Origin of the sequence: Rhodococcus tukisamuensis NBRC 100609 (assembly GCF_001894985.1) — a bacterium.
GTDB lineage: Bacteria > Actinomycetota > Actinomycetes > Mycobacteriales > Mycobacteriaceae > Rhodococcus_G > Rhodococcus_G tukisamuensis.
Map to the genome: position 1 here is coordinate 57,672 of NZ_BCXG01000010.1, position 55,976 is coordinate 113,647.

A 55,976-nucleotide genomic window follows, 5' to 3' on the forward strand; every position below is an offset into this window, starting at 1 on the left:
CCAGCAGCATCGCGCTGCGCTCCGGCCCCGCAATCGCGATGTTCTTCGGCACCATCTCGCCGAGCAGGATGTGCAGCACCACCACCAGCGCCAACGCGATGCCGAACGCGATGGGGTGCAGCAGGTCGGCGGGCACCCCGAGCGCCTCCATCGGCACCTCGATCAGGTGCGCGATCGCCGGCTCGCCCACCCGGCCGAGCAGGATCGAACAGATGGTGATGCCGAGCTGCGCGCCGGCGAGCATCAGCGAGAGGTTCTCGCCGGCCCGGATCACCGTGCGCGCGCGCTTCTTGCCCTGCGCCTCGAGCGCCTCGAGCCGGTCGCGGCGCGCGGAGATCAGCGCGAACTCGGCGGCGACGAAGAAGGCGTTGCCGGCCAGCAGCAGGACCGCCAGCAGGACCGCGAACAGGTCACTCATCGTCGTCGCCTTCCTGATGGTTGGGGTGCGGTTTCCGCTGCGCGATCGTCTCCGCGGGCAGCGGGGTCAGCAGTACGCGGTCGATGCGGCGGCCGTCCATCGCGGACACCGCGGCGACCCAGCCGCCGGCGACGTCGGGTCGGCCCTCCCCGATCGGATTGGGCAGCACCACCTCGTCGCCCACCTCCGGGATCCGGCCCAGGCGCGCGAGCACCAGGCCGCCCAGGGTGTCGTACTCGCCCTCGGGGGCGGTGTAGCCGGTGGCCTGACGGACCTCGTCGATGCGCAGCAGGCCTGCGCAGATCCAGCTGTCGCCGCTGCGCTGTACCTCGATCTCCGGGTCGTCGTGCTCGTCGCGGACGTCGCCGACGATTTCCTCGATCAGGTCCTCCATGGTGACCATGCCGGCGGTGCCGCCGTACTCGTCGACGACGAGTGCCACCTGCATGCCGTCGGCGCGCACGCGCTCCATCACGGAGTCGCCGTCCAGGCTGGAGGGCACGATCGGGACCTTGCGCGCCAGGTTCACCAGCGGGGTGGTGGACCGGCCCGCGGCCGGAATGGTGAAGGCGCGCTTGACGTGCACCACGCCGATCGTTTCGTCGAGGTCGCCGTCGACGATCGGGAACCGGGAGAAGCCGGTCCGCGACGCCGCGTCGATCAGGTCGGCCACGGTGTCGGTGCTCTCCAGGGTCTCGACCTTGACCCGCGGGGTCATCAGCTCCTCCGCGGTGCGTTCGCCGAACCGCAACGAGCGGTCCACCAGCAGCGCGGTCGCCGGGTCGAGCGAGCCGCGCCGGGCGCTGGTGCGCACCAGCGAGCCCAGCTCCTGCGGGGAGCGGGCCGAGCGCAACTCCTCGGCGGGCTCGATGCCGAGCCGGCGGACGACCCAGTTGGCGGATCCGTTGAGGCCGTTGATCGCCCACTTGAAGATGGTGGAGAAGCCGGCATGCAGTCCGGCGGTGGCCCGCGCGGTGCTCAGCGGCCGGGCGATGGCCAGGTTCTTCGGGACCAGCTCGCCGTAGACCATCGACAGCGAGGTGGCCAGGATCAGCGCGAGGGCCAGGGAGATGCCGCCCGCCGCGGACTCGGGAACCCGCAGGAACCGCAGGAGCGGGTTGATGAAGGTCGCGAGCACCGGTTCGGCCAGGTAACCGGTGATCAGGGTGGTGATGGTGATGCCGAGCTGGGCGCCGGAGAGCTGGAAGGAGAGCGTCCGGTGCGCGTGCTGCACCTGCTTGGCGCGGCGGTCGCCGTCACGGGCGTGCGCGTCGACGGTGCTCCGCTCGAGCGCGGTCAGCGAGAACTCGGCGGCCACGAAGAGTGCGGTGCCGGCGGTCAGCGCCAGGAAGCCCAGAACGCTGAGGACTGTGAGTGCGGTCTGCATGGATCATCGCCCCCGGACGGGGGCAGGGAACGAGATGGTGCCGCCGGGTTTGTCGCCCGGCTCGGTAGAAGAGCCCTCCGAAGTGGAACTCTCGTCGCCGGACTCGGCCGAGTCGGCGATGTCGGTAGTGGGTGCCTCAGGCACCGTGGTCCTTCCTGTCGTGCCCGGGTGAGGCGGATCGGGTGATCCGCCTCACCGTCCCCGCCGCTGCTTTCGGCTGCCGATCGGGCTGTCGAAAACTGCTGGTGGATACGGTCAAACCGGGCGCATGAGTTGCGTCAGCCCAGCCATTCTACCGGGACCGGGCGCGATGACGCCCGCCGCCGCACGCCCGAGTCGCGCAGGTCACCAACCCGCGGGCAGCGGACGCCCCTCGGCGAACCCGGCCGCCGACTGCACCCCCAGGACGGCACGCTCGTGCAGTTCCTCGAGGGTCCGGGCGCCTGTGTAGGTGCAGGTGCTGCGGACTCCCGCGCAGATGTGGTCGATCAGGTCCTCGACTCCGGGTCGGTCCGGGTCCAGCCGCATGCGGGAGCTGGAGATGCCCTCCTCGAAAAGTCCCTTGCGGGCGCGGTCGAAGGCGCCGTCGGCCGCGGTGCGGGCGGCGACGGCCCGCTTCGAGGCCATCCCGAAGCTCTCCTTGTAGGCGTTGCCCACCTCGTCGACGTGCAGGTCCCCGGGCGACTCGTAGGTGCCGGCGAACCAGGACCCGATCATCACGTTGGACGCACCGGCGGCCAGCGCCAGCGCCACGTCGCGGGGGTGGCGCACCCCGCCGTCGGCCCACACGTGCGCGCCGAGCTCGCGGGCCGCGGCGGCGCACTCGGCGACCGCGGAGAACTGCGGCCGGCCGACGCCGGTCATCATCCGGGTGGTGCACATCGCCCCGGGGCCCACCCCGACCTTGACGATGTCCGCGCCCGCGGCCACCAGGTCCCGGGTCCCCGCCGCCGAGACCACGTTGCCCGCGGCCAGCGGCACCCCGAGGTCGAGGGCGGCGACCGAGGCCAGGGCGTCGAGCATCTTCTGCTGGTGCCCGTGCGCGGTGTCCATCACCAGTAGGTCCGCACCGGCGACGACGAGCGCGGCGGCCTTCGCAGCGACGTCGCCGTTGATGCCGACCGCGGCCGCGACCCGCAGTCGACCGTTCGCGTCCACCGCCGGCTGGTAGATGCCGGCGCGGATGGTCCCGGTTCGGGTGAGCACCCCGGCGAGGGTGCCGTCCGCCTCGACGACGACCACGATCGGGTCGTGCCGGGACTCGAACACCTCGAACACCTCACGCGGCGACGCGGTCACCGGCGCGGTCGCGAAGTCGGTGGCGGCGACGGCGCGCAGCCGGGCGAACCGGTCCACGTCGGCGCACGCGGCCTCGGTCACCACGCCGACGGGACGGCCGTTCTCGACGACGACCACGGCGCCGTGCGCCCGCTTGGGCAGCAGCGCGAGCGCGTCGGACACCGAGTCGTCGGGGCCCAGTGTCACCGGGGTGTCCGCCACCAGGTGCCGGCTCTTGACGAAGCTCACGGTCTCGGCGACCGCGGAGGCCGGGATGTCCTGCGGGATCACCACGATGCCGCCGCGACGGGCGACGGTCTCGGCCATCCGGCGGCCCGCGACCGCAGTCATGTTGGCCACGACGAGGGGGATGGTGGTGCCGGAGCCGTCGAAACTACGCAGGTCCACGTCGAACCGCGACGTCACCTCGGTGCGGTTCGGCACCAGGAAGACGTCGTCGTAGGTCAGGTCGTAGGGCGGCTGCTGGTCGTCGAGGAAGCGCACAAGTCAGGACGCTACCGGGTCCGGGGCGCTCGTGCGCGGGCTCGACTGGGCCTGCGCGCGGGACAACGCGACGGTGGTGACCAGCATGACCACGACCGCCACCACGATCACCACCAGGCCCGGGCCCGCCACCCGCAGACGCTCGCCCAGGACCGCGAACCCCAGGAAGGCGGCGACGAGGGGCTCGGCGATGGTGATCGCCGGCAACGACGCCGCCAGCGGGCCCGCGTGGAACGCGCGTTGCTGCAGGTAGAAGCCGGCGATCCCGGACGCGGCCAGCGCCCACAGCGGCCAGTGCGTGAGCACCGTCGCCGGGCCCTGGTCGAGGAGCCCGAGCACCGGCTTGGTCAGCGCCACCGCGACGCCGTACAGCGCGCCGCTGGCGAAGCCGAGCAGCAGTGCCCGCGGGCCGGCGGCGATCGGGGTGGCGGTCGCGGCGACGGCCGCCACGCACAGCCCCACCACGAGTCCCAGCGGCACCAGCCAGTGCCCGAACGTCGCGTCCTCGACGCCCTCGGTCGGGTTGCCGACCACCAGGAACACCGCCAGCGAGACGGCCAGCGCGGCGGCGGTCACCCAGGTGCGGGCCGTCATCCGGGTGCCGGCGAACCGGGCCGAGAGCGGCAGTGCGAACAGCAGCGTCGCGACGATCAGCGGCTGGACCACCAGCACCGAGCCGAGCCCGAGCGCGATCACCTGGAAGACGTAGCCGCCGAGGTCGCCGAGCAGGCCCGCCCACCAGCGGGGTTTGCGGATCAGCTCGCTCAGCAGCGCGCCGTCCTCGGCGACGTCGGCGGCGGCGCTCTGCTGCGCCACCGAACCGCAGGCGAACAGCAGTGCCCCCACGAGCGCGCAGGCGACGGCGAGCAGGGGCAGGTCGGTCATGTCAGTCAGCGTCCTCCGCGGCGCCGATGTCCGGGTGTTGCCGCGCCGGACCCGCGGCGAGATCCGCCGCGGACGGTGGTCGCGCCGGGACGCTGTCGACGCTCGCGCGATCCCGGGCCCCGCGGGGCGGCGGGCGGCGCGGTCACAGGTTCGGCGGCCGGGACGGGGACGCCGCTCGGTGCCGCGGCACCGGTGAGCGCGACGAGCTCGCGGCTGCCGGGGCGGACCTCGACGCCCACCAGGTCGACGCCTGCCTTGCGGGTCAGCCGCGTGACCGCGTCGCGTTCGTCCTCGGTCACCAGGGTCACCACGGTCCCGGACTCGCCGGCCCGGCCGGTGCGCCCCGCGCGGTGCAGGTAGTCCTTGGCCTCGGACGGCGGGTCGACGTGCACCACCAGGGAGATGTCGTCGACGTGGATGCCGCGGGCGGCGACGTCGGTGGCGACGAGCACCGGCGTCTCGCCGTCCGCGAAGGCGGCCAGCGTGCGGGTGCGCAGGTTCTGGGTCTTGCCGCCGTGCAGGGCGCCGGCCACCACCCCGACCGACCGCAGCTGCTCGGCGACCTCGTCCACGCCCTCCTTGGTGCGCACGAACATGATCGTCCGGCCGGTGCGGGAGGCGATCTCCGCGACCACGGCCTGCTTGTCGGCGCGGGCGACGAAGAGCATGTGGTGTTCGGTGGTGGCGACGGGGGCGACCGCCGACGCGGTGGAGTGCAGCACCGGCTCGCGCAGGTACCGGCGGACCAGTTCGTCCACCTCGCCGTCGAGGGTGGCCGAGAACAGCAGGCGCTGACCGTCTTTCGCGGTCCGGTCCAGCAGCGTGGTGACCTGGGGGAGGAAGCCGATGGCGGCCATGTGGTCGGCCTCGTCGACGGTGGTCACCCGCACGTCCTCGAGCGACACGGCGCCCTGGTCGAGAAGGTCGGCCAGCCGGCCCGGGGTGGCGACCAGCAGGTCCACCCCGCGGGCGAGGCGCTCGGCCTGCTTCTTGGTGGGCACCCCGCCGAACACACAGGCCAGCCGCAGCCCGAGCGCGAGCGCCGACTCGTCGAGCGCCTTCTCGATCTGCGCGGCCAACTCGCGGGTCGGCGCGAGGACCAGCCCACGGGGACGCTTCGGCTTGCTGGGGGCGCCGGCGAGCCGGACCAGCATCGGCAGGCCGAACGCCAGCGTCTTGCCGGAACCAGTGGGGCCGCGGCCGAGCACGTCGCGGCCGGCGAGCACGTCGGGGATCGCCGCGGTCTGGATGGGGAAGGGCGCGGTGATCTTCTCCCGGTTCAGTGACTGCACCAGCAGCGGCGGCAGGCCGAGGTCGGCGAATGTGGGCCCGGTCGTGGCGGGAGTGGACATGACGCGGTTGCCTCCGATGATCTTCTCCGCCCCGCGGCGCCCACACGGATCCGTGCGGCGCACGCCGGGCGCATTCAGTGAGGTTACCGCCCGTCGGGGCAGGGACGGCATCCGTCGGTGGGGGTCGGACCCGTCGGCCGGGGGTGGATTTGTTCACCCCGAGGGTGCCTGGTCGCGGTGGCGGGCGGGGCCGACGCTGAGGTGGTACCGCATCGCGCGGGCAACCCGCCCACCACCGCCACTGGAGGACTTCCGATGGAAACCGGCTACATCCCCGTGCTCGTCCTGCTCGGCATCCTGGTCCTCGTCGCGGCCGGACGCCTGGTGTGGCATTACCGGACGCGACGGCTCGCGGACCACGAGTACCCCGAGTGGTCGCGGCTGGACACCTTCACCTATCTCGGGCCGTGACCTACGGTCGGCGCCCGCCGGCCGGCCTGGTGCCGACCACCACCGTGGCGCCGAGGTCGTCGCAGCGGACCACCTGGGTGGTCAGCCCGCCGCGGCCGAACGCGTCGACGGTGCGCGCCGACTGACGCTCGCTGGTCTCGATCAGCACGTGACCGCCCGGTGCCAACCACTCGGCGGCGCCCGCCGCCACCCGGCGCTGGACGTCGAGGCCGTCCGCGCCGCCGTCCAGCGCGACCGTCGGCTCGTGCAGTCGGGCCTCCGGCGGCATCGTCCCGATCGCCTCGGTGGGGACGTAGGGCGCATTCGCGACCAGGAGGTCGACGCGTCCGCGCAGTTCGGGCGGCAGCGGGTCGTACAGGTCGCCCTCGACGGCGTGGCCGCCGAGCGGACCGACGTTGCGGCGGGCGCACTGCGCGGCGGCAGCGTCGATGTCCGCGGCATACAACTCGGCGGTCGCGAGCGCGGCGGCCAGCGCGACCCCGACCGCCCCGGACCCGCAGCACAGGTCCACGATCACCGGCCGCGACGGGGCGAGCGCGGCGGCCGCGCGGACGAGCAGTTCGGTGCGCCGGCGGGGCACGAACACCCCGGGGTCGACGGCCACCCGCAGCCCGCAGAACTCCGCCCAGCCGAGGACGTGTTCGAGGGGTAGCCCGCCGACGCGGCGGTCGACCATCTCGGCGAGATGCTCGGGGGTCGAGGCGGCGTCGACGAGCAGTCGGGCCTCGTCCTCGGCGAAGACGCAGCCGGCGGAGCGGAGGGTCGAGACGACGGTGGGGAGCGGCGGGACGACGGCATGGACTGCCGATGACACAGGAGTCGACATGAGGAGCCTTTCGGGGATACCGAACGGGGCTCTCGCGGTCACCTGAGAGGTGTGGACCGTTCTGGAGAGAGCACCCGACCTGTCATTGCGGTAATGGGTCTCACCTCCTCGGTCGTGTGCCGGTGGCCGGCGGCGCCGGGCGTGTGCTGCGCGGCATCGAAGGACGTTACACCCGGGATCGCCGGGTGTCGCCGGGTTTTCGCGGTCGGGTATCGGTGTTGCCAGTCGGAAACGGATGCACCGTCGGGTGGGGGCGCATACCGGTTGCCGGTGTGTCGCGGCGTCCCGGCGTGCCACACGGTGTCTGATGAACCCGGACGGTGGAGTCATTCACCTTCAGTTGGGAGGACGTGCAGTGCGCACCGAGTTTCGGTTGCCCGGTTACGGCGGCGCGGCGCTGTTCCTGCGCAGTCATGTGGTCCCGCCGCGCACGCTGGCGACCGACGGGCAGAGGCTCGTCTTCGATGTCGGATTCCTCAGTCCAGACCGGTTCACCTGGTACCTGGCGCGGCCCGCCGGTGACGGCTTCGCCGAACGCCTGGCCACGTTCCTGTTCCGGGCCGCCGCAGACTTCCACCCGGAGAACTCCCTGCAGACCTTCTCGGACCTGGAGATGGGACTGACGATCTCCGTCCGGACCAGCACCGACTCCCGGGTGGAACTGGAGGTCACGCTGGTCGAGGAGGCCGCCGCGCCCGTCGACGACTCGGACGGGCTCAACTTCGAGACCAGCCGAGTGGTGCTGGCGAGTTCGGCCCAGGCCGCATCGGTGCTCGTCGGCGGCAGCGTCGCCGCGTTCGACATGGAGTTCTGACGATGGCGCACCTCTTCGAGGTCCTCGGCTTCCCGGACGGCAGTCGGATGACCAACGTGTGGAACAACACGTGGGCCGACGAGGCTCGCGGGGACGAGGTGGCGTCGGGGCATTTCGTCGAGCTGGGCGCGGACCAGGACGTGGGCGTCGAGTCCGACTTCCTGAGCAGTCACCTGCCGTTCAACGTGGCCGGGCTCGGCGGGCTGTTCCCCGACGGCAAGCCCTGGATGTTCGTCATGCAGAAGGCGTCCGCGGCCGGCACGCCCGGGGTGCTCGGTGAGGTCGACCCGCACGGGGTGCTGCGCGGCTCTCTCGACCGTGCCCTTGCCTTCAATCCCGAGGCCGTCGCGGTGCACGAGTTCCGTTGGAGTCACCGGGATCTCGCGACCGTGTACGAGGAAGACGGCGTCCCGCCCGGCTCGGTCGACCGGTGGTCCGTCGCGGACCTGCTTCGGGGGATCTTGGCGCAGTGCTGCGACGTGCCGCTCTCCGATCTGGTCGCCGGGTATCCCGACTGTGCTTACGGCGATGCGCCGCACCCGTGTGAATTCGACGTCTTCGACGACGCGTTCGCGGCGTGGGGGAGGCGGCTGGGCTGAGCGGTCGGGCACTGTCCGCCAATCCGTCCCGGCGATCCGCGACGTCTTCTAGCATCGCGCAATGGACGTGACGTACGAGGGGACCAAGAGGGAAGTCGCAACCGACCGGGGGGTGCTGCGGTACCACGAGGCGGGGGAGGGACCCCCGTTGATCCTGTTGCACGGCTCGGGGATCGGCGTCAGTGGCTGGCGAAACTACCGGGGAAACCTGGACGTGTTCGCCGAGCACTTCCACTGCTACATCCTCGAGTTTCCCGGATTCGGCGTGAGTGATCCCGTCGACGGGCATCCGGTGCTGACGGCGGGCTCGGCGGTGATCCGCTTCATGAACGCGCTGGGCATCGAGTCGGCCGCGATGGTCGGGAATTCGATGGGCGGCGTGGTCGGGGTCAACCTGGCCATGAGGAATCCCGAGCGGGTGAGCAGGCTCGTCACGATCGGTGGGGTGGGTCCGAACATCTTCAGTCAGAACCCGAGTGAGGGAACGCGGCTGTTGCAGGAGTTCGCGGACAGCCCCGGCCGGGAGAAGTTGGTTCGCTGGCTCGAGTGCATGGTCTACGACCGTGCCGTGATCACCGAGGAACGGATCGAGGAACGGTGGGAGAGCGCCGCCGACCCGGCGTCCCACAAGACGCTCGCGGCGATGTACGGCTCCAAGGCATTTGCCGCGCAGCAGCAGGCGATGGCGAATTCGGACGCGCCGCCGTACTGGTCGATGATGCACAAGGTGCAGTGCCCGACTCTGCTGACATGGGGCCTCGACGACCGCCAGTGCCCGCCGGACATGCCGATGATCCCGATGCGGCTGATGCCCAACGCCGAGCTGCACCTGTTCCCGAACTGCGGACACTGGGTGATGGTCGAGGCGAAGGAGGCGTTCGAGCGGGTGGCCCTGGAGTTCCTGCTCCGGTGAGTCCGCTCACTTCCCCTGCCACACGGGTTTGCGCTTCGCGAGGAAGGCGCTCATGCCTTCCTGCGCGTCGCAGGTGACGGCGTTGGCGGCCATCGTCTCGCTCATCAGCTTGTAGGCCTCGTCCTGGGGGACGTCGATCTGGCGGTAGAACGCCTGCTTGCCGATCTGGAGGGTCAGCGGGCTGGCGTCGGAGATCCTCGCGGCCAGCGTTCGGGTCTGCGTGTCCAGTTGGTCGGGTTCGACGACGAGGTTGACCAGACCCCAGTCGGCGGCCGTGTGGGCGTCGACGGTCTCCCCGGTGAGCAGCATCTGCATCGCCCGTTTACGGCCGACCGAGCGGCTGAGCGCGACCATCGGCGTCGAGCAGAACAGTCCGATCCGCACGCCCGGTGTCCCGAACACCGCGGTCGACGCGGCGACCACCAGGTCGCACGACGCCGCCAGTTGGCAGCCGGCGGCGATCGCCGGACCCTGGACCGCGGCGATCACCGGCTGCGGTATCTGCTGCACGGTGTTCATCATCTCGGTGCACACGTCGAAGACCGCCCGCTCGTCGTCGAGGGTGCGGTCGATCATCTCGGACAGGTCGTGGCCGGCGGAGAACACCGGCCCGTCCGCGGTGATCACGACGACTCGCACCGACTCGTTCGTGGCGAACTCGCGCAGCGCCGCGGTCACCTGACGCATCGCGGAGGTGGACAACGGGTTTCGCTGCCCGGGACGGCTCAGCGTGACGGTGCCGATCCTGGCATCCGTGTCGATCTCGGTCCTGACGGCGTCGTCGTTCACCATGCACCTCCATGTGTCTGCGCACCGCCGACACTACCGCCGGGAGCCGACGGAGGCGGTGCTCGCCTCGCCGGTTGTCGTGGCGCGGCCGAAACATGTCGGTGGTCGGGTGCACCATGAATCTCGAACGTATCTTCGACCGTGGTTCTGGGAGGACGATCATGTGCGACATCTGCAACGGAAAGACGCCGAGCCAGGTGCGGCGCGACCTCGAGCGCACCATCGAGCAGTACGGATGGGCCCTGCAGTATGTGGAGTCGGCGGTGGACGAACGCGGGGTGCACCCGGCGTTCTGCTACACGGTGGGATTGACCGCACTGGGGCGCGCCGAGCTGGTGATCACCGGCCGGGTCGCAGACCAGTCCGTGGAGGTCCTCGACGACCTGGCCGAACGGATATGGGAGGGCAGCGAATTCGTCGCGGGTGAGCGGGTGAGCGCGGGTGGGCTGGACCTGTGCATGGTGCCGGTCCGCGAATGCGAGGGCTGGCTGCTGACCGCCAAGCGCCTGTACGGCGACGTCACGGCCGTGCAGGCGGTGTGGGCGGACTGTGAGGGCCGGCTGCCGTGGGAGGGTGCGATCGACTCGACCATCGTCCAGCCCCTGCTGGGTCCGCCGCCGGGTGGCCGGATCGCGTCCTGAGTCGGGCGATTCGGCCACGGGTGATGCCGGGGCCGGGAGCAGCGCCGAGCGGCGCTGCTCCCGGGTACCTCGGACTACGGCGTGGTGACTACGCCTCGACCTCGGAGCGGTCGCCGCTCCAGAGGGTGTGGAACTTGCCCGGACGATCGGTGCGCTCGTAGGTGTGCGCGCCGAAGAAGTCACGCTGGCCCTGGGTGAGGGCGGCGGGCAGGCGCTCGGCACGCAGTCCGTCGTAGTACGAGAGGGAGGAGGCGAATCCGGGCACCGGGATGCCCAGCATCGTCGCGGTCGCCACCACCCGGCGCCAGCTGTCGATGCCGGTCTCGATGGCCTCGCGGAAGTACGGGGCCAGGATCAGGCTCGGCAGGGTCGCGTCGGCGTCGTAGGCCTCCTTGATCCGGTTGAGGAACTGCGCCCGGATGATGCAGCCGCCACGCCAGATGGTGGCGAGGTCGGCCGGCTTCAGGTCCCAGTTGTACTCGGCGCTGCCGGCGGCGATCTGGTCGAAGCCCTGGGCGTACGCGACGATCTTCGACGCGTAGAGGGCGGCGCGGATGTCCTCGGTGAACTGGGCGACGTCGGTCGGCTTGTCGCCGAGGGTGCCGGCCGCCAGGCCCTGCGCCTGGGCGGCCGCACGCTGGGTCCGCGAACCGGACAGCGCGCGGGCGAAGACGGCCTCGGCGATGCCGGTGACCGGGACACCCAGGTCGAGCGCGGACTTGACCGTCCAGCGGCCGGTGCCCTTCTGCTCGGCGGCGTCGACGATCACGTCCACCAGCGGCTGACCGGTCTTGGCGTCCTTCTGACGGAGCACCTCGGCGGTGATCTCGATCAGGTAGGACTCGAGGGTCCCGGCGTTCCACTCGGTGAACACGTCGGCGACCTGGCCGGCGTCGAGGCCCAGCGCGTCGCGGAAGAGGTTGTAGGCCTCGCCGATGAGCTGCATGTCGGCGTACTCGATGCCGTTGTGCACCATCTTGACGAAGTGCCCGGCGCCGTCGGGGCCGATGTGGGTGCAGCAGGGGGTGCCGTCGACGACCGCGGCCACCGACTCGAGCAGCGGCCCGAGGGACTCGTAGGACTCCTTCGGTCCGCCCGGCATGATCGACGGGCCGTTGAGCGCGCCCTCCTCGCCGCCCGAGATGCCGGCGCCGACGAAGTGCAGGCCGCGCTCGCGCAGCGACGCCTCGCGTCGAATCGTGTCCGTGTACAAGGCGTTTCCGCCGTCGATGATGATGTCGCCGGTCTCCATCGCGGCGGCCAGCTCCTCGATCACCGCGTCGGTGGCCTCGCCGGCCTTGACCATGATGAGCACGCGGCGCGGCTTCTGCAGCGCGGCGACGAACTCCTCGACGGTCTCGGTGCGGACGAAGTCGCCGTCGCCGCCGTGTTCGGCGATCAGCGCGTCGGTCTTGGCGACGCTGCGGTTGTGCAGTGCCACCGTGTGGCCGTGACGGGCGAAGTTGCGGGCGATGTTGGAGCCCATCACCGCGAGTCCGGTGACGCCGATCTGGGCGCGGGCTGTCGAGGAGTTGTTGTCGGTCATGGGCTACAGCTTTCCCTGCCCGTCGCGTGAACGAAAGTTGAGGTCTCGTCGTGTGAAATGCACGGGCCGCTCACGCGTGTGGTGGACGGCGCCCACACACGCGACAGCGCCGCCGCCTGCACTGGGCAGACGGCGGCGCTGTCGGTGTTGGTTGAAGTCAGGCTTCGGGGTCAGCGATCACGCTGCGGGCCGTCGAATCCGTCGTACGAGCGACGCTCGGTGCGGCTGCGGAAGCCGCCCGACTGACCGGCGCCGGCACCCGCGCCGCTGCGGTCGTTGTTGCCGCGGTAGCCGCCTTCGGACCGCTGGGGGCGGTCGTTGTTGCCGCGGTAGCCACCTTCGGTGCGCTGCGGGCGGTCGCCGTAGGAACGGTTCTCGCTGTTGCCGCGGTAGCCACCTTCGGACCGCTGGGGGCGGTCGTTGTTGCCGCGGTAGCCGCCCTCGGTGCGCTGGGGACGGTCGCCGTAGGAGCTGTTGCCGCGGTAGCCGCCTTCGGACCGCTGGGGGCGGTCGTTGTTGCCGCGGTAGCCGCCCTCGGTGCGCTGCGGGCGGTCGCCGTAGGAACGGTTCTCGCTGTTGCCGCGGTAGCCACCTTCGGTGCGCTGCGGGCGGTCGCCGTAGGAACGGTTCTCGCTGTTGCCGCGGTAGCCGCCCTCGGTGCGCTGGGGACGGTCGCCGTAGGAACGGTTCTCGCTGTTGCCGCGGTAGCCGCCCTCGGACCGCTGCGGGCGGTCGCCGAAGCTGCGCTGCGGGCGATCGCCGCGGTAGCCGCCGCTGTCGTTGTTGCCGCGGTAGCCGCCGCCGTCACGACGGGGACGGTCACCGAACGAACGCTCACGGCGGTCGTTCTTGAAGGCGGGCTCGCGCACCGGCTCACCGCTCGGCGCCTTCGCGCCGGTGATGTTGGCCAGTTCCTCCGAACCCGGGGCGACGTTCACGGCGGTCGCGTCGACACCGGCCATGCCGGTGAGCTTGCGGACCAGGCGACGCTGGTTCGGCAGCACGATCGCGACGACGGTGCCCTTCTCGCCGGCGCGGGCGGTACGCCCGGCGCGGTGCAGGTAGTCCTTGTGGTCGGCCGGCGGGTCGACGTGCACGACCAGGTCGATGCCGTCGACGTGGATGCCGCGGGCGGCGACGTCGGTGGCGACCAGCACCGGGGTGCGGCCGGTCTTGAACCGGTCCAGGACCCGGGTGCGCTGGTTCTGGGCCTTGCCGCCGTGCAGCGACTCGGCGGGGATGCCCACCGCGCGCAGGCGGTCGGTGATGCCCTCGCAGCCCAGCTTGGTGCGGGCGAACATGATGGTGCGGCCCTCACGGGCGCCGATCTCGGCGAGCACGACGTCCTTCTGGCCGCGCTCGACCAGCAGCACGTAGTGCTCCATGGTGTCGACGCTGGCCTTGCCGTCCTCGGTGGAGTGCGTGACGTGGTCGGCCAGGAACTGGCGGACCAGCGACTGCACCTCGCGGTCGAGGGTGGCCGAGAACAGCAGGCGCTGACCGTCGGCGCGGGTCGCGTCGAGGATGGAGCGGACCTCGGGCAGGAAGCCCATGTCGGCCATCTGGTCGGCCTCGTCGAGGGCGGTGATCTCGACCTCGTCGAGGATGCAGGTGCCCTGCCGCAGGTGGTCGCCGAGGCGGCCTGGGGTGGCGACGAGGATGTCGACGCCGCGGCGCAGCTGCTCGACCTGCTTGGTGAACGGCATACCGCCGACGGCGGCGCGCACGTTCACGCCGACCGCGGAGGCGTACGGGTACAGCGAGTCGACGACCTGGATCGCGAGCTCACGGGTGGGGACCAGGACCAGGGCGCGGGGGCGCTTGGCGGCGGGGCGGTCCTCGTGCTGGGAGAGGCGGGCCAGCATCGGGAGGCCGAAGGCGAGGGTCTTGCCGGAGCCGGTCTGCGCGCGGCCGAGCACATTTCGGCCGGCGATGGCGTCCGGGACGGCCATGGCCTGAATGGGGGACGGCACGGTGATGCCGTTCTTGGCGAGCGCGGTGACGACCGCCGCGGGCAGGCCGATCTCGGCGAAGGTGACGGTGGCGGTCTCGTCGGCGGCAGCCTCGGGGGCTGCGACGGTGACGGCCTCGTCGGGGGTGGGAACTGCGACCTCATCTTGGGCAGCAGAAGACATTTGGACAGCGTTGGTCACGCGGATACCTCTCCGGACATCGGGCGCGTCGCGGAGCGCGAGCTGTCATGCAGCACGCAAAGAGACGAGCCTGGCACGTCATGCCTGCCGAACCTGGCCGATATGGCGGGCTCGGAGTGAATGGCTAGTGCCTGAAAATTAGCGGATTCGATCGATTGTCGAATCGGGCCACGTGTGCGGCCGCTGTCCACTGTACGGCAGAAAAGGAAAAACTACACGTCAGAGGTGTTGTGACGTGGACTACTGCCGGCCGAAGACGGCATTCACACGTCGAAAAGTCGGCTCAGTTCGGTAAGCCAGGGTGCTGCCACCGCGACGGTCGGCACCACGAGGATGGCCACGGAGGCGAGGTACGCGGCGATCGCGATCGAGGTGGCCGACTCGGTGTCGGACAGTCGTTGGATGCGGGTGAGGGTGTGCGGGCCGCCGGCGGCCATCGCGCCCACCGGGGTGCTGGACCCGGCGCACGCGACCAGGGCGCGGGCCAGGGGAGTGGGGCCGGTGACCCGGACCGCCGAGTCGTCGGCGAGCATCTCCACCAGCAGTTGCACGCAGCCGAGCGCGGACTTGCTGCGCACCACGAGCGGGAAGGCCGTGTTGACCGCGGTGAAGGCCTCGAGGACCAGGTCGTGCCGCGCCCGCAGGTGCGAGCGCTCGTGCATCAGGATCGCCTTGACCTCGTCGCGGCTCAGGTTCGCCAGGGTGCCTTCGCTGAGCACCACCCGCTGCCGAAGCCCGGGCAGGCAGTAGGCGATCGGCTCGGCCGACTCGATCACCCGCAGGTTTGAGGTGCGGCTGCGCTCGGGGTCGCGTCGGTCCAGCAGGTCCACCAGCATCCGGTGCCGCGCGCGCCGGCGTCGGGTGCGGACCGCCACCGAGGCGATCGAGAAGATCAGCCGGGCGCCGATGAACAGGGTGATCGCGAAGACCACCACGTACAGCAGCCACAACGGCATGCCGAGCGCGTCGATCTCCTCCAGCGGTGCGGTGGTCGGGCGGCCGTCCGGTCCGGGGACCAGCAGCCGCGAGGCGATCGCCAGGCCGGAACTGAAGGCCGACAGCACGGCGGCCAGCGCGATCGCCTGCCAGAGCACGAGGGCGGCGCGGGGCGCCCGGTACGGCCAGGCGGCACGGGCGAGGACGGCGGGTACCGGACCGGCGAGGAGCAGGGCCGTCAGGGCAAACGCCAGCGCGGTGGTGGGGTTCATGACCTACCCATCATCGGACATGCGCGGTCAGCTGGCGCGGTCGGTCCCCGTTGGCACGCTCCTGAGTCCGCGCTTGGCGGCGTCCGAGGCCTCGAGTGCGGCGAGGGCCTGGCGCAGTGCCGCGGCCTCGTCGGCGTTGACCTGCCCGACGAAGTGCACCAGTGCGGCGGCGCGGCCCTGGGACTCGTCGGCCTGCTTGAGGGCGTCGACCATCAGGCTCGCGACCAGTTCGTCGCGGCCGTGCACGGGTGCGTACCGGTGGGCGCGGTCGTCGCGCTGCTGGGTCACCAGATGCTTCTTCGCGAGACGCTGCAGGACCGTCATCACCGTCGTGTACGCGAGTTCCCGCCGGGCGGCCAGGGCTTCGTGCACCTGCCGCACGGTCTGGGGTTCGGTACTGGACCACAGGTGGTCCATCACTGCTCGTTCGAGTTCACCAAGGCCTGCCATGGGACCAGTCTACGGACCGTCCGACGCAAATGCGTACTACTCGCAGTAGTAACGATTGCGGTGTAAAGGTGTTGAGGGCGCGGCACGTGTCGGCGCCGCATATCGTGCAGGTCACACCCGCCGAAGGGGGAAGATCGTGGACTGGCTGTGGCGCACGTCACTGATCTCCGGTCCGGTCCCGTGGATTCTCGCCGCGCTCGGCGTGGTCGGCGGTCTGTGGCTGCTGTTCGCGCCGACCGCCGACACACGGCGCTACCGCAGGCTCGCGGTCCCGATCACGGCCACCGTCGCCCTGGCGCTGACCCTGGTGGGCTGGGTGGTCGTGGAGCGGTGGTGGCGGCCGTTCCCGGACCCGATCGCGACCGAGATCTACGTCTGGATCGGGTTCGGGGCGTGGGCGCTGCTGCTGGCGGGGGTGCGAGTGGCCACGGACCGGCGGCTGCGGCGCTCGGCGGTCGCCGTCCTGGCCGCCGTCGCGGTGGTCGCGGTGTCCGCGGCCCAGGTGAACCTCGTCTTCGACGCCTACCCCACCGTGCGGGACGCGCTGGGCCTGCCCGACCCGAACCGGATCGCCCTCGCCGACGTGCCGCCGCCGACCCCCGACCCGGTGACCGGGACCCCGCTCGCATCGGTGTGGCAGCCGCCCGCGGACCTGCCGTCCAGCGGCCGCGTCGTCACGGCGCCGATCCCGGGCACCGTCTCGGGTTTCGGGGCCCGGGACGCCGTCGTCTACCTGCCGCCCGCCTACTTCACCGACCCTCGGCCCGTGCTGCCGGTGCTGGTCCTGCTCGCCGGGCAGCCCGGCTCACCCCAGGACTGGCTGGCCGGCGGCAAGCTGGTGCAGACGATGAACACCTTCGCGGCCGCACACGGCGGCCTCGCCCCGGTTGTGGTGGTCGCCGACGCCACCGGATCGCAGTTCGGCAATCCGCTGTGCATGGACTCGAGCCTCGGCAACGTCGCGACCTACCTGGCCCAGGACGTGCCCGACTGGGTGACCTCGCACCTGCAGGTGAACGCGGATCCGCGCGCCTGGGCGATCGGCGGCCTGTCCTACGGCGGCACCTGCGCGCTGCAGATGGCGACCAACCACCCGCAGCGCTACCCGACGTTCCTCGACCTGTCCGGGCAGGAGGAACCCACACTCGGCGACCGCAACCGCACCCTTGCCGCCGCGTTCGGCGGCGACGCGGCGAAGTTCGCCGCGGTGAACCCGCTGGACCTGCTGGCCGCCCACCCGTACCCCGACTCCGCGGGCGTGTTCGTGGTCGGCGGCGACGACCGGGACTTCAAGCCCGGGCAGCGGAAGGTCTACGAGGCGGCACGGAAGGCAGGCATGGACGTGCGATATGTCGAGGTGCCCGGAGGGCACAGCTTTGCCGTCTGGTCGGCCGGGCTCGAGGGTCAGCTCGGCTGGCTCGCACAGCGGCTGGGTCTGACCTCGTGAGCGGACTCGACCGCGCGAGCGTCGCGGCGTCCGCCCCCGGCCGACAGGCCCGGCGGCTGGCGGAGCTGGCCCGGTCCGGGGCGTCCGGTGCACCGGTCAGCCTCGGGCTGCTGGCCGGCATCTGGGTCCTGGGGCTGGTCACGTCCAGCGTCGTGTCGGGGCCGTCGCAGCTCGTCGACCGGCACTTCGCCGCGGGAGTGGTCGCGCTGCAGGAGGGCCGGCTGTGGGTGACGCTGACCTCAGGCCTGTGGGCCGACGGCGTCGTCGGCTACCTGGCGACGACGGTGCTCGTGGTGCTGGTGGCCGCGCCGCTCGAGCACCGGATCGGCTCGCGGCGGTTCGCCGTCGCGGCCCTCTCCACCCAGGTGCTGGGCACGGCGGTCGCCCTCGGTGTGGCGGTGCTGGTGCGGCAGGTCGACTGGGACTGGGGGCTGCGCCTGCACATCGGCGTCGCGGTCGGCCCGAGCACCTGGGTGGTCGGCGTCGTGCTGGTGGCCAGTTCGGCGATGAGCACGCTCTGGCGTCGTCGTATCCGGGTGGGGTTGTTCGCGCTGCTGCTCACCCTCGCACTGTTCAGCGGGCACCTGCACGACCTGGTCCTGCTGGCGTCCGCGACGGTCGGGCTGCTGCTCGGCCCGGCGATCGTCGGCCGGTCCGCGCGCGGCGACCGACTGGCCGGCACCCGGCGCGAGGGCCGGGTGCTCGTCGCGCTGGTGGTCGCGGCCGCGGCGATCGGCCCGGCGCTGGCCGCGCTGTCGCCGCACGCGGTGGGGCCGTTGGCGGTGCTGCGCGAGCTCTTCCGGGGTGCGGACTGGTCGCCGGTGGAGGTCCGGGAACTGTGTGCGCAGTCGCGCGCCGCCGAGGACTGCCGACGGGGACTGCTCGCGCTGCGGCTCGGGGGCATCGGCCCGACGGTGCTGAGCCTGATGCCGACGCTGTTCGTGCTGGTGCTCGCGGACGGCCTGCGCCGCGGTCGGCGCTTCGCGTGGGGGGCGTCGGTGTTCGGTCAGGTCGCGCTGCTGGCGCTCTCGCTGGCCAACTTCGCGGTCCGCTTCCTCGGCCAGGACGGGACCCGGTCGCTGTACTACGGCCCGCACACGCCGAACCTGTACCGGACGCTGGCGCCGTTCCTTACCCCGTTGGCCGTGCTGGTGGTGCTGCTGGCCACCAAGCGCTTCTTCGACGTGTCCGCGCCGGCGGGCACCTACCGGCGCTGCGTGCGGCTGGTGCTGGCGACGGCCGTCGGGCTGGCCGCGGTGTACGTCGGTGTCGGGTACCTGGTGCGTGACGGGTTCGACCACGAACCGACCGCGGCGTCGCTGCTCGCCGACTTTCCGCAGCGGCTGGTCCCGCCGGTGTACCTGCAGTGGCTCGACCCGGAGTTCCTGCCGGACAGCCGCGCCACGACCCTGCTCTTCGAGTGGACCGGGGTGGTGTTCTGGGTGGTGCTGTGCGTGGTGGTGCTGGCGACCTTCCTCGCCCCGGCCTACGGCGCCGCGACCGACGACACCGAGCGGGCGCGGCGGTTGCTGCGGGCGAGCGGGGGCAGCGCGCTGTCCTGGATGACCACCTGGCGGGGCAACCGGTACTGGTTCAGCCCCGACGGTGCCGGTTACGTCGCCTACCGGGTGATCGGCGGCGTCGCGCTGACCACCGGCGACCCCGTCGGACCCCGGGAGAGGTTGCCCGCCTACGTCACCGATTTCGCGGAGTTCGCCGCCGCCCAGGGTTGGACGCCGTGCTTCTACTCGGTGACCGGGGAACTGCGCGCGGTCACCGACTCGATGGGGTGGGGCGGGTTCCAGGTCGCGGAGGAGACGGTGCTGCGCCTGAACGGCCTGGCCTTCACCGGCAAGCGGTTCCAGGACGTGCGCACCGCGCTCAACCGGGCGAAGAAGTCTGGCGTGCACGCGGAGTGGATCGAGTACCCGCACGCGCCGCTCGCGCTCACCGACCAGGTCAACGCGATCTCGGAGGAGTGGGTGGCGGACAAGGGCATGCCCGAGATGGGCTTCACCCTCGGCGGCGTCGAGCAGATCGACGACCCGCAGGTGCGCTGCCTGATCGCGGTCGACGCGGACCGCACCGTGCACGGCGTCACCTCGTGGATGCCGGTGTACCGCGACGGGAGGGTGGTCGGCTGGACGCTGGACTTCATGCGCAGGCGCGCCGAGGGCTTCCGGCCGGCGATGGAGTTCCTGATCGCCTCTGCGGCACTGCTCTTGGCGGAGGAGGGCGCGGAGTTCGTCAGCCTGTCGGGGGCGCCGCTGGCGAAGGTCGACGCCCCCGACACCGACGACGTCGACGAGACCGGCGGCGCCGACGAGGCCGCCGAGGAGGAACGACGCGAGCGCGGGGCGCTCGGCGCGGTGATGGACCGGGTCCTCGACGTGCTCGGCCGGACCCTGGAACCGGTGTACGGGTTCCGGTCCCTGCTGGCCTTCAAGTCGAAGTTCCAGCCCGAGTACGTGCCGATGTACATGACCTTCCCCGACCCGGCGGCGCTGCCGAGCATCGGCAATGCGATCGGCCGGGCGTACCTGCCGGACGTCTCGTTGGGTCAGGGTATCCGGTTGGCGCGCACCATGATCGGCCGCGGGTAGGACCGAACCGTCAGACCGCAGGTGACCTCAGGCAGACGCGGCCGCCGCCGCCGCGGTCGCCGCGGACCCGCCGACGGCGCCGTACACGTGCCGGGTCCCGATCGGCACGATCAGCGGCCGGTCCGCGACCGGGTCCTCGATCACCCGGGCCTCCAGGCCGAACACCTCGAGCAGCAGTTCCGGGGAGATCACCTCGCTCGGGGTACCCGCGGCGACGACCGCGCCCTCCGACATGACGATCAGCCGGTCGCTGTAGCGGGCCGCGAGGTTCAGGTCGTGCAGCACCATCACCACCGTCCGGCCCATCTCCTCGTGCAGCCGGTCCACCAGGTCCAGCACCTCGATGGAATGCGCCAGGTCCAGGTAGGTGGTCGGCTCGTCGAGCAGCAGGATGTCGGTGCCCTGCGCCAGCGACATGGAGATCCAGGCGCGCTGCCGCTGGCCGCCGGAGAGCTGGTCCACCGGCCGGTCCGCGAGCTCGGAGACGCCGGTCAGTGCCAACGCCCGCGCCACCTCGCCCTCGTCGTCGGAGGACCACTGTCGCAGCCACGACTGGTGCGGGTGCCGTCCGCGGGCCACCAGGTCGGCAACCGTCAGGCCCTCGGGGGCGACCGGGGCCTGCGGCAGCATGCCGAGGGTGCGGGCCACGTCCTTGGTCTTGAGACTCGAGATCGCCTTGCCGTCGAGCAGCACCTGCCCGGACTTGGGCTTGAGCAGCCGCCCCAGCGTGCGCAGCAGCGTCGACTTGCCGCAGCCGTTGGGCCCGATAACCGTGGTGACCACGCCGGTCGGGATCTCCAGGTCGAGTCCGTCGACGATGATCCGGTCGCCGTAGCCGACGGTCAGGTTCTCGGCGGCCAGGCGGGTGGGAGCCTGGGCGGCGGGCTCGGTCATACGGAGACCTTTCGGTTGGTGCGGACGAGCAGGTAGAGCAGGAACGGTCCGCCGAGCGCGGAGGTGACGATGCCGACGGGCAGCTCGACGGGCAGGATCGTGCGGGCGATGACGTCGCTGCCGACGACCAGGACCGCGCCCATGAGCCCGGACGCGAGGATCGGCGGCCCGGGGGTCCGCAGCACCCGCATCGCCAGCTGCGGCGCGGCCAGCGCGACGAAGCCGATCGGACCGACGGCGGCCGTCGCGATGGCGGCCAGCGCCACCGCCGCCAGCAGCAGCACTCCCTGACCGGCCTGCAGCCGGACGCCGAGGACCCGGGCGTTGTCGTCGCCGAGTCGCAGCGCGCCGAGGGTGAACGAGGAGACGACGGCGATGGTGCCGACCACGGCGACGCCGATCGCGACCGGCCACACCTGTGCCCAGTCGCTGCCGTTGAGCGAGCCGTTGAGCCAGACCTGCGCCCGGGCCACGTCGTTGATGTCGGCGGAGATCAGCAGCCACTGGATCGCGGCGATCAGCGCGGCGTTGAAACCGATGCCGATCAGCACCACCCGGTAGCCCTGCACCCCGCCGCGCCAGGACAGCCCGTAGATCGCCAGCGCGGTCACGATGCCGCCGACGAGGGCGGCGAGCGGGATGCCCAGCACGGCGAGCGCACCCACGAAGGTGCCGCCGCCTCCGACCACGATCAGCGTGACGGCCGCCGCGCTGGCCCCGGCGGTGATCCCGAGCAGGTCCGGGCTGGCCAGCGGGTTGCGCAGGATGGACTGGGTGATGGCCCCGGAGATGCCCAGCGCGATGCCGGTGAGCAGCGCGGCCAGGGCCCGCGGCAGTCGCACGTCCATCACGATGAACCGTTCGATCCGGGTGCCGCCGCCGAAGAGGATGTCGGCGACGGTGGGGATCGGGATGCTGAACTCGCCGCGGCCGATGTTCACGCACAGCAGCAGGAACGCCAGCGCGAGCAGGCCGAGGGTGACGGCGGTCATCGCGGTGCGCCGGACCAGGGACAGCCGGCCGACCCGGAACGCCGGGCGGGAGGGCACGGTGGTCGGGACGGGCGTGGCCGGGGTCGCGTCGCCGGGGAGGTCGATGTCGGTCAGGCTCACAGCGACACCAGCTTCCTGCGCCGGACCAGCGCGACGAAGAACGGGGCACCCATCAGTGCGAGCACGATGCCCACCTGCAGTTCGCCGGGTCGCACCACGACCCGGCCGATGACGTCCGCGAGCAGGATCATGATCCCGCCGAGCAGTCCGGCGTACGGGACCAGCCAGCGGTAGTCGGGACCGGTGATCGAGCGGGCCACGTGCGGCACGACCAGTCCGACGAACGCGATCGGGCCGCACGCCGCGGTGGCGGCGCCAGTCAGCAGGGTGATCGCGACGATGCCGACGGTGCGGCTGAGCAGGATGTTGGTGCCGAGGCCGCGGGCCACCTCGTCGCCGAGGCTGAGCACGTTCAGGCTCGGGGTGCTGGCGATCGCGATGACCACGCCGAGGACGAGGAACGGGAGCACCTGCCACAGCACCTCCGGCCCGCGTCCGGCGACCGATCCGACCACCCAGAAGCGGTAGCCGTCGAGGCTGGTCTGGTCGAGCAGGATCACCGTCTGCGTCATGGCGCCGAGGAACATCGCGACCGCGGCGCCCGCGAGCGCCAGGCTCAGCGGGCTGGACCGGCCGTTGCCGACCGAGGAGATGCCGAACACCACCACACTCGCGGCGAGTGAACCGGCGAACGCGAACCACAGGTACTCGCTAGGGCCGGCGAGGCCGAACAGGTAGATCGAGAGCACGACGAACAGCGCGGCGCCGGCGTTGAGCCCGAGCAGTCCGGCGTCGGCGAGCGGGTTGCGGGTGTGACCCTGGATCAGGGCTCCCGCGACGCCGAGGGCGATGCCGACGACCAGTCCGAGCGCGGTCCGCGGCACCCGGAGCGTCCGCACCACCAGGTCGGTGTCGGTTCCGGTGGGGGTGACGAGGGCGTGGAAGATCTCGGCGAAGTCCATCGGACGGGCCCCGACGGCGATGCTCGCCAGGACGGCCGCGGCCAGCAGCATCGTCAGGGCCGCCAGGCCGACCAGTCGTCTGCGCCTCATGGCCGCGAGCGAGGTGTCGGCCGGCAGTGGGGTGAACCCCTCCGCGGCGGCGGTGCGCTCGCGGACGACCTCGATGCCGGTGCGGGGCAACAGCGCCCGCCGGGTGCCCAGCGGTGCGCCGGTGACGGCGTCGCGGGTGAGCAGACCGAGCCAGTCCTTGCCGAGGCTCTGGCCGGTGCGGCCCTCACGCATGCCGCGGTTCCAGACGAGCAGTGCCAGGCTCGCGGTCAGCGCGACCGCGCCGAACACCACCCGGTCCATCTGTCCGCCGCCGTTGGCGTCGCGCAGCGAGTCGACGACGACCCAGCCGATCAGCAGGGGGATCGCGACGATCGCGAGGTCGAGGGCGTCGGCCGCGAGCCGGCCTCGCAGCGGCGCGGGGCCCCGCGGGACGTCGAGCGCCCCGTAGGTCTCGGAGCGTGGCGCACGCGTGGTCGCCGCACGGGGTGCGGGGGTGAGGGTCACGGTCGGGGCTCCTGATCGGCGAGGCACGAGCTACGGAGATTAGGTTACGGAACCCTTGCCCCCGGGGGCACGCCGGTTCCGTTCCCTATTTGCTGTTGTGGTTAGGCTAACCTATGTTCAGTGTCCGGAGTACCGACGACCGAGGAGTGTGCAGTGCTCGATATCGCAGTGACCGAGAACCCCACTACCGGAGGGTGGCTGGGTTCCCGCCCGGTGGCCGCCCCGTCGTCGGAGTGTCCGGACTCTGCGCACGACGTCGGTGCCGCCCTCGCGCAGTCGTGCGCGCGGCTGCGGGGGATCTACCGCGACTACCCGCGGGTGTACGCGGTGGCGCTGATGGCCGAGCAGCCCCGCCGTCGCTGGTGGGCGTTGCGGCAGGGGATCCGCGGGGGCCGCCTGGACCGGATGGTCGAGCGGGCGGCGGAGGATGTCGGCACCCGCGAGGCGGCCGGCGCCGCGGTGGCGACCGCGCTGATCCATGCGGTGGTCGGCCGGGTGGCCGCGCTGGTGATGCTCGAGGGGCGGGCCTGGGACTCGGGGCTGGACAACCTGTGGCTGCACATGGACAGCGACGGCGCGGTCGACTGGGCCGGCGTGGTCGACCCGGTGCTCCGGGTGCTGCCCGGCGACCGCTGGGCCGGGACGCCGTCCGCGGTCACGCTCCCTTGCGAGCAGGCGCTGCTGGTGTGGACCGCGGGCCGCTGCCGCCTCGCGCTCGCGGCCGTCTTCGACGCCCTGGACGAGGTGGTCCCGCTCGACCGCGCGCGCTGCTGGGCGCTGGTCGGGGAGTCCGTGCTCGGCGCCGCGACGCTGGTGCCGATCCTCGGCGGAGTGGGCGAGTCCGTGGCGATGCGCCGCGGCCAGGGGTTGCTCGACGCGTTCGAGGCGGCGGGTCTCCCGGTGCGGGCGCGGGCGGACCGGCAGGTCGTCCGTGGGCCCCGCGTGCAGGCCATGGCGAGCTGACGCTTGCAAATTAGGTAAGCCTCGCCTACAGTTCGATTCGAACACGATCAATCGGACCGCGCGGAAGTCCTGGGGCTGCAGTGACTCCCGGTCCATTCCAGGGCTGGCCTCGCACCACCTCAGGTGCGGGGCCAGTCGGCATCTCACGGGGTGGGTCGTGTAGCACTGAGGAGGAGTGCGGTCGCCGAGAGCCGTGGCCGAAGGACGATGGAGCATGACATGAGCGAAGCCACCCTGCCCGCCGATCTCGCGGGCATGGACCCCGCCGCCGCGACGCCGTTTCTCAACAAGGGGTTCGGCGAACTGCTCGGGCTCGAGTACCAGGAACTGACCGCGGACCGGGTGCGGGCCACCTGGACCGTGCGCCCCGAGCTGTACCAGCCGGCCGGCCTGATGAACGGCGGCGTGCACTGCGCGGTCGTGGAGACCCTGGCCAGCATCGGCGGCAGCATCTGGATCGGCGACCGCGGCCACGTCGTCGGGGTCAACAACAACACCGACTTCCTGCGTGCCAGCCGCAGCGGCACCCTCTACGCCGAGGCGACCCCGGTGCACCGCGGCCGGACGCAGCAGCTGTGGCAGGTGACGGTCAAGGACGAAGAGGACAAGCTGGTCGCCCGCGGGCAGGTCCGCCTCGCCAACGTCACCGACCCGGGCGTGCTCGGCCGCTGAGCGGGGCAGCGACGCGCCCGCGGGTGCGGCGCCTGCCCGGCGCGGGCCGATTTGCCGAGTTCGGCTGTGTCCGTTGTGGAATGCTGACGGCAGGTTCGGATTCGGCGAGGAGGTGCGCCCGTGACATCGGACGCGGAGCTCAATCCCGCGGCGGTCGAGATCGGCAGTTTCCTCCCGCAGGCGCCGGACGCCGTGTGGCGTGCGCTGACGGAGTCGGACCTGCTCGCGCGGTGGCTGATGCGACCGACCGGGTTCGCCGCGTCGGTCGGCACGCACTTCATCTTCGCGGTGCCCACCCGGCCGGCCGGTGAGGTTGCCTGCGAGGTCCTGGTGGCCACGCCGGGCGAGCAGTTGACGCTCGGCTGGGTCGACCTGCGCGCAGACCGTCCCGCCCGCTGGGTCGTCGACTGGTCGATCCGGCCGCACGGCCGCGGCACCCGACTGCTGTTGACGCAGACGGGCTTCGACATCAACGACCGTCGGCAGAAGATGACCCGCAACGCCATGGAGCGGGGGTGGAAGGTCGCCCTTTCGCGGCTTCGTGAGGTCCTCGACGCGCAGTGACGGCGGCTGCGGCTAGGGGACAGCGAAGGCGCCGACCCCTGGGGTGACAGTGATCAGGTAGCCGCCGGACATCCCGACGGTGGCGGTCGCGGCGACCGTGCCGCTACCGGTGGCTGCCGTCGCGGGGGCGTATCGGCACGAGTCCTCGTGAGCTGAGCGCATAGAAGCGGCTCGAAATGGCGGGACCTGCCGCCGGTCGAGTTCGCGCAGCGCCCGTTCCGGGGGCGGACTATCCCGCGCGTTCCTCCCCGGTGAACACCACGGCCGGGTCCCCGATCAGCCCCGCGTGCCGCGCCCGCTCGTAGTCCTGCAGGTCCTCGATCGCGACGCGGGCGAAGACCTGCTGCTCGGTCGAGGCCATCTGCGCGCGCCCGCGACCGAGGAAGGTCACCGTCCACGACAGCATGGTGGAGAACTTGCTGCGGAACCCGACCAGGTACATCAGGTGGATGGCCAGCCAGGCGACCCAGCCGATGAAGCCGGTGATCTCGAGCTTGCCAACCTTGGCGACCGCGCTGAACCGCGAGATCGTCGCCATCGAGCCCTTGTCGAAGTACTTGAACGGCTGCCGGGTCGACCGGTCGTCGCCGGCAAGGTTCGCCTTGATCTGCTTGGCCGCGTACTTGCCGCCCTGCATGGCGACCTGCGCGAGTCCGGGCAGGTTGTCCAGGGCCATCATGTCGCCGATGACGAACACCTCGGGGTGGCCCGGCAGGGTCAGGTCCGGCAGCACGTGCACGCGTCCGGCCCGGTCCACCTCGGCGCCGGACTGCTCGCCCAGCTGCTTGCCCAGGGGGCTGGCCTGCACGCCGGCCGACCACACCTTGCACTGCGACTCGATGCGCCGCTCCGAGCCGTCCTTGTCCTTGACGACCAGGCCGTCCGCGTCGACGCCGGTCACCATGGCGTTCGGCTGGATCTCGACGCCCATCTTCTCGAGCCGTGCGGCGGCGTTCGCGCTGAGCTTGCCGCCGTAGACCGGCAGCACCACCGGTGCGCCGTCGAGCAGGATCACCCGGGCGCTGCCGGGGTCGATGCTGCGGAACGCGCCCTTGAGGGTGCGGTGCGCGAGTTCGGCGATCTGGCCGGCGAGCTCCACGCCGGTGGGGCCGGCGCCGACGACGACGAAGGTGAGCAGCCGGGCCCGTTCCTCCGGGTCCTGGGACAGCTCGGCCTGCTCGAACGCGCCGAGGATGCGGCCGCGCAGCTCGAGGGCGTCGTCGATGGTCTTCATGCCGGGCGCGAACTTTGCGAAGTGGTCGTTGCCGAAGTAGGACTGGCCGGCACCCGCCGCGACGATCAGGCTGTCGTACTCGGTGACGGTGGTGCGGTCGAGCAGCCGCGAGGTGACCTTCTTGGAGTCGAGGTCGATCGACTCGACGTCGCCGAGCAGGACCTGCGCGTTGCGCTGCTTACGCAGCACCAGGCGGGTGGCCGGGGCGATGTCGCCGACCGAGAGGATGCCGGTCGCCACCTGGTAGAGCAGCGGCTGGAAGAGGTGGTGGGTGGTGCGCGCGACGACGGTGACGTCGACGTCGGCTCGTTTGAGTGCCTGGGCGCCGAACAGCCCGCCGAACCCGGACCCGATGATCACGACGCGATGGCGGTGCGAGTCCACCGATTGGATGCTCATGAGGCGTTCCTCCGCAGGGTGTAGGCGACGCCCCACACGGTAGTCGCAGCCCCGCGCGGGCGTCGCGACGAGACGCCGCGGCGGGGCGTGTCGTCGCGCCGGGGCGCCCGACCTCACCGCCCCGGACCGGTCGGGGTGAGGTGACGCCCGTCTCAGGTGAAATAATTCTCACGTTCGCACACATGGTGTTGTGAGACAACTGTGTGATTGCCTGTACTTTGCAGGTTCAATGTAAATTTGAGAAGGAGGGATGCTGCTGTGAGTGGGCAGGTCCGTGCGCAGGTTGACAAGTACTTCGAGGTCGTTGCGCATCGCAATGCCGGAGAGCCCGAGTTCCACCAGGCCGTTGCCGAGGTGTTCGAGTCGCTCACCGTCGTGCTCGAGCGCAACTCGAAGTACGCAGACTTCGGTTTGATCGAGCGTCTCTGTGAGCCCGAGCGCCAGATCATCTTCCGTGTGCCGTGGGTCGACGACCAGGGCTGCGTGCACGTCAACCGCGGCTTCCGCGTGCAGTACAACAGCGCGCTCGGCCCGTACAAGGGCGGCCTGCGCTTCCACCCGAGCGTCAACCTCGGCATCGTGAAGTTCCTCGGCTTCGAGCAGATCTTCAAGAACTCGCTCACCGGCCTGCCCATCGGCGGCGGCAAGGGCGGCTCCGACTTCGACCCCAAGGGCAAGTCCGAGGGCGAGATCATGCGCTTCTGCCAGTCGTTCATGACCGAGCTGAACCGCCACATCGGCGAGTACACCGACGTGCCCGCGGGTGACATCGGCGTCGGCGGTCGCGAGATCGGCTACCTGTTCGGCCAGTACAAGCGGCTCACCAACACCTACGAGTCGGGCGTGCTCACCGGCAAGGGCATCAACTGGGGCGGCTCGCAGGTCCGCACCGAGGCCACCGGCTACGGCGTCGCGTACTTCGTCGCCGAGATGCTCAAGGCCAAGGGCGAGAGCGTCGAGGGCAAGACCGCCGTCATCTCCGGTTCCGGCAATGTCGCGATCTACGCCATCCAGAAGATCCACCAGCTCGGCGGTCTCGCGATCGCGTGCTCGGACTCCTCGGGCTACATCGTGGACAAGAAGGGCATCGACCTCGACCTCCTCAAGGAGATCAAGGAAGTTCGCCGCGGCCGGATCAGCGAGTACGCCGACGCGGTCCCGCACGCCGAGTTCGTCGCGGGCGGTTGCATCTGGGACGTGCCGTGTGACGTCGCGCTCCCGTGTGCCACGCAGAACGAGCTCGACGACAGCGCGGCCAAGACGCTGATCGCCAACGGTGTGCAGGCAGTGGCCGAGGGCGCGAACATGCCCACGACCCCCGGCGGCATCCAGGCCTTCCGCGACGCCGGTGTCGCCTTCGCCCCCGGCAAGGCAGCCAACGCCGGTGGTGTGGCCACCTCCGCACTCGAGATGCAGCAGAACGCCTCGCGCGACTCCTGGAGCTTCGAGTACACCGACGAGCGTCTCGCCGGCATCATGCGCGGCATCCACGCCCGCACCATCGAGACGGCCGCCGAGTACGGCAAGCCGGGCGACTACGTGCACGGCGCCAACATCGCCGGCTTCGTCAAGGTCGCCGACGCCATGTTCGCACTGGGCGTCATCTGATCCACGTCACCGTCGCGCCCTGCGCCTGACGGGAACCCGTGGAAGTTGGTCTCGGCCCAATGACGTGCCGAGATCAGCGTCACCGAACGACGGGTTCCACCGCTCGTAGCTTTACCGTTCGCAGTTCCACCGTTCGTGGCTTCACCCCGCAGTAGAGTGCCGACAACGGCGTCGTGCGCTCGCTGTACCTTTCCCGGTCCGCCCGACGGCGTGGCGGACCGACCACACCCTTCGCAACGTCTCGATCGCCAGCCGGCGGCCGGGGCGTTTCCTGCATTTCGGGGTCAGTCGAACGACTCCTCGGGCAGCCAGTCCGCGTCGAACAGCGCGGCGACGGTCCGGAACGTGCTCAGGTCGCCGTCGACGGACGCCGACGTCACCAGCAGCCGCTGCACCATGACCTGCCCGGCCGACTCCTCGACGGTGTCGGTGCTGTACAGCAGCCACCACGGGCACACCTGGTAGTCGCGGTGCGCGCGGCCGATGGTCTGCCGGGCGGCGATGCCCGAGTACCGCGGCTGGTGGAAGAACCCGATCCGCGGGGTGGCCGTGGCGGTGGTCCCGTCGGCGAGCCGCTCGTTCGCGTGCAGGCTGATCGAACTGGTGGTGTTGAAGACGCACACCTGGGTCTGCCCCCGCTGGAACCGCAGCCGCTGCTCCTCGGCGTCGGGACGGCTGCCGAAGATCCGTGACACCGCGACGCCGCGCTCCTCGAGCCGGTCCGCGATGGGCTGCGCCGCGGTCGAGACCATCTCCGTCGCGACCAGCACCTGGTACCCGCGTTCGACGTGCGCGGCGACGAGGTCGACGGTGTGCGGGACCCGGATCATCCCGGCCTTCTGGCGGAACCGGACCAGGGCGGCGCGGCCGCGGGCGGTGTCCGACCCGGTGCGCGCGATCCGCATCTCCCGCCGGTACGCGCCCCACTCCATCTCGTACTGGAGCACCTCGTCGGGGGAGAGGTCCACCCCGAGGCCGTCGAGCGGGGCCGGACCCCAGGGCGCGTCGCGGTGCAGCATCAGCGGCGGCTCGGCCGCGGTCAGCCAGGTGCGGACGGTGTCGACGGCCCGCGCCTGGACCGCGGTGGACGCCTTCGCCTCCGGCGACCACTGCCAGCGGCCCATGTACTTCTCCAGGGGGATGCCCGCGTCGGCGAGCCGGGCGCCGAGGTCGTCCCACTGCTCCGGCGCCTCGCCGTGCACCTGGGCCAGCAGCGAGGACAGGTACAGCCACTCGCCGGGATGGTGGCCGGGCGTCGCGGTCATCGAGATGACGAACGGCGCCTTCTCGGGCAGGTCCAGCAGCCGGTTCACCCGACGCTGGTAGCCGGTGCGCTGGGACCGGTGCCGGAAATTGTGTGCCTCGTCGTTGATCACGACGTCGAACCGTTGCGGCCGGCCGTTGCGGGCGATCAGCTTCTTGAGCTGGTCCGGGGAGATGATCAGCCAGCGGTAGCCGCCGTCGCCGACGGCGGCGATGGTGGCCCGCCAGTGCGGGACGGTGATCGAGGCGGGACGGTCGACGGTGACGAGGATCGTGGACCCGCCGCGCAGCGAGGCCACCGCCTTCGCGCCGAGCACCGCGGAGAGCGTCTTGCCCATGCCGGGGTCGTCGAACAGGGCGAACCCCCGGGCCCGCCGGTGGGCGGCGGCCTCGATCGCGGCGGCCGCCTCCAACTGTTCGGGGCGGGGAGTCTTCGGTGCCGCGGTCGGCGCCGGTCCGCGGGTGCCGTTGAGGTCGTCCTCGAGCCAGCGCTGGTAGGTGTACGGCTTGGTGGCGAACGGGCTCAGTTCGGCGGGCAGCGCCTCGCCGACGTAGGCGTGGGCGCGCATCTTCGGGTACCAGCGGGCGCCGGGGGCGGGGGTGCGGAAGGGAATGTCGAGTACCCAGATCCGCTCACCGGGACCGGCGACGGGCAGGTCCGCCGACGACGGGGTGGACGCGGCCGCACCGCCGGAGGTCTTGCTTCGAGTGGTCGCGCGGCGGGTCCGTGCGCCTGAGGTGCGGGGGCGTGGGGTTCGGGGGCGCGGGGGCACTCCGCAGAGCCTAGCGTCCGGGGATCGGTGCCGGTCAGAACGCGTCTGGACGTCGGCGGCCGTAGTCGTCGAGACCTCGAATGGGGGCAGATTTTATGCCGTCCAATCACTAGTCTAGGGGATGTTCCTGACGGTCTACGACCTGCTCGGGGCCGTCTTCCTACTCACGGAGGAGCCCCCCAAGATGAAACTCCACAAAGCCGCGGCGCTGTCCGTGGCAGTAGTTGCGATGATGGGGATTGGTGCCGGTACTTCCTATGCGAGTTCGCCGCCGACACCGGCGAACCCAGCAGTCGAACAGCCGGCCACGCAGCTGCCCACGAGCGGTGCGCTCGCACCTCACGATGTCTACAGCCAGCCGGCCTACGAGAACATGATCACCCAGATCGAGAACGGCTGGCTCAACGGTGGCTCGCAGGTTGCGGGCATCGGTGCGGGCGTCGGCGCGGTGGTCGGCTGTGTGCTGTTCCTGTTCGTCGGCTGCATCCCCGGCGCCGCGATCGGCGCGACCATCGGTGCCGTCAACGGCATCACGAACGCGAACCCGGCGGTCCAGCCGGCGGTGTTCGACTTCATCAAGACCCTCCCGTAGGAAGGCTGTCAGCAGATCTCGTCGGCAGCGACGACGGCGTCGACCGTGGTGCCGCGTGCCCTGCCGACGAGGTCGTAGGCGGGGTTCAGCGCGGCGGCATCCCGGACGGCCGTGCCCGCGCCGACGGTGTAACGCTGCGTGGTGTTCATCGACTCGTGGCCCAGCATCCGCATCAGCGTGTAGATGCTCACGTTCTGGTCCGCCATCGCGGTCGCGAAGGTGTGCCGGAGCTGGTGCACCAGGGCGCCTTTCGCGCGGTCCCCGTTGATTCCCGCGCGCCGGTAGGCGCGTTCGACGCGGTACTGGAGCGTGCCGCGGGTGATGCGCGCGCCGTCGCCGCCCACGAACATCGGATCCCCGGGCCGGAACCGTTCCCACGGATCGGCGTTCGGTGCGAGCCGGCCCTTGGCCGTGTCCGGGAAACGCTCCGACCGGCTCGCCAGGTAATGACCCAGCACGTCGACCACGGCGGGTTCGACGGTGACCACCCGCTCCTTGTTGCCCTTGCCGTGGACGTGGATCACCTTCGCGGCGCCCGGCCCGTCGTCGCCGGTGTCGCGCAGGTCGCCGAGGTCGACGGCGATCAGCTCGGCCATCCGCATGCCGGTCAGCAGCCCGGTCAGGATCACCGCCAGGTCCCGTTCCGGCCAGGCCCGCGCGCCGGTGTCGTCGGCGGACTGCAGCGTCGCGACCAGTCGTTCGACGGAATCCGCCTGGAACGCCTTGGGCAGCGTCTTGGGGGCCTTCGGCCGGAGCACGGCGGACATCGGGTTGGCGACGATGGCGTCGAGCGAGAACAGGAAGTCGCAGAGCATGTTCCAGGTGGACCAGCACCGCCGGATGGACGCGGGCTGGTGGGTGCGCGCGTACCGGGCGAACGCCGCGCGGACCGTGGCCTTGTCGATGGCGTCGAGGGTCAGCTCGGCGGCGCCGGTGCCGGTCACCGCGGCCAACGCCTCCGAAATCACCTGGTAGTCCTGCCGATACGCCTTGAGGGTGTTCGGGGAGGGTTTGGCGGTGCTGCGGTGCACGAGGAAGTCCTCGAACCACGATGCGAGCCGTTGCTGTCCTGCCATGCGTCGATCTTGCCCGATCGGGCACGGCAGAAGCCAACGGCACCAACCGGATCCGAGTAGACGATGACGAATGCAATCGAGCGTCCAGGCCATGGATAGTCTTGCCGCGGGCCGGTTGACTCGTTTGCATGACAACGACACTCGTACTTGGTGGAACAGGCAAGACCGGAAGCAGGGTCGCGGCGCGGCTGCGCGACCTCGGCGCGGACGTGCGCATCGGTTCGCGTGCCGGCGCGGTGCCATTCGACTGGGACGACGACACCAGCTGGGACCCGGCACTGCGCGGCGCCGACTCGGTGTACATCTGCTACTACCCCGACGTCTCGTTCCCGGGTGCGGCCGAGCGGGTCGGCGCGTTCGCCCGGGCGGCCGTGGCCAGCGGCGCACGCCGGCTGGTGCTGCTGTCCGGGCGCGGCGAGCCCGACGCCGTCCCGGCCGAGGACGCGGTGCGCGGCTCCGGCGCCGAGTGGACGGTGTTGCGCTGCGCCTGGTTCGCGCAGAACTTCAGCGAGCACTTTCTGGTCCAGCCGGTGCTCGACGGGGTTATCGCGCTGCCGGCGGGGGATGTCGCCGAGCCGTTCGTCGACACCGAGGACGTCGCCGACGTGGCCGTCGCGGCGCTCACGCGAGACGGCCACGCCGGGCGGACCTACGAGCTCACCGGGCCCCGGCTGGTCACCTTTGCCGACGTCGCCGGCGAGCTGACCCGGGCGACCGGCCGCGACATTCGATACCTGCCGATCACCGCCGAGCAGTATGCCGACGCGGCCGGGCGGGCGGGCGTCCCGGCCGAGGAGATCGAGCCACTGTCCGAGCTGTTCGCCCGCGTGCTCGACGGACACAACGCGTACCTGAGCGACGACGTCGAGCGTGTCCTGGGCCGGCGCCCCCGCGACTTCGTCGACTACGCACGCGCCGCCGCGGCCACCGGCGTCTGGTCGCCGGATCCGGTTTCGGTCGCCTGACGGCAGAGACGGCCTGCTCGGCGGGAAGTGACGACGCCGGCCACCGGTCGGGTCTACCCGGTCATCCCTGGCGGGCCCGGAGAGCGGCCGCGAACTTCCGTCCCGGCTCCGGGTCGACCCCGAAGAGTTCGGCGTACCGTTCGTGAATCTCCGCCCACTTCTCGTGTGCCATCTCCTCGGTGACGTGCTCGCCGCGCAGGTGTGGATCGAGCCGCAACAGGTAGGCCTCCCAGCCGGTCGCGGTCTGCGCCACGAGGGTGAGGTCGTCGTCGATCGCGCAGGTGAAGGTCAGCCGGCAGCCGTCGCCCTCGGCGGCGACCTCGAAGCTCTGCGGCAGCCCGGCGTAGGTCCAGGCCAGGCGCTGGGGCGGATCGACCTCCGTCACCTCGAGGGTCGCGCCGCCGGCCTCGAAGGTCTCGCCCACCGCCGGTGTCCAGTCGACGGAGGCAGGGAACCAGCGCTCGAGTTCTGCCGGCACGCTGACCGCCCGCCACGCGCGCTCGACCGGGTCGGCGAGGCTGAGCGTGAAGCGCAGTGTCGGGTGGTCGTCGATCGTTTCCAGGGTTCCGTGGATCACGGGTTCTCCTCCAGTTGCCGTTTCCGGGGGTCTGATCGGTTGTGGATTCTCCTTCACGTGTCGTTCGAGGGCGTCGTTGCGCGACGACAGATCGGCGTGAACTGCGCCGCGCAAGGCCAAACGCGGCGGCGGCGCCGCTCGATCATCGAGTCCGGCGTCACCCGGATCCGATCCCGGTGTCGACGGTCCCGGGCGCCATCGCCGTCAATCGAGTAGTCGACTACTCGCGCGTTCGGCGGTCTGCGACGTCAGCCTTGAGAGAGGAAGCTGCCGAGCGGCGCCGGCGAACGTGCCGCGCACACAGGCGTATGGAGTAGAGATGCCCGATCCCCGCCACACCTCGACCACCACAGCCCCGCCAAGGGACGTCTCCGACGCGGAACTCGTCCGGTGGGCCATTGGCCGCCTCAACGCCAAGGACATCGACAGCCTGCGCACTTTCTGGACGGCCAACTCCGTCGTGCACTTCCCGACCGGGACATGTCGTGGAACCGCCGACATCGCCGCCTACTTCGAGCAGGTCTTCGCCGCCGTGCCGGACTTCGACCTGGAGATCGAATCGATCGCCCAGTCCGGCGGCGACGTCTTCGTCCACTGGCATCTGACCGGTCGTCACGTCGGCCCCTTGTTCGGCATCGCGGGCACCGGGCGGCGAATCGACTTCGAGGGCATCGAACACTTCGTCATCGCAGACGGGAAGGTCGTCACCAACACGGTGCGCTACGACCAGATGGAGTTCGCTCGCCAGATCAAGATGCTGCCCCTCGACGGATCGATTGCGGATCGCGCGATGAAGGCCGTCTTCAACGCCAAGACGCGGGTAGTGGGCATCGCTCGCCGCGGCTGAACCGTGGCACCACGCTTGAAGGTCCGGACCGGGTGAGCGACCAACCGCGTGTCCAGCCGCATCGGCAACGGCCGAGCCGGCTCTGACGCCCCGAGGAAGTGGTCGCGTGAACACATCGACGATCGTCTCCGTCAACGGCCGCCCCACCCGCGTCCGAGTGCGGCATCCGGCCGGCCGGGCGTACCGAACTCATGGCAGCGGCCAATCGACACCCTCGGCCGACCCTGGTCATGTGGGGCGAGAGGGACCGGGTCCAGCCTGCACATCACCTCGTCGCTGCCCGGAGCATGTACCCGCATGCCGAGACGCATCTGTTTCCCGGTGTCGGCCACATGCCGCAACTCGAGTGCCCCGACGACTTCGCGGCCCTCGTATCGGCCTTTCTCGCCGATGCCGCCACTGCGGACCAGCTCGAGTAGGGCGGCCGTCGCCACGACTCCTGTCCGTGGTCGTCGATGCGTCCACCAGCATCGCTCCCAACGGGCCTGCCGGCGGGGTGCAGCAATCGGTCAGCGCTGGCGCCCCGTCGCTCCGAGCCAGATCCACAGCGACGATGCTGCGCCGATCAGGCCGGCGACGGCGAGTGCTGATGGGCCCCATTCGATGACGAGAGTCGAGACGTGAGTGCCCGTAGCGGGGAAGGTCAGTTCACAGCGCGACGCGACGATGACGACCCAGGCCTTGCGGAACAGGGCGGGGGAGGCCACCACGCTGTCGGCGCCGGCCAGGATGGATGGCGGGATGATCGGCTGCGAGATGCAAACTTCGATTGGGGCGTTGACGAAGAACGCAGCGATGTAGACGACGAGACCGGCGGCGATGCCGAGCAGTGCGAGCGCTTTGCGCATCTGGCGGCTTCCCCCTGGTCGTTTACTGGCGCGGCCCCGACTCGCCGCTGCTGGTGGGCGTCGGGTCGTTCATTGCTCTGGGCTGCAGAGATGGTGCGCCCCGGTGCGCGATGTTGTGTGTCTAGTTGATGCGCAGAATGATGAAGGACATGACCGCCGCGAAGGTCAGGATGGGGATGCTCCACGCGAGGCGTGCTCGTTGGTAGCGAACCCAGGTTCGGGCGATATCCGTGAAAGTCATTCCCCGCCAACTGGGTTGATGCACCTGATGGCCCCCTCATCTGCTGCCGATCGCCACCGTATCAAGTGCAGTGCGAACGGTCGTCTGCTACTGCGACCTGCACTGGTGGCCCGTCCCGGTGGGGCAGCATTGGCGCGTCCGTCGGGCCGGCACTACAGGCGGGCGAGGTCTCGAACTTCCTGCACCGAAGACTGGGTTGGTTGACCAGTCGGTAATTGCACTTGCGGAGGGCTCCCGATCACACAGATCTGGACGAGTTCCAGATTGTGGTCAGGTCTGTGCGCGATCAGGTGTCGGACCGGAGCGATCCCATCGTGCCGTTGGTGGATGAACGTTTCCGCATGTTCCGAAACCGAGCTGGACTTCGAGTTCGGGACAGGTCAGGTGTCCAGGATTGAGATGCAGGACGGGTCACCCGGATGCCCGTGCCGGCCTCTGGTGGAGATCGGATTCGTCTCCGGGCTCGATCGCCCGTTTCGGTGGTTGACAGCCCGCCGGTCGGCGGCGTACCCACGTACCGTGGAGGCATCGGGACAGTCGACGGAAGTGACGGTTGGATGACGCTCGCCGTACCGGGCATGGTTGGGAACCTGCCCATCGCGTTGACCAGTTTCGTCGGCCGCCGTCGTGAGTTGACCGAGGCGCGGCGGCTACTGGCCACCTCGCGCTTGGTGACGCTGACCGGGATCGGCGGGGTAGGCAAGACCAGGCTTGCGTTGAAGGTCGCCGAAGATTCTCGAAGGGGCTTCGGTGATGGCATACGGCTGGTCGAACTCGCCGAGGTCCACGACCCGGAGTCCCTGAAAGACGCGGTCGCGATCGCCGTCGGATTGCGCGTCCGCGCCGCCCGTCCTCCCCTGGACATGCTGGTGGAGTACCTCGCGCCGCTGCGGCTGCTGCTGATCATGGACAACTGCGAGCACCTGGTCGAAGCGGTCTCGCCGCTGTGCGAGGTGCTGTTGCGCAGGTGCCCCGAGGTTCGAATTCTGGCATCGAGCCGCGAGCCGCTGGGTATCGACGGGGAGGCGGTCCTGCGGGTTCCGCCGTTGTCGGTCCCGGATCCGCGGCATGCACCACAGTTGGAGGGACTTCCGCAGTACGAGGCGGTCACGTTGTTCGTCGAGCGTGCCGCGGCCGCCGTTCCCGAGTTCCGGCTCACCGAAGAAAACCAGGGCGCCGTCGTCGGGATCTGTCGCCAGCTGGACGGTCTGCCGTTGCCGATCGAACTGGCGGCGGCACGGTTGCGGGCGATGTCGGCGGAGCAGATCCAGGAACGACTGACCGACCGTTACCGGTTGCTGAACAGGGGAAGTCGTTCGGCTCCGACGCGACAGCAGTCGCTGCGTGCGTGCGTCGACTGGAGTCACGATCTGTGCTCGGAGCAGGAACAGAAGCTGTGGCACCGGCTGGCGGTCTTTGCGGGCAGCTTCGAACTGGACGCGGCCGAGGGCGTCTGCTCCGAGGGCTTCGTCGACGGCGAGCTGTTGGATGGCGTGGCCTCCTTGATCGACAAGTCGATACTGATCCGTGAGGAGCCGGGCCGTGCCGTGAGGTACCGGATGTTGGAGACGATCCGCGACTACGGCGAGGAGAAACTCCGTGAGACCGGCGAGCACACCGCTTTCCTGCGGCGGTACCGCGACTGGTACGAACGGCTCGCATTGCAGGCCGCGGACGAGTGGATCAGCGCTCATCAGGGGGCGTGGATCGCCCGCCTCGACCGTGAACAGGCGAATCTGCGCGACGCGCTGACGATCAGCCTCACCGGGGACGAGGAGGACGCCGCCGTCGGGCTGCGGATGGCCACCGCGTTGTATCCCTTCTGGCTCTCCCGTGGCCGGCTCAGCGAAGGACGCCGCTGGCTCGAACGTGCACTGGCCTGCCCGAGCGCGGCTACGACGGCCGAACGCGCCGAGGCACTGTATGCCTGCAGCGCCCTCGCCTCGATGCAGGGCGATGTCCGGGCCGGGATGGCCCGCGTGAAGGAGGGGCGTGAACTGAACCGGGAGGGCCACGATGCGGTGGCGGACGCCCTGATCACTCACGTCGAGGGCCTTCTGTCGGTCGCAGCCGGTGACTTCGGGCGAGGGGTCGAATGCCTGGAGGCGAGTCTCCGGGTCTTCCGCTCGAAGGGCATGCGACTGCAGATCGTCGAGGACCTGGTCGGTCTCGGGTTGGCCACGGTACTGCTCGGCGACGCGGAACGGGCTGCCGCGTGGCACACGCAGGTGCTCGCGATCACCGAACCCTGCGGCGAAGCCGTCTTCCGGACCTACTCGTTGTGGGCCACGGGTATGGCGGAGTTGCAGCGGGGCGACCCCGCGCGAGCGGTCTCCCTGTTCGAGGAAGGACTGCGGTTAACGCGGTCGGTGGACGACCCGCTGAGCGCTGCCTGGTTCCTGGACGTGCTGGCATGGATTGCGGCCGCGGCGCAGGAGTTCGGACGAGCGGCGACCTTGAGGGGTTCGGCCATGGCGATGTGGCAGATCGTGGACGGACCGACGGTCCGATTTCCCAGCCTGCTCGTTCACCGCGACGAGTGCCGGCGCCAGATCGTCGGTGGGATCGGTGAACGGGGGTACGAGGCGGCACTTCGCCGCGGCCGGGAGTTGACATTCGAGGGAGCAGTCGCGTTCGCACTCCGAGAGGAGGACGTGGCGGTTGAACCCGAGCCGGCTGAGGTCGCGACGAACCTGACCCGACGCGAGCGACAGGTTGTCGATCTGGTGGCGCAGGGACTGACCAACAAGGCGATCGCCGAACAGTTGGTCATCTCTCCGCGCACCGCTCAGGGTCACGTCGAGAACGTGCTGACCAAGCTCGGCTTCACCTCCCGGACCCAGATCGCGGCGTGGTCCGCCGAGCGCACCCGAGATCGGTAGGCGAAGTCGGGTCCGAGTGCCGTCTCGTCGCCGGAACAGCTACGGAACAGTCCAACGATCGGCAGAACCACCAGGGCGTGTTGATCAAGTGCCCGATGCCCGCGGTGTCGCGGCCGCGGTGGGCGCGGTGGGTGGGGACGGCCTGTTCCGCCTGTTGGGGGTGGAGCGAATCTTGTGTGCAGCGCGCCCGCGTCGGCGAGGATGGGTCCGATCCCTGAATCGAGAAGAAGGAGTCGACGCGATGGCGAAGTACCTGATCTCGTTCCCGAGTGGCGCCATGGCCGTTCCCGACGAGGATATGCAGGCAGTTTCGGATGCGGCGCACGCGGTGGTGGACGAGGCGAAGGAGGCCGGCGTGTGGGTGTTCGGCGGTGGAATCGACGAGAGCGTTCCGCCGGTCCTCGTCGATGGGGATGGCGCGGTGACCGAGGGCACGTACCCGCAGACGAAGCAGCTCGAAGGCGGCTACACCGTATTGGAGGTGCCCTCCCGCGAGGCGGCACTGGAATGGGCTGCGAAGATCGCGGTTGCCTGTCGGTGCGCGCAGGAGGTGCGCGCGTTCGGGTACGACCCCGCCAGCTGACGGGGTTCGACCTCGCGGGCAATCGCATTCTGGCTTTGGCGCGGCGAGCACCGCGCGCGGGTCATGGACCCACTTCCGCCTGACGGCGCACCATCTCGGTGATCCAGACGGGCGCGAACGGGGACGTGCAGTTCGGGGGAGTCGGGTAGTCCTTCAGCACCCCCAGGCGCTCACCGATGTCGAGTGCGCGGGCGCGGTGCTCGGCGTGCTCGATCCCGATCTGGGCCAGGCAGTGGTTCATCGCCCACTGCAGGCGATCGGGTGCGTCACTCATCTGCGCCTCGATGTCGTCGAGCAGTCCCGGGAGGTCGAGGCCCTCGGGCTTCCTCGCCACGCGTTCGGTGGTCAGCGCCCAGCCGGCGCTCGCGACCACGGGATCCGGGTCGGCGGACCAGGCCACGCGCAGCTCCTCGGAGTGCGGGTTCTTCTTCGCCACGTAGTTCACGAGCCAGTCGTGCACCTTGGGGGTGCGCGCCTCGCGCAGCATCGCGTCCAACTCGTCGCCCTCGAACGCCTTCGGGCGGCAGATCAGGATCGCCAGCAGCCTCGCCGCGGTGTCGCCCGTCGCCCAGAGCTCGCCCGCGAGTTCCGGCCGCGTCTTCAGCCGCTTCGCGATCGCGCGCAGCTTGCCGAGATTCACGCCGTGATCGTCGCCGTGCCTCTCGTTCACCGCGCGCGCCTTCGGGTCCTCGAGCTCGGCCAGCTCGGCCATCACCTCGCCCACCGTCGGAACGGCCACCGTCTTGTCCGCCACCTCGGCCTCCCGTCCGTCACCCGTGGGAGACAGCGTAGGTGGAAAACGCGGCCGATCAGGCGATCGGCCCCGGTCGTGGGCGTCGTCCGGGCCCGACCGGCGTGCGCGGAAACTGGTACTAGAGTTCTCTGATACTTGCGGTTACAGTAACTGCCGTGAGGTCGAGTTCCCCCGGAGCGATGTCCTCTGAACTGACTCGATGCCTGGGCCGACGGTCGGGGCGACCGGAACGACGGAGGAGACTCGGATGACAATCTCGACGGAGCGCACCGGTTCGGTACGGCCGCCGGTGGACTCGGACGCGGCCTACAACGAGATGCTCGTGCGGCTGTCGGAGGGCTCGGTGCACAAGCACTTCGACCCCTTCGAGGACATCGACTGGGACGCGCCGGACTTTGCCGTCGTGCCGAACGACCCGCGCTGGGTGCTCCAGAAGGAGACCGACCCGCTCGGCGGCCACCCCTGGTACCAGGCGCAGCCGCTGGAGAAGCAGATCGAGATCGGGATGTGGCGTCAGGCCAACGTCGCCAAGGTCGGCCTGCAGTTCGAGAACATCCTGATCCGCGGCATGATGCAGTACGTCTTCTCGACCCCCAACGGTTCTCCCGAGGCCCGGTACTGCACGCACGAGGTCATCGAAGAGTGCAACCACACGATGATGTTCCAGGAGATGGTCAACCGGATCGGCATGGACACCCCGGGGATGAGCCGACCGCTGCGGTTCGTCGCACAGTTCCTGCCGCTGGCCGGCAACACGCTCCCGGTGATCTTCTTCATGGGCGTGCTCGCCGGCGAGGAGCCGATCGACCACCTGCAGAAGTCCGTGCTCCGCGAGGACGGCGTGATCCACCCGATCATGAAGGGCGTCATGGCGATCCACGTCGCCGAGGAGGCCCGGCACATCTCGTTCGCGCACGAGTTCCTGCGTCGCCGCGTCCCGATGATGTCGCGGCCCGGCCGCTTCGTGGCCTCGCTCGCCATGCCGCTGATCATGCGGATCCTGTGTGACGCCATCGTCGTCCCGCCGAAGCAGTTCTGGGCGGAGTTCGACATCCCCGAGCAGGTCAAGCGGGACCTGTTCTGGCGCAGGCCCGAGTCGCGTCAGGCCCTGCGCAACTACTTCGCCGACGTGCGGATGCTGGCGCACGACAGCGGTCTGATGAACCCGGCGTCGAGGCTGGTGTGGAAAGCGCTGAAGATCGACGGCAAGGCCTCGCGCTACCGCAGCGAGCCGTCGCGCGGCACGGACCGCGTCGCCGCCTGACGCGTCGGGAACCCGCCACCCAGCTCCCCCAGATCGGAAGCCCCCCATGCCCCATGTGGTGACCCAGTCCTGTTGCAGTGATGCCTCGTGCGTGTACGCGTGCCCGGTCAACTGCATCCACCCGACGCCGGACGAGCCCGACTTCCTGACGGCGGAGATGCTGCACATCGACCCGGCGGCCTGCGTCGACTGCGGGGCGTGCGTGTCGGCCTGCCCGGTCGACGCGATCGTCCCGGAGGCGAAACTGGCGCCGTCGCAACGGGTGTTCCTGGAGATCAACGCGGACTTCTACCGGACCCAGTGGGACCGGCCCGTCCTGGCGCCGGTGGTCCCCGCGCCGACGGTCCGCGGCGGCCGCGCGCCGCTGCGGGTGGCGGTCGTCGGGTCGGGCCCGTCGGCGATGTACGCCGCCGACGAACTGCTCACCCAGCCGGGCGTGCGGGTCGACGTCTTCGACCGGCTGCCGGTGCCGTACGGGCTGGTGCGCGCCGGCGTGGCGCCGGACCACCAGAAGACCAAGCAGGTCACCGAGCTGTACGACAAGATCGCCGCCCAGCCGGGTTTCGAGTACTACCTCAACGTCGAGATCGGCCGCGACCTCTCGCACGACGAGCTGCTGGCGAGCCACCACGCCGTGGTCTACGCGGTGGGGGCGTCGTCGGACCGCAAGCTCGGCGTCGAGGGGGAGTCGCTCGCCGGCAGCGCCTCGGCGACGGACTTCGTCGCCTGGTACAACGGCCACCCCGACCACGCGGGCGACACCTACGACTTCTCGCACCGGCGGGCGGTCGTCGTCGGCAACGGCAACGTCGCGCTCGACGTGGCGCGGATCCTGACCATGGACCCGGAACTGCTGGCGGGCACCGACATCGCGAGCCACGCGCTCGAGGCCCTGCGCGCCAGCAAGATCGAGGAGGTGGTGATTGTCGGACGCCGCGGCATCGCGCAGTCCGCGTTCACGGTCCCGGAGTTCGCGGGCCTGCTGGAGACCCCGGGCATCGACGTGGCGGTCCGCGACGGCGACGACGTGCTGGACCCGGCCACCGAGCGCGCCGTCGCCGACGGCACCCTCTCGCACGCGGTGGAACACAAGCTGGCCCTGCTCGCCTCCCTGCGCGCCCGGTCCGGGGGAACCGGACGGAAGATCACCCTGCGGTACCTGTCGAGCCCCACCCGCATCGTCGGCGACGACCGGGTGACGGGAGTGGAGTTGGTGCGCAACGCCTTCGCCGCCGGCGAGGGCGACGGGGTGCGGATCGAACCGACCGGCGAGGTCGAGGTGCTCGACGCCGGGCTGGTGCTCACCTCGATCGGCTACCGCGGCGTGCCGCTGGCCGGCGTGCCGTTCGACGACGCGGCGGCCGTCATCCCGAACCGCGAGGGCCGGGTGCTCGACGGGCCCGCCGGTGCGGGGCTGGCGGGCGCGTACGTCACCGGATGGGTCAAGCGCGGGCCGACGGGCTTCATCGGCACCAACAAGTCCTGCGCGCAGGAGACGGTGAACGCGCTGGTGGACGACTACAACGACGGACTGCTCGCCGACCCGCGTACCGGCGCGGCGGAATTCGACGCGCTGGTGCGCCGGCGTCAACCCGCAGTGGTCGACCGGGCGGGCTGGCTGGCCGTCGACCGGGCCGAGCGGGCGCGCGGTGCCGACCGCGACCGGGTCCGCGAGAAGATCACCGACACGGCGGAACTTGTGTCGATCGCCGCCGCGGCGCAGCGTGCCCCGGCGGCCCGCAGCGGCGGCCGCAGCCTGATGCGCGGTCGCCTGCGGCTGGTCCGCGACTAGGGGCCCGGAAGGCCCCGAAGTCCGGGTTCACCGGCACCCGAGGCCCATGTCGGGAATGGGTGCGGGCCCTCGGCGTGGATGCGACCGTCGCGTCGGTAACATCCACGCCCGCCACGCGATTGACCAGGTGGGAGCTGTCCGACGTAGGGGAGGATCGGAATGCTGAAGAAGCTGATGGCGAGTGCGGCGATCGCGACGGGTGTCGCCGTGGCGGCGGCGCCGCAGGCGAGTGCGGCGGATCAGGCCTACGTTCCGCCACCCGGGTACGAGCTGAACACGAGGTATTTCAAGCTGCCCTGGGAGCCCAGCAGGTCGTGGGACAACAACTCGAACCTGCTCAGCCCGTTCGGTACGAGCGACATCTACTGCTACACCTGGCCGGGGGCCGTGACCGGCCCGCTTCCGCTCGACTGCTTTCAGCTCGATCCGTGGCGGCAGACACACCAGCTGATGCGGATCCCGTTCGCGCAGAACTTGCACATTGTCAATCCGATTCCGACCCCGCCGGGGCAGCTTCCGGGGGCGCTGGGATCGTCCTGACACGCGTCCGCCACGTCAACCCCACGCGGGCCTGCCACTGTCGGCCCTCAGAACCACGCCACCTACCGCTGAAAGCATCAGTGCGAGAAGCATCAAGCCGGTGAGAGGCAGGCTCCGCACAGCCGGCCGCCACCGCGCCGACCGATACCGCCTTCCCCATTCCCCTCGTTGCAGTCGGGGCTCCTCCGCCCGGATTCCCTACCGGCGGCATCATGTATCTGACCGCCAGTACCGATCCGGCGACGCCGGGCGTCACGCGATTCTCCAACGACCGCTACTGCTGCGTCTTCATTCATTGGCGAAACATCTCGACCGGCGCGGCCGGGATCGCATACCTCAGACACACGAACGTCGACGCCCACACCGGGTCCGGAACCGAAGTCGCCACCGTCACGCCGCCGGACGGCCTGCCCGGGTACCCGACACTCATGCTTCTGCCAGGTGCCGGCGCCTGGACGGTCCCCTGACCGGGCTCGGTAGCCGTACCCGGACCGGCTGGGGCGTTGGGCGGGGGAAGATCTATCGCCCCCAGCCGCCGCCGTTGACCGCCTCGATTACGCTGGCCTGCTGGCCGGCCGATGCCGCTTGCCGGCCGTCGTTGGTCTGCAGCAGGCCGAGGGCTGCGCGGGGATCCGTGATGCCGAGTCCCCACCTTGCCCGAGGTGGGGGCTTTCGTCGTCTCCGGAATCAGCGGCGAGGCTGACCGGGCGGTCAGGTACGGCGCGCTGCACGGATCCGGTCCTGTGCGATGGACGCGATCACGCTGCCCCAAACAATCCACAAGGGCCACGGTGCATGCAGTGCCCACAGCGCTGCACCGGTCGCGGCGGTGCTGTCCGAACGGATCGTCCTCGGCGCGATGCTGCGCGGCGACGACCCCGGGTTCACCCAGGACACCCTCGGTCGACTGGCCCCCGCGGCCTTCACCATCCCCGCCCACCGCACCGTCTACGCCGCGATCGCCCGCACCGCCGACACCGGCACCGTCGACCTGTCGACGGTCATGCTCACCCTCGGCGACAACCTCACCGCCGTCGGCGGATTCGAGCAGCTCTCCGCGGCCGTGCAGGAGTCGTTCACCTCCACTGCCCCGACCGACCATGTCGCGCGGCTCGCCGACCAGGCCACCCTCGATCGGCGCCGCGCCGCGCCGCGCTGCAGCAGGCGCTGGCCGCCCTCGACGGCGGCCAGGACCTCGACACCAACCGCGAGTTCCTCCTCGACACCCTCGCCTCGACATCCGCCACCTCGCAGCTCCTCCCGTCGATCCAAGAACAGACCGGTGACTACTGCGCGCTGCTCGACCAGCGCCTGTCCGGGGATGTTCCGACCGGCCTGATGACAGGCTGGAAGCACTTCGACGAGGTCACCCTCAGGCTGCAACCGGGCAGCCTCGTGGTCGTCGCCGGCCGCGCCGGTTCCAGCAGAACGGGAGGAAGCGATGCGATCGCACCGAATCCGCAAGCGAGCTTGAGGGAGTATCCACGCTTTCCCTTCGCCGGCGCAGGGTCGTCATGGCTGTCGCTGAGCGCAGCAGCGGGGCCGACTTTTTGCTTGGGACATGACGTCGGTGATCGGAATTCTCGATGGATGCTCTGGGGTTCGATTCGCGTGGCGCATTCCGCGAAACTCCCGAAATTCGAAGAACTCGAATGGACGGACAAGAGTGGAACCCGAAAAAGCGCCGACGCTAGCAAGTGCTCCAGCATCGGCTGTCTGTACAGTCTGCCGCCAGGGTAGCGACGACCGTGACAGGCAGCGTGGTCATCGATGCTCCTCTATGCCCGATGCTCAACGGCATACCCTCGTCGCCGTATCGAAAGGTGAATGGCCATGCGCGCCGTGCAGCCGCTCCACATAGGCCCCGACCCTTGCTGCGCCGTCGCCGAGGGCTGCTCATGTCTTGGTTTCACCTTGCTTGGGTCGGCTACGTGCCAGAGGTGAGGAGGATATGATCGAACGCTCCACGCACGTCGAACGGGATGTCGAGGGCGGTCGGTAGAGCTGCGACCAGTTCCTCGGCCACGACACGAAGCTTGACGTTGAACTGTTGAGACTTCCAGGTGAGGACATCGAATGCGCGATCGGCAGAGATGCCGTAGATCACCATCAGTGCGCCTTTCGCCTGCTCGATGACCGTGCGGGACTCGATGAATGCGGCGACGTCTTCGGTGATGGTGCGGTCGACGTCGCTGCGGATGGAGTCGGTGACGTCGATGTAGAAGCCTGACATCCCGACGACACACCCGTCGGCCGTGATGCGCTGACCGACGCCCACGACGTAGTGGACCTTGCCTGCGGTGTCGATGATCCGATGCCTGCTGCTGAATGGCTCGCCGTCCTGCAGTACCCGCCGCATCAGCTTCGCCGCGCCGTCGCGGTCGTCGGGATGCTTGTGCTCGAGCACTAGCGCGGTGGTAGGGACGATCTCACCGGGCTCGTAGCCGTGCATGCGGGCGACCGCGTCCGACCACTCCCACCGGTCACCATCGAGGTAGAAGCGGAAGCTCCCGACCCGTTCGAGCTGTTCGGACATCAGGACTGCACTGGGTTGTCGCTGCGCGTCGCCACCAGACAATTCTCGCACCGTTCACATCGAAAGTTCACTCCTCGCGGATCATCGGAGAAGTTGCACCACGCTGGCCCATTGATCTCTCTTTGGGCTGGTCGGTTCACAGGAGAGGGGCTGGTCACCTTGCAGCGTCCTGTCGGCAGCCGCCCCGTTCCCGCGAATGCTCGTGTCCTGCTCACTGCGTGACCTGCGGTATTGGCCGTGGCCTTCCTCCTTCTTTGTGCACGCGTGTCTAGTGGAGGCCGCCACCCGGCCCTCCAACTTGCGTGCTGAATGGCTGCGTGACTGATTGAAGCGATTCCGGCACACGGTGATCGAAGGTCAGCCCGTCAGATAGCCAGTGCTGCCAAGATCACCGCAACGAAGATGATCAAAGCTATTGTTGCAGTGACGATTGCGGCTGCTTCCAGTAGAACGGGAGGTAGCGCTGCGGCCACACTGCATCCGGAAGCGAGCTTGAGAGAGTATCCGCGCTTTCTCTTCGGCGACATCGGGTCGTCATGGCTGTCGCTGTGCTCAGCGATGGGGTCGATTTTCGCTTGGGACCCGACGTTGGTGACCGGATCTGTCGATGGGTGCTTTGGGGTTCGATTCGTGTGGTGCATTCCGCGTAACTCCCGAACTCGAAGAACTCGAATCGGCGAACGAGATGTGGAATACGCGAATGCGCCGACACGAGCAACTGCTCCAGCATCGGCTGTGTACTCAACCGGTCGCCAGAGTAGCGGCAACTATGACAGGCAGCAAGGACATCGACACTTCTTCTAGCCCGATGTTCAAACTGCGTCCCATCGACGTCGTCGGAAAGACGAGCGTCCACGCGCGCCGTCCGGCCGTTCCGCGTACGGCACCGGTCATTGGTTCCCCGCCTTATCGGCGCCGATGGGGCGGCCGCCTGCAGCGACGCCGGTCGGTGCGGGCCGGGGTTCGTGGCGACGCGGGTGTTCGCGGACGAGGAGTTGGCGTGTCTGCGGGAGTTCCCGGAGATCAGTCGTGAGAGCTGTTCCGGTACTTCACGCTCACCGGCGCGGATATCGCGTTCATCGTGCCGGTAGGTGAGCTCTCAGATGTCGTGCCCTTGCGGCTGGGCTGCGTCCGGCCGCGGACCGTACCGCTCGATGTATGCCCGATGGATGTGCGCCTCCCGTTTGCGCTTTTGTACGTCGACGAGTTCGGGATCGAGACCGTGCTTGGCCAACATCTGCCGGCGCCACGCATTGTTGAATGCATGCGAGAAGATGACCACCCAGATGAAGATCGGCAGCGTCATCTCGGCGTGGACATACAGCGATGCCGGGATCAGCCAGAACGGGGCAAGGAAGAGTGCGGCTGGGATGGCGGCCCGGATCATCCACCGGCCGATGGCGCCCTTCCCGGTCAGATCGTTGCGCACCCAATCCCGCATCGAATCGGGCAGCCGTCGACCGTAGCTGTAGCCGATGTACTCCATGACGTTCGGTTTGCGGCGGGGGGTGTCGCTGCTCATGTTCTTGCTCCTGTAGGTGGTGTGGAGATGATCCGACCCGTTACTGCAGCCGCCGTCGGTCAGCATGTGGCCAGGGCGTGCTCCCGGGCGCTACAACACAGGAGTTCGCCCGAACAGCTCACGCACGATGTGGCGGCGATCAGCCGGGTCAGGCCGGCGTGGATGCCCTCGAGCTCGGGCAATGTCATGCCGAGCATTTTGATGGTCGGGCGGGAGATCGATGATGACCTGTCGTTCGTCGGGTGCGGGTGCGGGTGCGGGTGCGGGTAATCAGGCAGGCGCTCGAGCAGTGGCGACAGGGTGGAGTCAAGTTGGATCGCGTCACCTGTCGCTTTCACCGACATCGACGCCTCGCCTCACAGTGCCGACATCACCAGGTACTGCGAGTCCTGTCGAAACATGCTCGGGAATGACAGTGCCCGTGCGGTAGATCAGGGCTCGCGTCAGCGCACCCACCGCTCGAGTCTGGACCTCCAGTGCCGCATCGACAGCCGCCAACGCAAACACAGCCGGGCCTCCGATCCACAACGGAACACGCACTACTCCTCCTCGGGGTATCACCAATCTGAAACGCCGTAGCGAAACGCCAGCTCATCGATGGGATCCGGTGGTGGACACCAACACCCCGCCGTGAGCACCTCCGGTCAGACCCGTGCACCCACGGCCGCGTGGCGGTACACGGCGGTCTCGAAGTCCAGATAGCCGCCGAACGAGGTGGGGTCGGCAAAGGGCAGGATCTGCGTGGCCCAGTAGCCGGCGACACCGGTGCGCCGGTCGATCCAGTAGTACGAGTTGGCCAGTCCGGCCCACCCGAGGGATCCCGCAGGCCGCCCGGTGGACGCGTCCTCCTCGTTCACCATGAAGGTGTATGCCCACGACTTGCGCTGTCCCGGAAAGAATTCGGCATCGTTGGAGAGGGTGGGAATCACCCCGGGCAGCATCGTCACCTCTTGCCCGTCGAGGCCGCTGCGCGCCGCGGCCGCCGCCGTGTCAGCGCGCAACACCCGGCCACCCGGCGCGTCGCCGTCGTTCAGCCACATCCGCAGGAACTTCAGGTAGTCGCCCACCGTGGAGTACAGGCCGTGCCCGCCCATGTGGACCTCCGGGTCCTGGGGCAGCACCAGGTCCAGCGGGGTGAGGCTCCCGTCGGCCTCCCGCTGGTGGATGGCGGCCCGGCGGCTCGCCATCGACCCGGTCAGGGCGAACGACGTGTCGCGCATGCCCAGCGGCTCAAACACGCGCTCGGCCATCACCGCGCCGAGCCGCTTGCCGCGGACGGCCTCGACGACCTGACCCGCCCAGTCGATGTTCGACCCGTACTGCCACTTCTCACCGGGATCGAAGAGCAGCGGCGTCGTCAGCGACGCCTTGGCCCCGGTGATCACGCTGGGCTGGCCGTGCTCCACGCCGAGCCTGTTGTAGACCTCGTCGAAGAACTCGTAACCGAAACCCGCGGTGTGCAGCAACAGCATCCGCGTGGTGATGTCCCGCTTCGGGGCCCGCAGCACCGGAGCGCCCTGCCCGTCGAAGCCATCGATGACTTGGATGTCGCCGAGCGCGGGGACGTATTCACGCGCGGGTGCGTCGAGGTCGAGCAGGCCCTCTTCGGCACACTGCAACACCGTGGTGCCGGTGATCGCCTTGGTGGTGGAGAAGATCGCGAAGACGGTGTCGGCGGTCATCGGCTGGTCACCGGCCAGCGACCGGACGCCCGCGGCGCCCTCGAAGACGGTCCCGTCGCGGTCGGTGACCATCGCGACCACGCCGGGCACCCGAGGTGCACCATCCCGGGTCACACCCTCGAGAACCGCGCCGAGCGCGGCGTTGAGATCGGACATTCCACTCTCCTGCCATGTCAGGGTCAATGTGGGACGTGATGCTAGGGCCGAGCGGCGGGGTACGACGTCTCGCTTCGGCACGACCCGTCTCGGTTCGGCACAAACCTCATGGCGCGCGTCAGAGTCGCGCCCGGCGCACGGTCTCGGCCGGGTTCTCGCCGAAGCGGCGGCGGTAGGCCGCGGCGAATATCCCCATGTTGACGTAGCCCCAGGCCCCGGCGGCCTCGGTCACCGTCGTCGCCGGTCGCGTCAGCAGCTCCCTCCGCACCCCCTGCAGGCGCTGTTCACGCAGGTAGTCACGCGGGGTGGTGTCGAGATATCGGCGAAACGCGCCCGAGAGTGCACGCACACCGACCCCCGCGGCGAGCGCGATCTCGGACGCCGTTGGCAGCTCGCGGGCGTTCTCGTCGATGTATCGCACGGCGCGACGCACGTAGCCGGGGGCATCGAGTTCGGTCGACGGGCCGAGGTCGGTGCCCGCGCGGGCGGCCCAGTCGGTGAGCAGTTGCGACCCGATCAACTCCTGCAGGTTGACAGCGATGCGGCCGCCGGCGGCACGGTCCGGGGCCTGCGCGAGGGTGCGCACGACGTATTCCATCAGCGCCAACCAGGTACTACCCGGGCCGCCGATCACGCACTTGTGCTGCCACAGCTGATCGTCGGGAATGCGGCCCCACCAGCGCAGCGCCAGGTCCGCCAGCAGCTGGTGCGGGATGGTCAAGTTCAGCTGCAGGTGGTCCGGATCCGCTTCCAACTGGTAGTCGACGCGGCTGCAGTCGGCCACGAAAGTGCCGCCGCTAGTCACCTCGGCCGAGGTGCCGGGGGCCACCGAGTGCCGGGTGAGGCCGCGGATCGTAGTGAGCACCAAGACATTTCCTGCCTCTGGCGCGAACTCGTCGATCGTGACTGGGACACCGTAGCCGAACCGGGTGAGCGTGATGTCGGCGATCTTCGCCGAGTACATGCTCGCCGCCGGTGTCAGACCGCGACCGATCGGACGAACGACGTACGGCATGTAGACCGAGTCGGACCACGCCTTGATCTCGTCCCAGTCCTGTGACAGCGCCGACCGGCGCACCCCATCTGCTCTCCAGAGGGGGTCCAGGTTGATCGCGTCGGCTATCGGCTCCATCGCTGGCCTCCGGTCGGCATGACCCCAGGATATGGGCGGACCTCGGCCGGGCGGGTGCGGGGACCTCCTCCGTCGGCCGGCGCGCCGCCAGGGGCCCGGCAGAGTGAGATAAACCCATGTCAGACAGCCGGAGTAGATCGACCGACTGCTGGGCGTGACGACCGTGGTGACCTAACGCGGCGGCGATGTTCGTGTGCCCGGCCAGTCGGAGCAAGCTGATGACGGTGTTGCGGAGGGCTGCCATGACCTGCGGTCCGGTGCCGGTGCGGATGGGTGCTTGGGTCTTCGTCGAAGACGACGTCCCGCACCCAGTGCAGTCGGTTCTCGATGCCCCCACGGCGGGCATGGGAGAGCCAACGTGCAGTTCGCAAGGGGCGGTGACCGACTACGGAAGCTGGCCCGGCAGGACCGGGTACACGGGAGGGCCCTACAACGCGCTCGAATGCTGGAACCTCAGCGGCGTTGTCTGTGGTGTGGCTGTCGGCCCCTACGGACAGGCGTATCTCAGCATTCCTGCGACTGGCGTCTCCCATGCGCGCTGGTAGCACTTTCGTTTGACCACCGAAGCTGTACAAGAGCATCGGCGCCTACAGCGGGTGCGCGGAGACCAGTACCCCGGCCGGTCGCGCCTACATGGACATGGTTGTCGACTCGCGTGGTGGCGGCGACGTCACGAACATGTGGGGCGCCAGAACGATCCGGCGTGGGTCGAGAACGCCCCTGTGGCCCAGGCCGAGAAGCTGCGCGGCCAGAACATGTACATCTCCACCGGAAACGGCCTGCCCGGCCCGCACGACACGTTCGAAGAGTCCGGCAGCAGCGCGAATGCTCTCCCGGATGCCCCTGTCCGGTACCAACTCGTCTACAGCGTCGACTCTTGGCGTACTCCCGGCGTCGACGATCTCCTCGCTCGGTTTGCCGCAGACGTCGACGTCCGCGTCCGTGAATCGGCAGCATGGGTCCGCTCCGAGCACCGCCGGACAGGCCGAGCTGAGGCGTAACAGCCAGGCCAACTGGGGCAGCGGGCGACCCCTACGTGCGATGGTGGACTCGTACAAGGGGTTCAGGGTGACCGGAGGGGAGCAGACGGTGCAGGTACGTCGTGCGGTAGCGGGTTTGGCAGTCACGGGTCTTGCTCTCGCAGTGGTGGGCTGCGGCAGCGGAGGCAATGAAGTTGCCGGTGTGGGAACAGACATCGCCGCGGCGGCGGAATCCGTACCCATTCCCGACAAGGTGGTCGTACACCGACCGGGCCTCATCGACACCGACATCTCCCCGGCCGCGGTACCTGCATGGCCGGGACCGCACCCCTCCGAGTTCCTCGAGCCCAGCCCACCGTCGGGAGAGAGCGGTGAGATCGCCGGCGATCAGGCTGCGGCCGTGTATGTGGCGGCACTCGACAATCCAGACGCGCTGTGGAACGTGGGAGGCATTGTGCAGTGGCTGGTCGTCGATCTTCTTCCGTGAGGGTCCTCCGCTAGGGCAGTAGCGCGCCGCACGCGTCGCCCACGCCTTCGAGGCATATCCAAACGCGCACAGCGTGGTGCCCGGCCGCCGCTGCCCAGAGGGCTCGAAGCCGAGCTGCATCTTCAGTGGGGCAGCGGCGAGTCCGATCACTAGGCGGCGCCGCGGGCGATCCCGGTATTCCTGACTCTGGTGCACACGCTGCGTCAAGAATGCCTGATCGACGCCGAGCCCGTCACCGCCTGCACCGCCGCACGTGCGGCGAGTGGGCCGCGGGGCCGCCGGTCGCGCACCGACACGATCACGTACTTGCGGTACAGCGCGTGACCGCGCGGCGCGGGCGGGGGAGAGGAGTCGGCGGCACACGCACCGATGGGTGGTGCGTGGGCACTGGCGCCACCAGTGGTACCCGAGCGTGCAGCGGCACGTGCCGATCTGGATCACGGACTACATCGCCGGGCCGGAGAATGCGCCGATCGTGGTGCGCGACAAGGTCACGCTGGTCGGCTGACTAGGACGACCCGAATCCGAGACCGGCGAGGCTTCCGCCTGCCTCGGGATTCGGGGTGCCCTCGGGGGTGCCGACGGTCAGCGGGTACAGCTTGAGCGAGGTGTACTTCGGCAGCATGTAGCCGTTGGCAGCTTCGTACTGGCCGCACACGAACCCCGCCACGTATTTGCCGTCCGCGACCGCAGGGATCACGGCCTCGCCAGACTGTCCGGCGTCCAGATAGAGAATGCGGGCAACCGTTGCCGGGTTCCCAGTCATCGCGCCGCTGGGGGAATCGGGCTGGTACATCAGCCAGCTCGCCCGGTTCGCCTCCAGATCGATGTCGGGGCTCGTGCGGATACGGTTGGCGCTCGCCTCGGTATGTACCCACGGCCCACGGCAACTGTTGGTCCCCGGCGCGCCCAAAGGGCCGGGCGTTCCGTGAACCGACATCGTCGCCCGGATGGTGTTGCCGTCAACTCGGATGGTGACGTCGGCGGGGAGCTCATCGGTGGGGAGGTCGCCGGCGGCCGCGGTACCGGTGACGGCGATCGCTGCTGCCGAGCCGAGCACGCAACCAACTTCGACGACCTCAACTGCCGCACCGACCAGCCCGGTCAACGAACCGCAGGAGACGGCGTCCACGTCGGCCACCCCAGGAACCGCCGGGAATGTCGTTGGGCGGTGTGGACCAGGACGACCGACCGGACGCCGGACTCCTTCGGCACCGGTACTGGATCCGCTGACCGCGTCTGCTTGGTCTGGATGGCGGCCCGGTCCTGTGGTTACAGCTCGAGGTGGTCGACGCAGCGTGAGAGCAGCGAGGTGAGGGTGGGCGATGCGCCGGTATCGGGTGCCGCGGTGATCACCAGTCGTGCCCGCGCCGCGGTTCCGGTGAGAATGCGTCCGAGAACCACCTGCTGGGGCGGCGGCAGGTGTTCCACGTTCTCGATGGTGAGCACCCCCTCGTGGGTGAGCACCAACTCGACCATCCGCGCGATCCAGGACTGTTCGCCTTCGCGGGCGAGATCGGCTGCGTCGATCCGTGTCACCTCGAGCCGGCCGGCGATGTCCCGGACGAGGGCACTGCGAGCCGGCCCCGGCGCACCGGTGACGGCCACGGTGGACGATGCGGTGCGCAACCGTTCCCTCGCTAAGTGACGGCTCGGTTCATCGACTGCACACGCGTCTGCGGCAGTGGCCGTGCGCGGCGCCACGGTCGTGGGTTGCACTACTGCACCGGGTTCGGGTCGAGCATGTTCGGTGTCCATCATGGACCTCCACCTCACCGGTCGGCCGGGGTCTTCGACAACCACCGTTCCCCCGTGCAGAACGAGCGGCGGCGTGGGTCGCGGCGGTCAGGTCGCCGGAGGGCCGCCTGCAGGGCAGCGGTGCCGCCGATCCCGGCGGTCAGCACCAGCAGTAGTTGTGCCACGTTGGTATTCATGCCGACGTCCTCTCCGTTGAGTCGTTCTCGTCGTGGGCAAACATGGCCTCGATTCGGGCCTTGATCTCCTCGGTGCTCATCGAGCCGCCGTGTGCGGTGGTCAGGTCGGTGGGTGTGGTCGTCGTCGATGCGTTCATAGGTGCTCTTCCTGTCGCGAAGTGGTGAGTCGTGCTGTGTGCTCGGGGCGGGTTTCGTTTGTCGTCAGATCATGAGGTCGACGAGGACGACGTACGCGACGGTGAGGACCGCGATCAGCGCGCACAGCGCGATCGATCCGGTCAGTACCAGGGCCGGTACCGAGGCCGCCACCCCGGCGCCGAGCGCGATGGCCGACGTCGCACGGAACCGGGAGACCGGCGGCCGTATGGGGGCCTGGTCGGGGTCGGGCATGCCGGCGGGTTCTACAGGCCGACGGCGTGTTCGAGGGCGCCGAGTTCGTCGTCGAGGTGGCCGAGCATCGGCGCCAGGGGAGGCAGGCTGCGTCGGCAGGCGGTCAGCCCGAACGCGATCTCGTCGTCGGTGCTGGCGCAGGTGATGTTCAGGGCCTGCCCGTCCACCGGGACCGACAGCGGGTACAGCGCGGTCATGCGGGCACCGTTCCAGTACAGCGGTGTGCCAGGTCCGGGCAGGTTGGAGATCATCACGTTCGCCGGCCGGACGGGTCCTCCGAGCCCGAGCATGCCGAGGGCGAGCGGGGCGGCGCCGAGGGCGCTGGTCGCCAGGCTCTGCACCGAACTCATGGCGCGCATCGCGTCCTTGCCCTCCGACATGGAGGTGCGCACGACCTCGAGGCGCCGCGCCGGATCGGCGAGGTGGGTGGCGAGATTGCACATCAGCGTCCCGATCGCGTTGCCGGCCTTCTCATCCAGAGGGTCGCGGCGCAGCGAGACGGGCACCATGGCGATCAGCGGACTCTCGGGGAGTGCGTCGAGGCCGCCCATGTAGGCGCGCAGGGCGCCGGAGCACATCGCGAGCACCACGTCGTTGACGGTGGCGTCGGCGTGCTTGGCGACCAGGCGGAGCCGTTCGATCGGCCAGGACCGCGCCGCGAACCGCCGGGCCCCGCCGATCGGCACGTTGAGCATGGACTTGGGTGCGGCGAGCGAGAGGGATCCGCCGCGATCGCGGCGGGCGCGGTCGACGGTCCCTGCCAGCGCCGGCAGCAGGCCGGCGACCTCGCCGACGATGCCGCGGGCGGTGCGCAGGACGGCCGCGGGCAGGTCGAGCGTGTGGCCGCAGGTGGGCGGGTCCGGCACGAGCCGGAGCCCGCGGCGCTCGCGCACCAGCGGCTCCCACGGTGCGGGCATCTCACGCGCGTCCGGGTCCTCGCTGAGCGCGCTACGTAGCAACTTCATCGCCGAGACGCCGTCCGCGAGGGCGTGGTGGATCTTGAAGTACACGGCGAAGCGTCCGTCTGCGAGTC

At 70.0% G+C, this 55,976-nt stretch carries 56 protein-coding genes (2 of these 56 cut by a window edge); 24 read left to right on the plus strand and 32 right to left on the minus strand.

Annotation, left to right across the window (positions count from 1 at the left end; all coding sequences use genetic code 11):
* The 5 genes from RT2_RS13115 to RT2_RS13135 all read right to left on the minus strand — a co-directional run.
* A protein-coding gene (locus RT2_RS13115; protein WP_072845225.1) for a hemolysin family protein crosses the window boundary here: on the minus strand, positions 1–418 show its beginning. Its footprint begins 671 nt before the window's first position; 418 of the gene's 1,089 nt are visible here — the first part of the coding sequence; the start codon lies at positions 416–418; the stop codon falls past the left edge of the window.
* Positions 411–1,805 (minus strand): hemolysin family protein, encoded by a 1,395-nt coding sequence (locus tag RT2_RS13120; protein ID WP_072845226.1) that lies wholly within the window; start codon positions 1,803–1,805, stop codon positions 411–413. Before RT2_RS13120 ends, RT2_RS13115 begins: the two co-directional genes overlap by 8 nt.
* A 345-nt stretch (positions 1,806–2,150) precedes the next feature.
* Positions 2,151–3,587, minus strand: a complete 1,437-nt coding sequence (guaB1, locus tag RT2_RS13125; RefSeq protein ID WP_072845227.1) for a GMP reductase — start codon at positions 3,585–3,587, stop codon at positions 2,151–2,153.
* Between the two features lie 3 nt (positions 3,588–3,590).
* Positions 3,591–4,472, minus strand: coding sequence for a DMT family transporter (locus RT2_RS13130; RefSeq protein WP_072845228.1), 882 nt, complete (start codon positions 4,470–4,472; stop codon positions 3,591–3,593).
* A gap of 5 nt (positions 4,473–4,477) precedes the next feature.
* Positions 4,478–5,824 carry a DEAD/DEAH box helicase gene (locus RT2_RS13135; protein WP_072845229.1) on the minus strand — a complete coding sequence of 449 codons (1,347 nt, stop codon included), beginning with the start codon at positions 5,822–5,824 and terminating at the stop codon, positions 4,478–4,480.
* A gap of 255 nt (positions 5,825–6,079) precedes the next feature.
* Between RT2_RS13135 and RT2_RS25890 the strand changes: the two genes are divergently transcribed.
* Positions 6,080–6,235 (plus strand): hypothetical protein, encoded by a 156-nt coding sequence (locus RT2_RS25890; protein WP_169888339.1) that lies wholly within the window; start codon positions 6,080–6,082, stop codon positions 6,233–6,235.
* 1 nt (position 6,236) lies between these two features.
* Here the strand turns inward: RT2_RS25890 and RT2_RS13140 are convergent, their stop codons facing one another.
* Positions 6,237–7,061 carry a putative protein N(5)-glutamine methyltransferase gene (locus RT2_RS13140; RefSeq protein WP_072845230.1) on the minus strand — a complete coding sequence of 275 codons (825 nt, stop codon included), beginning with the start codon at positions 7,059–7,061 and terminating at the stop codon, positions 6,237–6,239.
* 355 nt (positions 7,062–7,416) lie between these two features.
* On the opposite strand from RT2_RS13140, the gene RT2_RS13145 reads away from it, so the two are divergent.
* From RT2_RS13145 to RT2_RS13155, 3 genes are all read left to right on the plus strand, one after another.
* Positions 7,417–7,875 (plus strand): hypothetical protein, encoded by a 459-nt coding sequence (locus RT2_RS13145; protein WP_072845231.1) that lies wholly within the window; start codon positions 7,417–7,419, stop codon positions 7,873–7,875.
* A 2-nt stretch (positions 7,876–7,877) separates the two neighbouring features.
* Entirely contained in the window at positions 7,878–8,474 is a 597-nt protein-coding gene (locus tag RT2_RS13150) for a hypothetical protein (protein WP_072845232.1), read from the plus strand.
* Positions 8,475–8,535: 61 nt separating this feature from the next.
* Positions 8,536–9,387: an alpha/beta fold hydrolase gene (locus RT2_RS13155; RefSeq protein ID WP_072845233.1), complete on the plus strand. Its 852-nt coding sequence runs from the start codon at positions 8,536–8,538 to the stop codon at positions 9,385–9,387.
* Positions 9,388–9,393: 6 nt separating this feature from the next.
* Here RT2_RS13155 and RT2_RS13160 read toward each other — a convergent pair whose 3' ends face one another.
* Entirely contained in the window at positions 9,394–10,179 is a 786-nt protein-coding gene (locus RT2_RS13160) for an enoyl-CoA hydratase (protein WP_072845234.1), read from the minus strand.
* A 158-nt stretch (positions 10,180–10,337) separates the two neighbouring features.
* Here RT2_RS13160 and RT2_RS13165 point away from each other — a divergent pair, with 158 nt between their 5' ends.
* Positions 10,338–10,817: a DUF4262 domain-containing protein gene (locus RT2_RS13165; protein WP_072845235.1), complete on the plus strand. Its 480-nt coding sequence runs from the start codon at positions 10,338–10,340 to the stop codon at positions 10,815–10,817.
* Between the two features lie 88 nt (positions 10,818–10,905).
* Here the strand turns inward: RT2_RS13165 and gnd are convergent, their stop codons facing one another.
* The 4 genes from gnd to RT2_RS13185 form a co-directional block, all read right to left on the minus strand.
* Positions 10,906–12,363 carry an NADP-dependent phosphogluconate dehydrogenase gene (gene gnd, locus RT2_RS13170; protein ID WP_072845236.1) on the minus strand — a complete coding sequence of 486 codons (1,458 nt, stop codon included), beginning with the start codon at positions 12,361–12,363 and terminating at the stop codon, positions 10,906–10,908.
* 170 nt (positions 12,364–12,533) lie between these two features.
* A complete protein-coding gene (locus tag RT2_RS13175; protein WP_072845237.1) occupies positions 12,534–14,516 on the minus strand; it encodes a DEAD/DEAH box helicase in 1,983 nt (660 codons plus the stop codon).
* A gap of 263 nt (positions 14,517–14,779) precedes the next feature.
* Positions 14,780–15,724 (minus strand): M56 family metallopeptidase, encoded by a 945-nt coding sequence (locus tag RT2_RS13180; RefSeq protein ID WP_072845238.1) that lies wholly within the window; start codon positions 15,722–15,724, stop codon positions 14,780–14,782.
* Between the two features lie 27 nt (positions 15,725–15,751).
* The gene (locus RT2_RS13185) at positions 15,752–16,174 is read right to left on the minus strand and encodes a BlaI/MecI/CopY family transcriptional regulator (RefSeq protein WP_072845239.1); all 423 of its coding nucleotides are present in this window, start codon (positions 16,172–16,174) and stop codon (positions 15,752–15,754) included.
* A gap of 136 nt (positions 16,175–16,310) precedes the next feature.
* Here RT2_RS13185 and RT2_RS13190 point away from each other — a divergent pair, with 136 nt between their 5' ends.
* The gene (locus RT2_RS13190) at positions 16,311–17,621 is read left to right on the plus strand and encodes an alpha/beta hydrolase (RefSeq protein ID WP_072845240.1); all 1,311 of its coding nucleotides are present in this window, start codon (positions 16,311–16,313) and stop codon (positions 17,619–17,621) included.
* Positions 17,618–20,224: a bifunctional lysylphosphatidylglycerol flippase/synthetase MprF gene (locus RT2_RS13195; protein WP_072845241.1), complete on the plus strand. Its 2,607-nt coding sequence runs from the start codon at positions 17,618–17,620 to the stop codon at positions 20,222–20,224. The genes RT2_RS13190 and RT2_RS13195 overlap by 4 nt, the downstream gene beginning before the upstream one ends.
* 27 nt (positions 20,225–20,251) lie before the next feature.
* Here RT2_RS13195 and RT2_RS13200 read toward each other — a convergent pair whose 3' ends face one another.
* Genes RT2_RS13200 through RT2_RS13210 form a run of 3 tightly spaced genes read right to left on the minus strand, consistent with a single transcriptional unit; the run spans position 20,252 to position 23,687 of the window.
* Positions 20,252–21,118, minus strand: coding sequence for an ABC transporter ATP-binding protein (locus tag RT2_RS13200; RefSeq protein WP_072845242.1), 867 nt, complete (start codon positions 21,116–21,118; stop codon positions 20,252–20,254).
* On the minus strand, positions 21,115–22,224 hold the full coding sequence (locus RT2_RS13205; RefSeq protein ID WP_245709291.1) for a FecCD family ABC transporter permease: 1,110 nt from the start codon (positions 22,222–22,224) through the stop codon (positions 21,115–21,117). Before RT2_RS13205 ends, RT2_RS13200 begins: the two co-directional genes overlap by 4 nt.
* A gap of 2 nt (positions 22,225–22,226) precedes the next feature.
* On the minus strand, positions 22,227–23,687 hold the full coding sequence (locus RT2_RS13210; RefSeq protein ID WP_072845243.1) for an iron chelate uptake ABC transporter family permease subunit: 1,461 nt from the start codon (positions 23,685–23,687) through the stop codon (positions 22,227–22,229).
* Between the two features lie 213 nt (positions 23,688–23,900).
* On the opposite strand from RT2_RS13210, the gene RT2_RS13215 reads away from it, so the two are divergent.
* The 3 genes from RT2_RS13215 (at position 23,901) to RT2_RS13225 (ending at position 25,886) form a co-directional block, all read left to right on the plus strand.
* Positions 23,901–24,650, plus strand: coding sequence for a hypothetical protein (locus tag RT2_RS13215; protein WP_072845320.1), 750 nt, complete (start codon positions 23,901–23,903; stop codon positions 24,648–24,650).
* 219 nt (positions 24,651–24,869) lie between these two features.
* A complete protein-coding gene (locus tag RT2_RS13220) occupies positions 24,870–25,322 on the plus strand; it encodes a PaaI family thioesterase (RefSeq protein WP_072845244.1) in 453 nt (150 codons plus the stop codon).
* A 120-nt stretch (positions 25,323–25,442) separates the two neighbouring features.
* Complete coding sequence (locus RT2_RS13225) at positions 25,443–25,886, plus strand: SRPBCC family protein (RefSeq protein WP_072845245.1); 444 nt, start codon at positions 25,443–25,445, stop codon at positions 25,884–25,886.
* A 12-nt stretch (positions 25,887–25,898) separates the two neighbouring features.
* Here the strand turns inward: RT2_RS13225 and RT2_RS25895 are convergent, their stop codons facing one another.
* Positions 25,899–26,048, minus strand: coding sequence for a hypothetical protein (locus RT2_RS25895; protein WP_169888342.1), 150 nt, complete (start codon positions 26,046–26,048; stop codon positions 25,899–25,901).
* A gap of 67 nt (positions 26,049–26,115) precedes the next feature.
* Positions 26,116–27,519 carry an NAD(P)/FAD-dependent oxidoreductase gene (locus RT2_RS13230; RefSeq protein WP_072845246.1) on the minus strand — a complete coding sequence of 468 codons (1,404 nt, stop codon included), beginning with the start codon at positions 27,517–27,519 and terminating at the stop codon, positions 26,116–26,118.
* A gap of 258 nt (positions 27,520–27,777) precedes the next feature.
* Here RT2_RS13230 and gdhA point away from each other — a divergent pair, with 258 nt between their 5' ends.
* Entirely contained in the window at positions 27,778–29,127 is a 1,350-nt protein-coding gene (gene gdhA / locus RT2_RS13235; RefSeq protein WP_072845247.1) for an NADP-specific glutamate dehydrogenase, read from the plus strand.
* Between the two features lie 284 nt (positions 29,128–29,411).
* Here the strand turns inward: gdhA and RT2_RS13240 are convergent, their stop codons facing one another.
* Positions 29,412–31,163 carry a DEAD/DEAH box helicase gene (locus tag RT2_RS13240; protein ID WP_072845248.1) on the minus strand — a complete coding sequence of 584 codons (1,752 nt, stop codon included), beginning with the start codon at positions 31,161–31,163 and terminating at the stop codon, positions 29,412–29,414.
* A gap of 184 nt (positions 31,164–31,347) precedes the next feature.
* Between RT2_RS13240 and RT2_RS13245 the strand changes: the two genes are divergently transcribed.
* Positions 31,348–31,755, plus strand: coding sequence for a DUF4564 domain-containing protein (locus RT2_RS13245; RefSeq protein WP_072845321.1), 408 nt, complete (start codon positions 31,348–31,350; stop codon positions 31,753–31,755).
* An 8-nt stretch (positions 31,756–31,763) separates the two neighbouring features.
* Here the strand turns inward: RT2_RS13245 and RT2_RS13250 are convergent, their stop codons facing one another.
* A complete protein-coding gene (locus RT2_RS13250; RefSeq protein WP_072845249.1) occupies positions 31,764–32,831 on the minus strand; it encodes a tyrosine-type recombinase/integrase in 1,068 nt (355 codons plus the stop codon).
* Between the two features lie 128 nt (positions 32,832–32,959).
* On the opposite strand from RT2_RS13250, the gene RT2_RS13255 reads away from it, so the two are divergent.
* Complete coding sequence (locus tag RT2_RS13255) at positions 32,960–33,796, plus strand: NAD(P)H-binding protein (RefSeq protein WP_072845250.1); 837 nt, start codon at positions 32,960–32,962, stop codon at positions 33,794–33,796.
* Positions 33,797–33,857: 61 nt separating this feature from the next.
* Here the strand turns inward: RT2_RS13255 and RT2_RS13260 are convergent, their stop codons facing one another.
* Entirely contained in the window at positions 33,858–34,373 is a 516-nt protein-coding gene (locus tag RT2_RS13260; protein ID WP_072845251.1) for an SRPBCC domain-containing protein, read from the minus strand.
* Between the two features lie 319 nt (positions 34,374–34,692).
* Between RT2_RS13260 and RT2_RS13265 the strand changes: the two genes are divergently transcribed.
* Together RT2_RS13265 and RT2_RS13270 are read left to right on the plus strand one after the other, a co-directional pair.
* Positions 34,693–35,220: an ester cyclase gene (locus tag RT2_RS13265; RefSeq protein WP_072845252.1), complete on the plus strand. Its 528-nt coding sequence runs from the start codon at positions 34,693–34,695 to the stop codon at positions 35,218–35,220.
* A gap of 191 nt (positions 35,221–35,411) precedes the next feature.
* A complete protein-coding gene (locus tag RT2_RS13270; protein WP_072845253.1) occupies positions 35,412–35,639 on the plus strand; it encodes an alpha/beta fold hydrolase in 228 nt (75 codons plus the stop codon).
* Positions 35,640–35,729: 90 nt separating this feature from the next.
* On the opposite strand, the gene RT2_RS13275 is transcribed toward RT2_RS13270, so the two are convergent.
* Complete coding sequence (locus RT2_RS13275; protein ID WP_072845254.1) at positions 35,730–36,068, minus strand: hypothetical protein; 339 nt, start codon at positions 36,066–36,068, stop codon at positions 35,730–35,732.
* 798 nt (positions 36,069–36,866) lie between these two features.
* Here RT2_RS13275 and RT2_RS13280 point away from each other — a divergent pair.
* A complete protein-coding gene (locus tag RT2_RS13280; protein ID WP_072845255.1) occupies positions 36,867–39,191 on the plus strand; it encodes an ATP-binding protein in 2,325 nt (774 codons plus the stop codon).
* A gap of 241 nt (positions 39,192–39,432) precedes the next feature.
* Complete coding sequence (locus tag RT2_RS13285; protein WP_072845256.1) at positions 39,433–39,774, plus strand: YciI family protein; 342 nt, start codon at positions 39,433–39,435, stop codon at positions 39,772–39,774.
* A gap of 61 nt (positions 39,775–39,835) precedes the next feature.
* On the opposite strand, the gene RT2_RS13290 is transcribed toward RT2_RS13285, so the two are convergent.
* Positions 39,836–40,486 carry a DNA alkylation repair protein gene (locus RT2_RS13290; RefSeq protein ID WP_092776051.1) on the minus strand — a complete coding sequence of 217 codons (651 nt, stop codon included), beginning with the start codon at positions 40,484–40,486 and terminating at the stop codon, positions 39,836–39,838.
* Between the two features lie 289 nt (positions 40,487–40,775).
* Between RT2_RS13290 and RT2_RS13295 the strand changes: the two genes are divergently transcribed.
* The 5 genes from RT2_RS13295 to RT2_RS13315 all read left to right on the plus strand — a co-directional run bounded on the left by RT2_RS13295 (position 40,776) and on the right by RT2_RS13315 (position 45,463).
* Positions 40,776–41,792: an AurF N-oxygenase family protein gene (locus RT2_RS13295; protein ID WP_072845258.1), complete on the plus strand. Its 1,017-nt coding sequence runs from the start codon at positions 40,776–40,778 to the stop codon at positions 41,790–41,792.
* Between the two features lie 46 nt (positions 41,793–41,838).
* Complete coding sequence (locus RT2_RS13300; protein ID WP_072845259.1) at positions 41,839–43,584, plus strand: FAD-dependent oxidoreductase; 1,746 nt, start codon at positions 41,839–41,841, stop codon at positions 43,582–43,584.
* Positions 43,585–43,743: 159 nt separating this feature from the next.
* Positions 43,744–44,124 (plus strand): hypothetical protein, encoded by a 381-nt coding sequence (locus RT2_RS13305; RefSeq protein ID WP_072845260.1) that lies wholly within the window; start codon positions 43,744–43,746, stop codon positions 44,122–44,124.
* 212 nt (positions 44,125–44,336) lie between these two features.
* Entirely contained in the window at positions 44,337–44,591 is a 255-nt protein-coding gene (locus RT2_RS13310) for a hypothetical protein (RefSeq protein ID WP_083577363.1), read from the plus strand.
* A 281-nt stretch (positions 44,592–44,872) separates the two neighbouring features.
* Complete coding sequence (locus RT2_RS13315) at positions 44,873–45,463, plus strand: DnaB-like helicase N-terminal domain-containing protein (RefSeq protein ID WP_083577364.1); 591 nt, start codon at positions 44,873–44,875, stop codon at positions 45,461–45,463.
* Positions 45,464–46,051: 588 nt separating this feature from the next.
* On the opposite strand, the gene RT2_RS13320 is transcribed toward RT2_RS13315, so the two are convergent.
* The 5 genes from RT2_RS13320 to RT2_RS13345 all read right to left on the minus strand — a co-directional run bounded on the left by RT2_RS13320 (position 46,052) and on the right by RT2_RS13345 (position 51,152).
* Entirely contained in the window at positions 46,052–46,660 is a 609-nt protein-coding gene (locus RT2_RS13320; RefSeq protein WP_072845262.1) for a PAS and ANTAR domain-containing protein, read from the minus strand.
* A 1,099-nt stretch (positions 46,661–47,759) separates the two neighbouring features.
* Positions 47,760–48,182 (minus strand): DUF5313 domain-containing protein, encoded by a 423-nt coding sequence (locus tag RT2_RS13325; RefSeq protein WP_072845322.1) that lies wholly within the window; start codon positions 48,180–48,182, stop codon positions 47,760–47,762.
* A 59-nt stretch (positions 48,183–48,241) separates the two neighbouring features.
* Positions 48,242–48,526 carry a hypothetical protein gene (locus tag RT2_RS25900; protein WP_139191182.1) on the minus strand — a complete coding sequence of 95 codons (285 nt, stop codon included), beginning with the start codon at positions 48,524–48,526 and terminating at the stop codon, positions 48,242–48,244.
* 300 nt (positions 48,527–48,826) lie between these two features.
* Entirely contained in the window at positions 48,827–50,020 is a 1,194-nt protein-coding gene (acmB, locus tag RT2_RS13340; protein ID WP_072845265.1) for a methyl acetate hydrolase AcmB, read from the minus strand.
* 118 nt (positions 50,021–50,138) lie between these two features.
* On the minus strand, positions 50,139–51,152 hold the full coding sequence (locus tag RT2_RS13345; protein ID WP_083577365.1) for an AraC family transcriptional regulator: 1,014 nt from the start codon (positions 51,150–51,152) through the stop codon (positions 50,139–50,141).
* 1,041 nt (positions 51,153–52,193) lie between these two features.
* On the opposite strand from RT2_RS13345, the gene RT2_RS13355 reads away from it, so the two are divergent.
* Together RT2_RS13355 and RT2_RS26405 are read left to right on the plus strand one after the other, a co-directional pair.
* Positions 52,194–52,619, plus strand: coding sequence for a hypothetical protein (locus RT2_RS13355; RefSeq protein WP_255312533.1), 426 nt, complete (start codon positions 52,194–52,196; stop codon positions 52,617–52,619).
* Between the two features lie 373 nt (positions 52,620–52,992).
* Positions 52,993–53,127, plus strand: a complete 135-nt coding sequence (locus tag RT2_RS26405; protein WP_255312534.1) for a hypothetical protein — start codon at positions 52,993–52,995, stop codon at positions 53,125–53,127.
* Here the strand turns inward: RT2_RS26405 and RT2_RS13360 are convergent, their stop codons facing one another.
* From RT2_RS13360 to RT2_RS13375, 6 genes are all read right to left on the minus strand, one after another.
* Positions 53,128–53,760 (minus strand): hypothetical protein, encoded by a 633-nt coding sequence (locus RT2_RS13360; RefSeq protein WP_072845267.1) that lies wholly within the window; start codon positions 53,758–53,760, stop codon positions 53,128–53,130.
* Positions 53,761–53,891: 131 nt separating this feature from the next.
* Positions 53,892–54,248, minus strand: coding sequence for a hypothetical protein (locus RT2_RS13365; RefSeq protein ID WP_072845268.1), 357 nt, complete (start codon positions 54,246–54,248; stop codon positions 53,892–53,894).
* A 143-nt stretch (positions 54,249–54,391) separates the two neighbouring features.
* The gene (locus RT2_RS25905; protein ID WP_169888345.1) at positions 54,392–54,553 is read right to left on the minus strand and encodes a hypothetical protein; all 162 of its coding nucleotides are present in this window, start codon (positions 54,551–54,553) and stop codon (positions 54,392–54,394) included.
* The gene (locus RT2_RS25910; protein ID WP_169888348.1) at positions 54,550–54,690 is read right to left on the minus strand and encodes a hypothetical protein; all 141 of its coding nucleotides are present in this window, start codon (positions 54,688–54,690) and stop codon (positions 54,550–54,552) included. The genes RT2_RS25905 and RT2_RS25910 overlap by 4 nt, the downstream gene beginning before the upstream one ends.
* 64 nt (positions 54,691–54,754) lie before the next feature.
* Entirely contained in the window at positions 54,755–54,943 is a 189-nt protein-coding gene (locus RT2_RS13370; protein WP_072845269.1) for a hypothetical protein, read from the minus strand.
* Between the two features lie 11 nt (positions 54,944–54,954).
* Positions 54,955–55,976: the 3' portion of a WS/DGAT/MGAT family O-acyltransferase gene (locus RT2_RS13375; protein ID WP_072845270.1), read on the minus strand. The gene runs 376 nt beyond the window's last position; only the last 1,022 of its 1,398 coding nucleotides appear in the window; its start codon lies off the right edge, out of view; it ends in the stop codon at positions 54,955–54,957.

Excerpts from the sequence above, each read along its gene's own strand:
- RT2_RS13120 (WP_072845226.1), bottom strand. The coding sequence starts at position 1,805 with ATGCAGACCGCACTCACAGTCCTCAGCGTTCTGGGCTTCCTGGCGCTG.
- RT2_RS13130 (WP_072845228.1), bottom strand. The coding sequence starts at position 4,472 with ATGACCGACCTGCCCCTGCTCGCCGTCGCCTGCGCGCTCGTGGGGGCA.
- RT2_RS13135 (WP_072845229.1), bottom strand. The coding sequence starts at position 5,824 with ATGTCCACTCCCGCCACGACCGGGCCCACATTCGCCGACCTCGGCCTG.
- RT2_RS25890 (WP_169888339.1), top strand. The coding sequence starts at position 6,080 with ATGGAAACCGGCTACATCCCCGTGCTCGTCCTGCTCGGCATCCTGGTC.
- RT2_RS13140 (WP_072845230.1), bottom strand. The coding sequence starts at position 7,061 with ATGTCGACTCCTGTGTCATCGGCAGTCCATGCCGTCGTCCCGCCGCTC.
- RT2_RS13150 (WP_072845232.1), top strand. The coding sequence starts at position 7,878 with ATGGCGCACCTCTTCGAGGTCCTCGGCTTCCCGGACGGCAGTCGGATG.
- RT2_RS13155 (WP_072845233.1), top strand. The coding sequence starts at position 8,536 with ATGGACGTGACGTACGAGGGGACCAAGAGGGAAGTCGCAACCGACCGG.
- RT2_RS13160 (WP_072845234.1), bottom strand. The coding sequence starts at position 10,179 with ATGGTGAACGACGACGCCGTCAGGACCGAGATCGACACGGATGCCAGG.
- RT2_RS13165 (WP_072845235.1), top strand. The coding sequence starts at position 10,338 with ATGTGCGACATCTGCAACGGAAAGACGCCGAGCCAGGTGCGGCGCGAC.
- gnd (WP_072845236.1), bottom strand. The coding sequence starts at position 12,363 with ATGACCGACAACAACTCCTCGACAGCCCGCGCCCAGATCGGCGTCACC.
- RT2_RS13180 (WP_072845238.1), bottom strand. The coding sequence starts at position 15,724 with ATGAACCCCACCACCGCGCTGGCGTTTGCCCTGACGGCCCTGCTCCTC.
- RT2_RS13185 (WP_072845239.1), bottom strand. The coding sequence starts at position 16,174 with ATGGCAGGCCTTGGTGAACTCGAACGAGCAGTGATGGACCACCTGTGG.
- RT2_RS13200 (WP_072845242.1), bottom strand. The coding sequence starts at position 21,118 with ATGACCGAGCCCGCCGCCCAGGCTCCCACCCGCCTGGCCGCCGAGAAC.
- RT2_RS13220 (WP_072845244.1), top strand. The coding sequence starts at position 24,870 with ATGAGCGAAGCCACCCTGCCCGCCGATCTCGCGGGCATGGACCCCGCC.
- RT2_RS25895 (WP_169888342.1), bottom strand. The coding sequence starts at position 26,048 with ATGCGCTCAGCTCACGAGGACTCGTGCCGATACGCCCCCGCGACGGCA.
- RT2_RS13230 (WP_072845246.1), bottom strand. The coding sequence starts at position 27,519 with ATGAGCATCCAATCGGTGGACTCGCACCGCCATCGCGTCGTGATCATC.
- RT2_RS13245 (WP_072845321.1), top strand. The coding sequence starts at position 31,348 with ATGAAACTCCACAAAGCCGCGGCGCTGTCCGTGGCAGTAGTTGCGATG.
- RT2_RS13250 (WP_072845249.1), bottom strand. The coding sequence starts at position 32,831 with ATGGCAGGACAGCAACGGCTCGCATCGTGGTTCGAGGACTTCCTCGTG.
- RT2_RS13255 (WP_072845250.1), top strand. The coding sequence starts at position 32,960 with ATGACAACGACACTCGTACTTGGTGGAACAGGCAAGACCGGAAGCAGG.
- RT2_RS13265 (WP_072845252.1), top strand. The coding sequence starts at position 34,693 with ATGCCCGATCCCCGCCACACCTCGACCACCACAGCCCCGCCAAGGGAC.
- RT2_RS13270 (WP_072845253.1), top strand. The coding sequence starts at position 35,412 with ATGGCAGCGGCCAATCGACACCCTCGGCCGACCCTGGTCATGTGGGGC.
- RT2_RS13275 (WP_072845254.1), bottom strand. The coding sequence starts at position 36,068 with ATGCGCAAAGCGCTCGCACTGCTCGGCATCGCCGCCGGTCTCGTCGTC.
- RT2_RS13280 (WP_072845255.1), top strand. The coding sequence starts at position 36,867 with ATGACGCTCGCCGTACCGGGCATGGTTGGGAACCTGCCCATCGCGTTG.
- RT2_RS13285 (WP_072845256.1), top strand. The coding sequence starts at position 39,433 with ATGGCGAAGTACCTGATCTCGTTCCCGAGTGGCGCCATGGCCGTTCCC.
- RT2_RS13290 (WP_092776051.1), bottom strand. The coding sequence starts at position 40,486 with ATGGCCGAGCTGGCCGAGCTCGAGGACCCGAAGGCGCGCGCGGTGAAC.
- RT2_RS13295 (WP_072845258.1), top strand. The coding sequence starts at position 40,776 with ATGACAATCTCGACGGAGCGCACCGGTTCGGTACGGCCGCCGGTGGAC.
- RT2_RS13300 (WP_072845259.1), top strand. The coding sequence starts at position 41,839 with ATGCCCCATGTGGTGACCCAGTCCTGTTGCAGTGATGCCTCGTGCGTG.
- RT2_RS13305 (WP_072845260.1), top strand. The coding sequence starts at position 43,744 with ATGCTGAAGAAGCTGATGGCGAGTGCGGCGATCGCGACGGGTGTCGCC.
- RT2_RS13310 (WP_083577363.1), top strand. The coding sequence starts at position 44,337 with ATGTATCTGACCGCCAGTACCGATCCGGCGACGCCGGGCGTCACGCGA.
- RT2_RS13315 (WP_083577364.1), top strand. The coding sequence starts at position 44,873 with ATGGACGCGATCACGCTGCCCCAAACAATCCACAAGGGCCACGGTGCA.
- RT2_RS13320 (WP_072845262.1), bottom strand. The coding sequence starts at position 46,660 with ATGTCCGAACAGCTCGAACGGGTCGGGAGCTTCCGCTTCTACCTCGAT.
- RT2_RS13325 (WP_072845322.1), bottom strand. The coding sequence starts at position 48,182 with ATGAGCAGCGACACCCCCCGCCGCAAACCGAACGTCATGGAGTACATC.
- RT2_RS25900 (WP_139191182.1), bottom strand. The coding sequence starts at position 48,526 with ATGTCGGTGAAAGCGACAGGTGACGCGATCCAACTTGACTCCACCCTG.
- acmB (WP_072845265.1), bottom strand. The coding sequence starts at position 50,020 with ATGTCCGATCTCAACGCCGCGCTCGGCGCGGTTCTCGAGGGTGTGACC.
- RT2_RS13345 (WP_083577365.1), bottom strand. The coding sequence starts at position 51,152 with ATGGAGCCGATAGCCGACGCGATCAACCTGGACCCCCTCTGGAGAGCA.
- RT2_RS13355 (WP_255312533.1), top strand. The coding sequence starts at position 52,194 with ATGGTGGACTCGTACAAGGGGTTCAGGGTGACCGGAGGGGAGCAGACG.
- RT2_RS25905 (WP_169888345.1), bottom strand. The coding sequence starts at position 54,553 with ATGAATACCAACGTGGCACAACTACTGCTGGTGCTGACCGCCGGGATC.
- RT2_RS25910 (WP_169888348.1), bottom strand. The coding sequence starts at position 54,690 with ATGAACGCATCGACGACGACCACACCCACCGACCTGACCACCGCACAC.
- RT2_RS13370 (WP_072845269.1), bottom strand. The coding sequence starts at position 54,943 with ATGCCCGACCCCGACCAGGCCCCCATACGGCCGCCGGTCTCCCGGTTC.